We start from the raw sequence: 57,671 nt of genomic DNA, 5'->3' as shown, positions 1-57,671 counted from the left end.
TTCAGCAACGGACCACGTAACGTACCGGGAAGCGATGCGGTCACCGAGAGGTTGTCTTTATTCACCTGCCCGGTAATGCGAAACGACAGATCGCTGTCAATCAGCCCGATATTTCCCGGCCCGACGGTGACCACCACGTTCCCCTTACCGTTATGCCCTTTGGTCAGCAGATTGAAACGTGCCTGCAACTGGCTCTGGCTATAGCTTTTATCCCAGTCGCTCAGCGTCAGGCTGACGCCGCCGGCTAACGGCTGCTGCGCATAGGGCCAGCGCCACTGTCCGCCATCAATGGCGATACGGTTTTGCTCAAGTTGCCAGGGCAACTGCGCCAACGGTTCTTTAGCGTCTTGCTCGCTCAGGGTCAGTTCCCCCTGATTCTCCTGCCAGCGGAGGCGCGCGGTCAGCGGCCCGGAAACAAAAGGCGCCTGAAAACGGGCTTCCAACGCGCCGTTGCGCGGCAATGAGGCCAGATCCAACGGGATCTGTACTTCGCCATCAAGAGTTATCGGTTGTTCGGACTGCGGCAGACGCAACGTCAGCGCGTGCAGCGTCAGCCGTTGCTTATCGTCGAGGTGAGCATCCAGGCTGAGTTTTTCGCCGCGATAGCGCAAGTTTTGCCCGGCCTGATCGTTGGTCAGGCTGATTCCCCCGGCATAGGCCTGCCAGGGCGTAACGGAAAGATGATTAATCGCCAGATCGAAGGTTGGCAATGCACGCTGAATCACGTCCAGCGCCAGCGGTGTGCGGGTATCATCACCGGTGGGCAGGTTACGCAGGCAATCGGTGTCGACGTTAACATCATCCGCCACCAGCAGCCAACGCCCTTGCTGATAATTCAGGCGTGCGGAGAAAAGCCCGGCCAGCACGCAGTCTCCCGCCAGATAGCGCGCGCCCGGTAAGCGTAATGCCCCGTCTGACCAGTAAGGGCGCGCATCAAGACGTAACGTGCTGCCTTGCGGCAACCAGTGCTGCGCCACAATTGGCAGCCAACGGGCAATAGTCAGCCACAGCCCTGCCACGAGCAGCAATAGTAACGCCAGCGCCAAGCAAACGCCTTTCAGCCATCGGGTCATAACATGCCTTGCTTTTTGTTAAACCGTCGCAAAATACCATACTTAACGGATAATCTGAACGTATACGGCACAGATCCACCTAAAATCTCAATAACTTAACCGAAGTACGACAGCAACGGACACCGTGGACGGCACAGCCCGGAATCTGCTGAATAATTGTTTTTTAACCGCATTTTTGTTAACTTGATCACAATTTCTTGGTGGGGAAATCCTTATGAAACTCGCGATTTACAGCACTAAACAGTATGACCACAAATATTTGGAAATGGTGAATCAGAAATTTGGTTTCGAGCTGGAGTTTTTTGACTTCCTGCTGAGCACCAAAACCGCCAAAGTCGCGCAAGGATGCGAAGCCGTTTGTATTTTCGTCAATGATGACGGCAGCCGTGAAGTGTTGACCGAGCTGGCGAAACTGGGCGTGAAAATCGTCGCCCTGCGCTGCGCCGGTTTCAATAACGTTGATCTCGACGCCGCAAAAGAGCTGGGCATCGAGGTGGTCCGCGTACCGGCCTACTCGCCGGAAGCCGTCGCCGAACACGCCGTAGGGCTGATGATGTGTCTTAACCGCCGGATCCACCGGGCTTATCAACGTACCCGCGACGCCAACTTCTCCCTTGAGGGGCTGATTGGTTTCAACATGCATAACCGCACCGCCGGGGTAATTGGTACGGGTAAAATCGGCGTCGCGACCATGCGTATCCTCAAAGGATTCGGGATGAAGATTCTGGCGTTCGATCCCTACCCCAGCCAGCAGGCTCTGGAGCTTGGCGCAGAATATGTAGACCTGAAAACGCTGTATCAGCAGTCCGACGTCATCAGCCTGCACTGCCCGTTAACTCCGGAAAACCACCATCTGCTGGACAAAAACGCCTTCGCGCAAATGAAAGACGGTGTGATGATCATCAACACCAGCCGGGGCGGCCTGATCGATTCCAGCGCCGCCATCGAGGCGCTGAAACAGCAAAAAATCGGCGCGTTGGGCATGGACGTGTATGAAAATGAACGCGACCTGTTTTTTGAAGACAAATCCAACGACGTCATTCAGGATGACGTGTTCCGCCGGCTGTCTGCCTGCCATAACGTTCTGTTTACCGGCCATCAGGCGTTCCTGACCGAAGAGGCGCTGATCAGCATTTCCGAGACCACGCTGCAAAACCTGCTATCGCTGTCCCGGGGCGAACACTGCCCTAATTTGTTAACGGCATAAAAAGAAGAGAAAAGGCATGAACCACAAATGGATTGGCCTGGCGCTGGGCGCTTTCGTACTGGCCGGCTGCGCGCGGCATGCGGATACTCCGCAGCAGAGCGATCTGCTGCACCGTCATTTCGTGCTGACTCAGGTCGATGGCAAAGCGTTCAGCGGCGAAGCCATGTCGCCGGACATCGAGTTCGGGGAAAAACTGCACGTTTCAGGCGCAATGTGTAACCGCTTCAGCGGCTGGGGTGAACTGACCGGCGGTAAGCTGAAGGTCAGCAAACTGGTCAGCACGCGCAAAGCCTGCATCGATCCGCAACGCGCGGCGCTGGACGGCATCATCAGCGACGTACTGAGTTCCGGCGCAAACATTTCGCTGGAAAAAGGCGTACTGCAATTGAGTAACGGGCGCCATACTCTGGTCTATCGGCAAAAAGACTGGCTGTAACCTCACGCCTCCGGCAGCCTCACCCGCTGCCGGTTTCCCCTCAGCGGGTGCAGGATCCCTGCATCAGCGCCAGTTCTCCGCACCGTTTGCCGTTGGGAAGCTGACACATGCCAACCGAGCTGCCATCCAGTTGCCGGGAAAACGCCAGCGTACCGCCAGCGCGGGCGCAGTTATCAGAGGCCGGTGAGGCCATCGAAACCACGGTACGCTGATGCACATTGGCGCTGGTCGCCTGCTGTTCGGGTTCGCTGCTGCTGCATGCGGACAAAAAGCCGGCAACCACCACGGCCAATATCGGTGTTAATTTCATTATTGCTTGCTCCCTGAGCCTTTTTGATTCTGTTGTTCCCAGCGCTTGTCATCAGGTGTGCAAAACCTGTCGCGCAGCGGGTTTATAATAACTGCAAAAGTTTTACCCTTTATTGCCGGGTAAGACAACCGAATTACCGAATGAGAGAGCTTATGATCACTGATTTATTGCTGCGTGTCGCCCTTGCGGGATTTCTCGGCGGCCTGATCGGCCTGGAACGCCAGCTCCGCGCCAAAGAGGCAGGGTTACGTACCCATATTCTGGTCGGCATCGGCAGCGCTTTGTTTATGATAGTTTCTAAATACGGTTTTGCCGATATTTTGAACGAAAGTCACGTTGGTCTGGACCCCAGCCGTATCGCCGCCCAGGTCGTCAGCGGCATGGGTTTTCTCGGCGCGGGCACCATCATTATTCAGAAGCAGGTTGTTAAGGGGCTGACTACCGCCGCCGGCCTGTGGGTCACCGCGGCCATCGGCCTGGTGATCGGCAGCGGCCTGTATGAAATCGGCATATACGGCGCGCTGATGACGCTGGTGGTGCTGGAGGTATTCCGCCAGTTGGGAAACCACCTGCTCGGCCACCATCATTCCATGCTGATACGTCTGTTGCCGGAAAGCGTGCCGGGCGTGCTGGTCACGCTGCAAAAGCTGCGGCTGAAGCCTGGCTACCTGTCGGTCGTCCAGCATGAAAACGACAGCGAAGTCTGCGAGATGACGATGGAGCTGACCCTGCGCCCGAAGCAGGAGATCAGCGACGTTTATGCCCAGGTGCAACAAATCAGCGGCGTACGCTTTATCGATATCCGCTAACGCGGGTATCGTTTCCCCCCCCCCTGCTTACCTGCCTGCGCTTTGCCATAAAACTGATAAGACTGCCGATCGCATTTTGTTAGACTTTCGGCATCTGAGAGTGTACCGGACTGTAATCGGACACATCCTGTTTTAGTGAGCAAACAAAGGTACGTTTAATGATCACCACTGACGGTAACAGCGCAGTGGCCTCGGTGGCTTACCGCACCAATGAGGTCATTGCGATCTACCCCATCACGCCAAGTTCCACCATGGCAGAACAAGCGGATTCCTGGTCAGGCGACGGACGCCAAAATATCTGGGGCGATACGCCCCGCGTTGTAGAGATGCAGTCGGAAGGCGGCGCGATCGCCACGGTACACGGTGCCTTGCAAACCGGCGCGCTGGCGACCTCCTTCACCTCCTCACAGGGATTGCTGCTGATGATCCCGAATCTGTACAAAATCGCCGGCGAACTGACGCCATTCGTGCTGCACGTCGCGGCCCGCACGGTCGCCACCCACGCCTTGTCTATTTTCGGCGATCACTCCGACGTCATGGCCGTGCGCCAAACCGGTTGCGCCATGTTATGCGCCGCCAGCGTACAGGAAGCACAGGACTTCGCACTGATTTCCCAGATCGCCACGCTCAACAGCCGCATACCGTTTATTCATTTCTTCGACGGTTTCCGTACGTCGCATGAAATCAATAAAATCGCGCCGCTGTCTGACGATACGCTGAAAGCCCTGCTGCCGCAGACGGCTATCGACGCACATCGCGCACGCGCCCTGACGCCGGATCATCCCGTCATTCGCGGCACATCGGCCAACCCGGATACCTATTTCCAGTCGCGTGAGGCCACTAACCCGTGGTATGACGCCACCTATCAGCACGTTGAAGACGCGATGACGGCATTCGCCGCGCAAACCGGCCGTGCGTATCGCCCGTTTGAGTATTACGGCCACCCGCAGGCGGATCGCGTGGTGATCCTGATGGGATCGGCCATCGGCACCTGCGAGGAAGTCGTCGATACCCTGCTGAGCCGGGGTGAAAAAGTCGGCGTACTGAAAGTCCGCCTGTTCCGCCCCTTCTCCGCCCGGCATTTGCTGGATGTGCTGCCCGCCAGCGCCAAACGCATCGCGGTATTGGATCGTACCAAAGAACCGGGCGCGCAGGCCGAACCGCTTTACCTTGATATCATGACCGCGTTGGCCGAGGCCTGCTCCCGCGGAGAACGCGACAGCATGCCGCGCGTTATCGGCGGACGCTACGGGCTATCATCAAAAGAGTTCGGACCGGACTGCGCGCTGGCCGTGTTTAACGAACTGAAGCAGGAGGCCCCGCGCCCGCGCTTTACCGTCGGCATCTTTGACGACATCACGCATCTCTCGTTGCCGCTGAGCGATGAGTTACTGCCGCAGCGCACCCGGATGGAAGCCCTGTTTTTCGGACTGGGCAGCGACGGCACCGTTTCCGCCACCAAAAACAACATCAAGATCATCGGCAACAGCACGCCTTATTACACCCAGGGCTATTTCGTTTACGACTCCAAAAAAGCAGGCGGGTTAACGGTCTCGCACCTGCGTATCAGCGACAGCCCGATTCACTCCGCCTACCTGATTGGTCAGGCGGACTTCGTCGCCTGCCACCAATGGCAGTTCATCGACAAATACCAGATGGTGGAAAAACTGAAACCCGGCGGCATTTTCCTGCTCAACACGCCGTTCGCCGCCGCTGACGTCTGGCACAATCTGCCGCAGGACGTGCAGGCGTTGCTTCACCAGCGCAAAGCCCGGTTTTACGTCATCAACGCCGCCAAAATCGCGCGCGAATGCAAGCTGGGCGCCCGCATCAACACCGTGATGCAGATGGCCTTCTTCCACCTGAGCAACGTTCTGCCTGGCGTCGATGCGCTGAGCCTGTTGCAGGACGCCATCAGCCGCAGCTACAGCAGCAAAGGAAACGACGTCGTGGAGCGCAACTGGCAGGCGCTGGCCGCCGCGCGCGACGCCCTGACGGAGATTGCGCTGAGTCCGGTTGATGAAACCAGCCCGGTGCGCCCGCCGGTAGTCTCCGACGCCGCCCCGGACTTCGTGAAAACCGTCACGGCAACAATGCTGGCCGGGTTGGGCGACGCCCTGCCTGTTTCCGCCTTCCCGCCGGACGGCACCTGGCCGACCGGCACCACCCGCTGGGAAAAACGCAACATCGCCGAAGAATTTCCCATCTGGGAAGCGCCGTTGTGTACCCAGTGCAACCACTGCGTCGCGGCCTGCCCGCATTCGGCCATCCGCGCCAAAGTCGTTTCCCCGGAAGCGATGGAAGGCGCGCCGGCGTCGCTGGACTCCCTGGACGTCAAGGCGCGCGATATGCGCGGCCAGAAATACGTGCTTCAGGTCGCGCCGGAAGACTGCACCGGCTGCAACCTCTGCGTGGAGGTCTGCCCGGCCAAAGACCGGCAAAATCCGGAGATCAAGGCCATCAACATGAAACCGCGCCTTGAGCATCTGGAAGAGGAAAAAGCAAACTTCGGCTTCTTCCTCGAACTGCCTGAAATCGATCGCAGCAAAATTGAGCGTATCGACATCCGCACCTCTCAATTGATCAGCCCGCTGTTCGAATATTCCGGCGCCTGCTCCGGCTGCGGTGAAACGCCTTACATTAAGCTGCTGACCCAGCTTTACGGCGATCGTTTGCTGATTGCCAACGCTACCGGTTGTTCTTCGATTTACGGCGGAAACCTGCCCACCACGCCCTATACCACCAACGCGGAAGGACGCGGGCCGGCCTGGGCCAACTCATTATTCGAGGACAATGCGGAATTCGGCCTGGGCTTCCGCCTGACGGTGGATCAGCATCGCCAGCGGGTTCTGCGTTTGCTGGACGAACTGCGTCCAGAACTGCCGCAAGATCTGGTGGCGGCGTTGCAAAGCGAAGGTACTGAGGCGGACGTTCGCCGTCAACAGGTTGCCACGCTGCGCGCATTATTGCGTGATAACGCGGCCCCGGCGGCGCGTCAGTTAGAGGCCGATGCCGATTATCTGGTCGATAAGTCTATCTGGTTGATCGGCGGCGATGGCTGGGCCTACGACATCGGCTTCGGCGGCCTTGACCACGTCCTTAGCCTGACGGAAAACGTCAACGTTCTGGTGCTCGACACCCAATGCTATTCCAACACCGGCGGCCAGCAGTCAAAAGCGACGCCCATCGGTGCGGTGACGAAGTTCGGCGAGCACGGCAAACGTAAGGCACGCAAGGATTTGGGCGTCAGCATGATGATGTATGGCCACGTTTACGTCGCGCAGATCTCCCTGGGCGCGCAGCTTAACCAGACAGTGAAAGCGATTCAGGAGGCGGAGGCGTATCCCGGCCCGTCGCTGATCATCGCTTACAGCCCCTGTGAAGAGCACGGATACGACTTGGCCTACAGCCATGAGCAGATGAAGCAACTGACGTCGGCAGGGTTCTGGCCGCTGTATCGCTTCGATCCACGCCGCACAGAAGAAGGGAAACCGGCTCTGGCGCTGGATTCCCGCCCGCCGTCGGCAGACCTGACCGCAACGCTGCTGAACGAGCAACGCTTCCGCCGCCTGAACACCACGGAGCCGGACGTCGCGGAGCTGCTTTACCGTGAAGCCGCGGAAGAGCTGCAAAAACGCTTCGATTTCCTCAGCCAGATGGCGGGGAAAAGCGAAAAAAGCGCCGCCGAGTAATTTTCCTTAGCACGTTTCATACCCGGCGATGGCATTTTCGTGCCATCGCTGTTCATTTCTGTGCACCTGAACAATTCCCCCGCGCCCATTCCCCGATTATCATGTACACATGCATATTGATAATTAAAATTTCGTTTTGATAACAGGGACGATAGCGGGCAGGAGAATTCCTGAGTTGAAATTGACATAACGCATTCCTTTACCGGAACCGTATGTTTTTCAACCTAATTGCTCACCAGGAATGTGATAGATTCCACAACATAACATTTCTTATCGCTCCCTTTACGTTAATTATCCCTGCTTGTGCATGATAAATGCATAACCCGGTGATGATTCTTTCATTTTCTGGACGTTGTGTTGGGTGAGGTCGCTATGAATCGTTTTGTTATCGCCGATGCCAAAAACTGTATCGGTTGCCGTGCATGCGAAGTGGCATGCGTCATGGCTCATAATCACGGCGAACATGTTTTGACGCCGGAGTTGTTCCAGCCACGCATTCACGTAATGAAATACGGCGAACAACGCACCGCTATTTTATGCCGCCATTGCGAAGACGCCCCGTGCGCCACCGTTTGCCCTAACGGCGCGATCGTTCGCAGCGACGACAGCATTCAGGTCATTCAGGAAAAATGCATCGGCTGCAAAACCTGCGTTGTCGCCTGCCCGTTCGGCGCGATGGAAATCGTGACCTACCCTGATCCGCACGCCGGGCGCAACAGCGGCGTCATCGCCAACGCCCATAAGTGCGATCTGTGCGCGGGCGTGGCGGACAGCCCGTCCTGCGTCGCCAGTTGCCCCAGTAATGCCCTGCAGTACATCACCGAACAGAACCTGAATGCCCTGCGGCGTCAACGCCTGCAAACCGCGGCGTTCACCCTCGACGCGGACGAACAGGGGCTTACCGCCGCCCAGCGCGCCGCCCCGGCCCGCACCAGCAAAGTCGCCAAGATGAAAGGCAGCCCGGCGCGCCATGATCCGGTGAAGAAACCGCTGGAAATCCGCAAAGCCCAGTTCGTGGAAATCTATCCGACCTTTACCGCCGGAGAAGCGGGGCAACAGGCGGAGCGCTGCCTGTCATGCGGCACCCACAGCGTCTGCGAGTGGACCTGTCCGCTGCACAACCGGATTCCTCACTGGGTGCGCCTGGTCAAAGAGGATCGGGTAATGGAAGCCGTAGAACTTTCCCACCAGACCAACTGCCTGCCTGAAGTTACCGGCCGCGTTTGCCCGCAGGATCGCCTGTGTGAAGGTTCCTGCACGCTGGGCAAAGAGTTCGGGGCTGTCACCGTTGGCAACATTGAGCGTTATATTACCGACACCGCCTTCCAGCGCGGATGGAAACCCGATCTTTCTTACGTTAAGCCGGTTAATAAACGCGTAGCGATTATCGGCGCCGGCCCGGCCGGGTTAGCCTGCGCCGACATCCTTGCCCGTAACGGCGTGAAAGCCGTGGTCTTTGACCGTCATCCTGAAATCGGCGGTATGCTGACCTTTGGCATCCCCTCTTTCAAGCTGGAAAAATCCATCATGGCGCATCGGCGTGAAATCTTCACGGGGATGGGGATCGAGTTCCATCTGGATACCGAAATCGGCCGTGACATCCCGATGGCACAGTTGATGAGCGACTTTGATGCAGTTTTTGTTGGCGTGGGAACCTACCAGTTCATGAAGGCCGGCATTGAAAATGAAGACGCGCCAGGCGTATATGAGGCGTTACCGTTCCTGATCGCCAACACCAAACATGTGATGGGATTACCGGAAAAAGATGATGAGCCTTACATCAATATGGCCGGTAAAAAGGTCGTCGTGCTGGGCGGCGGCGACACCGCGATGGACTGCGTACGGACATCGGCACGCCACGGCGCGGAAGTCGTCACCTGCGCCTACCGCCGCGATGAAGCCAACATGCCCGGCTCTAAAAAAGAAGTGAAGAACGCGCGTGAAGAAGGCGTACTGTTCGAGTTCAACGTTCAGCCGCTGGGGATTGAAGTTGACGAAAGCGGGAAAGTCAGCGGCATTCGTATGCTGCGCACCGTTATGGGTGAACCCGACGCCGCCGGACGCCGCCGTCCGAAGCCGGTGCCTGGCTCCGAGTTCGTGATGCCGGCTGACGCCGTGGTCATCGCCTTTGGCTTTACGCCACACGCCATGCCCTGGCTGAAAGCGCAAAACGTAGGCTTTGACCGTCAGGGCCGCATCGTCGCCAGCGTGGAAACCCGTGTTCCTTACCAGACCAGCAACCCGAAGATCTTTGCCGGCGGTGATGCCGTACGCGGCGCCGATCTGGTGGTTACCGCGATCGCGGAAGGCCGTCACGCCGCAGAGGGGATCATGCAATATCTGGATGTTGAACCTCAGCGTCCGCGCATTGAGCCGGAAGCAGCCTGAGGACAATGGCAGGTTCATCAAGGGCGGGTTTTCCCGCCTTTTTCTTTTCAGGAATATTTCTTTTAATCAATCCGCAGAACTATCGTGCTGAATTAATATCCTCCGGGTAATATAAAGCCGCGGAATATACGTTAGCGGAGACATGGGTCCGTAACGCCATAAAATATGTCGAGCCACTACATAATGTAACAATAAGGCATGTTCACTCTTTACCACAATCGTCTGCTATTAATAATATGAAACACCCCTTCATGAAATATTCCTGATTACTATAAACATGCACCACCAGCCGCTTTCCCCTCCTCTCAGCAGCAATCAAGTTGAATTATAAATTTCATGTAAATCAATTAGTTAACACAATTTCAATAATGAAGTTATATAAAAAAACCAATAACGCACGCTGATTTCATGCACCATGGTTATACATTTCATGCTGATGCAGAAGAAATAAACGAATACATCTCAGTGATTGCAGAGCAAGGCAAATTACTTAAAATTTATAAGACTATTTACATCATTTATATTGGAGTTTATTCCATGAAAACGCTTATTGCTTCACTGCTGTTTGTTACCGCAGCAACCGGTTCTGCTTTTGCCGCAGATATGCAAATTCCCTGGGCCGACAACAGCGGCGGAACCGAGAGTAACCATGTTGCCGCAGTAGGTCAGGATCTCAATTATCAGCACCAACAGATCACCAAGTCTAAAGTAGAAGGCGTATGGGCTGATGCCTCCGGCAGCATCAGCGCGGACGAACAGGCATTAACCAGCCAAAAACCACCGGTCGTCGCCGACCCTAAACTCATGCCGCATCAGGGATAAAGGCCAATCTATGGCGTTATTCTGTCATCCGGAGCAACGGGCTGCTAAGCGGCCCGCTGTGTTTTTATTTTCAAGGCTGGATGCCTTTCATTCGCTCGGCTAGACTGTCACACCAACTCACCATTGCAGGGACGGCTAAATGGGCTACATCATCGGATTTATTATCGGAAAAATACTGACTTTCCTGATGTTCTGCTTTCTGATCGGCGGTATTCTCAACCTGGTAAAAAAATCCACGCCCCCCAAAACCTTATTACAAGCCGTTCGTTCCCCTTCTGCCTTTATTCCAGCCCTGATACTGACATTGCTTACCCTGGCCGCTTCCTTCACGGCCTCAGAGAACGAAAAACGCGAGGCTGAATTCACCGCATTCCAGCGTGAGTGCGTAAAAAAGGCGATGCAACAAGTTTCCCCGGAAGACGCGGAACGGGGTTGTGCCTGCGTAACGGCGCTATTCCGTGAACGGTATCCTTCCGTACGCGCGCTGGAAACGGCCATAAAGCAGGGCGGTGAAGATATTGAAAATCTGAAAGCGGAAGGCACGGCACGCTGTGCCGTACAAAACTGAAGCTTATTTCACTACCTCCCCAAAACACACTGGAATTCGTCCCCATAATCCGTACCATACACGCCATACTTTTGCATGCCGGCGCCGACCGGTCAGCATAACCTTCCCCTTCTTGCATCGCGAGTCAGTCGGGGCATGAAAACGCGTAAAGGGCATACAAAATCTGCGCAACACGGACCGATAAATTACACAGCGAGCACATACGGACGATAAACGCGAAGCTCGTAGTGCAGAAAACTATGCCTTCCGGTGCCCCATAAAGAATTTGAGTTAAGGTTAAATGAAAGAAAATCAATCCGTTAAGCCTAAAGAACAGTACAATCTCAACAAGCTGCAAAAACGCCTGCGCCGCAACGTGGGCGAAGCCATCGCCGATTTCAATATGATTGAGGACGGCGATCGCATCATGGTTTGTCTGTCCGGCGGCAAAGACAGCTACACCATGCTGGAAATCCTGCGGAACCTACAGCAAAGCGCCCCGGTGAATTTCAGTCTGGTTGCCGTCAACCTTGACCAAAAACAGCCCGGATTCCCGGAGCACGTACTGCCCGCCTATCTCGACAGCATCGGCGTGGAGTACAAGATCGTAGAAGAGAACACCTACGGCATCGTAAAAGAGAAAATTCCCGAAGGGAAAACCACCTGCTCTCTTTGCTCACGCCTGCGCCGCGGCATTTTGTACCGTACGGCAACGGAACTCGGCGCCACGAAAATAGCGCTGGGCCATCATCGTGACGACATTTTACAGACGCTGTTTCTAAACATGTTCTACGGCGGCAAGCTGAAAGGCATGCCGCCCAAGCTGATGAGCGACGACGGCAAACATATCGTTATCCGTCCGCTGGCCTACTGCCGGGAAAAAGACATTGAGCGCTTCGCCGAAGCACGCAGCTTCCCGATCATTCCGTGCAACCTGTGCGGCTCACAGCCGAACCTTCAGCGTCAGGTCATCAAAGAGATGCTGCGCGACTGGGATAAACGCTACCCCGGCCGCATCGAAACCATGTTCAGCGCGGTACAAAACGTGGTGCCTTCACACCTTGCCGATACCCGCTTGTTTGATTTTAAAGGCATCCACCACGGCGCAGAAGTGGTCGACGGCGGCGATCTGGCCTTTGACCGGGAAGAACTGCCCGTTAACCCCGTAGGCTGGCGCGAGGATGATGAAGATATGCCGGATTTGACGCAGGGCGTTCGCCTGGACGTCATTGAAGTGAAGTAAGAATCGCAGACAAAAAAATGCCGGCTTCAGAGCCGGCATGGTACGAATTAAATGTGCTATGCAATAATTCAAAAAATTAGGAAGTAAGACAATATGGAGCGCAACGCCCATCGCTTGACGTTGCATTCACCTGCGAGAAGCAGTTTGCAATACCACTCCCGCGGAATATTTGATATGGCTCAATCTAATCCGCCCTTTCAAATTTGATTAAGAATATTTTTGATATAGCCCAAATAATACCAGGGCGATTTTTACAACCATTTACTCCGTTTTAACCACCAGACAACCCCACCGACCAATACCAGCAGCAATCCGCAAAAAATACTGAAGCCGAATCGCGACGTATTACCCGGAATGCCGCCCAGGTTGACGCCGAACAGCCCCGTCAGGAAGGTCGTCGGCAGGAATAACATCGCCATCAGCGACATGGTATAGGTACGACGGTTCATGGAGTCCGCCATCTGAGTGGCGATTTCATCAGCCAGAATGCCCGTACGGGCAATACTGCCGTCCAGATCATCCAGCCCCCGCCCCAGGCGGTCGGCAATGTCCTGCATACGCCGGCGATCGTCGTCCGTCATCCAGGGCAGTCGCTCGCTTGCCAGGCGTGAAAATACGTCCCGCTGCGGCGACATGTACCGGCGCAGCACGATAAGTTGTTTACGAATCAACGCCAGCTGCCCGCGCTCCGGCACCTGATTGTCCATCAGGTTATCTTCAAGATCGATAATCTTGTCATGCAGGTCTTCAATAAATTCGCTGGTGTGATCGGTCAGCGCATCGGCTATCTGCACCAGCAAGTCTCCGCTGCTGACCGGGCCGGTATGGTTCTGCAGATCGGTCAGCACCTCGTCGATGGCGAACACCTTACGGTGGCGGGTAGAAACGACCAGTTTATCCGTCATAAACAACCGGATGACCACCAGTTGGTCCGGGCGTGAGTCACGGTTAAAGTTGATGCTGCGCAGAATAATCATGGTGCCGTCGCCAAGACGCGTCACGCGCGGACGCATGCTCTCACCGCCCAGACACACACGAACGGCGTCCGGCAATAATGGCGTCCCATTCAGCCAGTTCTGCGTTTCCTGAAATGTATAATCCATATGCAACCAGCACGGCTGCCCGGCCGACGCCTGCGTGTCCGCAGTAATCGGCACGCTGCCGCCTTTACCGTCAAGCTGAATGGCATATACCGCATCCGCCGGCAACTGAATCTCCGCGCCGGAAATGATACTTTGAACCTCCACAGACGACCCCGCAGCTAAAAAATGGTTGATGGATCACAGTTTAGCGCCCATGGATGAGAAATTAAAATTTGAATTACAGAGGGTTACTCCCCGGCATCACACCGGGGAGTAATACGGGTACTCAGCGGGGATCGACAATCATGGTCGTCAGGCGGGAAACGCAGCACAGGCGGTCCTGCTCATCAAAGATATCAATCTGCCACACCTGATTACGGCGTCCGGCATGCAACGCCCGGCACACGCCGCGCACCTGTCCGTCCCGCACAGCCCGCAGGTGATTGGCGTTAATCTCGACGCCGACCACCTGTTGCTGACCTTCCGAGCACAGATAGCCGGCCAGCGACCCCAGGGTTTCCGCCAACACGACGGATGCGCCGCCGTGCAACAAGCCGAAAGGCTGCCGGGTTCGCTGATCGACAGGCATCGTGCCTTCCATTTCATTGTCATCCAGGCGGGTAATGATGATGCCCAGATGCCCCACCATGCAGTCCGCTCCGGTCTGGTTCAGTTGTTCCAGCGTGGCCGCGCGTTTCCAAATCATGACACAATCTCCAGCAGCGCCTGTAACGGATGCCGCAGCCCGTTACCCTCAACACGTTTCACCTGGCTGCGGCAGGAATACCCGGGGGCCAGACAGCGCTGACGCGGCAGGCGCTGCAATGCCTGATGCCACGACAACTCATAGATGCCCAGCGAATTCTCCAGATTCTTGCTTTCATGTCCGTAGGTTCCCGCCATCCCGCAGCAACCGACGCTGACGTTCTCCAGCTTCGCGCCGAAACGGGCAAACAGTTTTTGCCACTGTTGAGAACTGGCTGGCAACGCGGTGCTTTCCGTACAATGCGCAAACAGATACCACGGCTCGCCGCTGATGTTGGCTTCTTCCTCAACCGCGGGGAGCGCTTTTTGCAGCCATTCATGAACCAACTGAACGGTGAAATCCCCACGCCGGTCACCCAGTATTTCACGGTACTCATCGCGGTAACACAGCACCAGCGCCGGATCGACGCCGACCATCGGCATACCGAGGCGCGCAACGCGGTTAAGGAATTCGGCGGTTCTTTGCGCTGTTTTGGCGAAACGCGTCAGGAATCCTTTAATGTGCTGCGCCTTTCCGTTCGGTGAGAACGGCAACAACACCGGCTCAAATCCCAGCTTCTCCACCAGACGAACAAAATCCGCCACGACCTGCGCATCGTAATAGCTGGTAAACGGGTCCTGCACGATCAGCACATGGCGCTGACGGTCTTTTTCCCCCAGCGTCTCAAGCTGTTCCAGCGTTTTTGTGGCGGCACGATGCCCGGCAAGCTGCTGGTTCAGCGTCGGGGATGAAAGCAGCGGCAGGTCCACCATACCAATGTGTTTCCGGCTCAGGTTGCGTACCCAGGGCTGACGCAGGAAGAAGTTAAACACCCGTGGCGCCTTCGCCATCAGCGGCGCATAGCCTTCCACCGCGGCGACCAGGTAATCACTCGCCGGGCGCAGATAACGGGTGTGATACAGCTGAAGGAAACGCGCACGGAAAGCGGGAACGTCTATTTTGATCGGGCACTGTGTAGAACAGGCCTTACAGGCCAGGCATCCCGACATCGACGCCTTAACTTCGTGAGAGAAGTCATACTCACCTTTACGCGCATGCCAGCTGTTGCGCGTTTTCTCTATCAACCCGCGCAGCGTAGACGTTTTCCCCAGGCGCTCTTCCAGCAGCAGCGGATCCGCGCCCTGTTCCGCCAGTAAGCGCAACCACTCCCGCACCAGCGTGGCGCGTCCTTTCGGCGAATGGATGCGATCGCCGGTAATTTTCATTGATGGGCACATCGGGCTGCGGGCATCGAAGTTAAAGCACAGGCCGTTGCCGTTACACTCCATCGCGCCGCGAAACTCCGTGCGCACCGAAAGCGGGATCCGGCGATCGTAGGTGCCGCGTTTCTCCGCATCCACCTGCATCATCGGAGCATCTACGCCCAGCGGCGAACAAATTTTACCGGGGTTGAGGCGGTTTTCGGGATCAAACGCCGCCTTGACGCGGCGCAGCTCGTGATACAGGGTTTCACCGAAAAATTCCGGGCTATATTGCGCGCGGAACCCCTTCCCGTGCTCCCCCCACAGCAAACCGCCGTATTTGGCCGTCAGCGCCACCACCTGGTCGGAAATTTGCTTCATCAGCAGCTCCTGCTGCGGATCGCACATATCCAGCGCCGGCCTGACGTGCAGCACCCCGGCATCAACGTGGCCGAACATGCCGTAGGCCAACTGATGTTCATCCAGCAACGCGCGGAACTCCGTGATGTAATCCGCCAGATGCTGCGGCGGCACGCAGGTATCCTCCACGAAGGGAATCGGCTTCGCCTGCCCTTTGGCGTTCCCCAGCAGCCCCACCGCTTTTTTACGCATTGCGTAGATACGTTCAATGCCGGGCAAATCGCCGCAGACCTGGTAGCCGATCACGCCGCCCCGGCCTTCCGCCATCAGCGCATCAAGGCCCTGGCACAGCCTGTCAAGCCGGCCGTCGATCAGTTCCTCATCATCACCGGCGAACTCGACGATATTCAGCCCCAGCATCTCTTTATCCGGCACATCCAGAATCAGCTCGTTTACCGAGTGCCAGATAATGTCTTCACGCGCCAGGTTCAGCACCTTGGAATCCACGGTTTCCACCGACAACGCCTGGGCATCCACCATAAAAGGCGCATTGCGCAAGGCGGAGTCGAAAGAGTCATATTTCACGTTAACCAGACGGCGCACTTTGGGTAACGGCGTAATGTCCAGCCGGGCTTCGGTAATGAAGGCCAGCGTGCCCTCTGAGCCGGTCAGGATGCGGGTCAGGTCAAAAGTTTGCAGGTCGTCGCTGAAGACATGCCGCAGATCGTACCCGGTCAGAAAACGGTTCAGCGCCGGGAATTTTTCCAGGATCAGCGCGCGGTTGTCACCGCAGCTTTCCAGTACGGTCCGGTAAATATTACCGGCCAGCGTACCTTCCTGCGCCAACTGGCGGGCCAATGCGACCGGCACCGGCGCGGTGTCGAGCAACTCACCGCCCAGCAGCACCGCCCGCAGGCCAAACACGTGGTCGGACGTTTTGCCGTAGACCAGCGAACCTTGCCCGGAAGCATCGGTATTGATCATACCGCCCAGCGTGGCGCGGTTACTGGTGGACAATTCGGGAGAGAAGAAATACCCGTACGGCTTCAGGAACTGATTAAGCTGATCCTTAATCACGCCTGCTTCCACCCGGACCCAGCCCTCTTCCACGTTAATATCCAGGATCCGGTTCATATAACGCGACATATCGACGATGATGCCGCCGTTAAGCGCCTGCCCGTTGGTGCCGGTGCCGCCGCCGCGCGGGGTAAACACCAGCGGCCGGAATTTGTCCTCCGCGGCCACACGCGCCAGCAGCGCCACATCCGCGGTAGAACGCGGAAAAACCACGGCATCCGGCAGATGCTGATAAATACTGTTGTCGGTTGCCATCGTCAGGCGCGTGGCGTAGCGGGTGTCCGTATCACCGGTAAACCCCTGCCCGGCCAATGCCTGTAAATAGTCCAGCACCCGTTGGTCCAGCCCGGGCGCCTGCGCGATTTGAGGGATCATGCCAAGCTGATCCGATCCATGCTTGCTCAAAGGAATACCACCTGTAGTCATTGCGCCGGGCGGCAGGCCCGGTCCAGTCTGTCCGAGATTCCCATTCCCTCTGCGGAGAATTGGGGATGCCCGCCGGAGCGGGTCACTTTTGAAACTACCATAAACCGGCCGTTCTGCCGATGGCGCTGGTGATAAAATTTCTGAATAATTAAAGGCCTTACCCCGCCTGCAGCTACTAATCGGGAGGGCGACGATTCTGATAATTCTCGCCCGGCGCGATTATGGGAAATGCCTTAATGTTTCTTTAAGGTTCACAGGGAATACTGCTCTACAGTCAGCCACTGTACGGAACCCGAACACCATGAGTTATCTGCCGCGCAATCTTGCCGAACTGGGCGCCAGCGTTTTTTGCCTGGTGATTATTACCCTGTTTGCTTACCAATACCTGAACCTTCTCCCCTGATTCAACGCCATGCCCACAGGGCATGGCGTCGCCTGTCTCCTGTTTTTCCCCTGAACCGCTATTCTTTTATCCGGGACTATTTTTCGTCCTGGCTCTAGGGTTTCGCTACGCTTTACGTCATCATACGGCCCAAAGGCCACCCGACAGTTTTGTATTGATGGAAATAAATTCATGAATGAAGGTAATAGTCTGCGCGGTCCGCAACCCAAGGTTGACCTGCCGCGTATCATGTTCGGAACGCTGTTTATCGCGCTGATGATTGTGTCCTGCTTCTGGGTGGTGCGGCCATTTGTCCTGGGATTCGCCTGGGCCAGCATGATCGTCATCGCAACCTGGCCGCTGTTGACGAAATTGCAGGAGATGATGTGGGGCAAACGCTGGCTGTCCGTACTGGTCATGATGTTGTTGCTGATTTTGCTTTTCGTTATTCCTATTTCCCTGGTTATCGTCAGCCTGATCGATAACAGCGCCCCTGTTCTCGCCTGGGCGTCCTCCGCCACAAGCTGGCAACTGCCGGATTTAGCCTGGCTGAACAGCATCCCGCTGGTAGGAAGCAAGCTCTACAGCACCTGGCATTCCCTGATGAACGGCGGCGGCAGCGCCATTATGGCCAAGGTTCAGCCCTATATCGGGCAGGCCGTCACCTGGTTTATCGCCCAGGCCGCCCACGTCGGCAGCTTCATGCTGCACTGTACGCTGATGCTGTTATTCAGCGCCCTGCTTTACAGCCGGGGGGAACACGTGGCGCTGGGCATCCGTCACTTCGCTATCCGTCTCGCCGCCCAACGCGGCGACGCAGCCGTCATTCTGGCAGCGCAGTCCATCCGGGCAGTCGCACTGGGCGTGGTCGTTACCGCGCTGGCGCAGTCCGTACTCGGCGGCATCGGGCTGGCAATTTGCGGCATCAGCGGCGCTACGCTGCTGACCGTGGTGATGTTTATCTGCTGCCTGGCGCAGCTTGGCCCGCTGCTGGTGCTGGTCCCGGCCATTATCTGGCTCTACTGGACCGGCGACACCACCTGGGGCACCGTGCTGCTGGTCTGGAGCTGCGTCGTGGGCACCATGGACGGCGTGCTGCGCCCGGCGTTGATTCGTCTGGGCGCCGATTTGCCGATGATCCTGATCCTGTCCGGCGTCATCGGTGGGTTGCTGGCGTTCGGCATGATCGGCCTGTTTATCGGCCCCGTGGTATTGGCCGTGTCGTATCGCCTGATCTCTGCCTGGATACATGAAGCACCGGAACCGGATAAAGACCCGGAGCAGGTAATTCAGGAACTGGAGAAACTGTAATGTTTTCGGCGGAGGGGTTCTCTCTCCGCCGCTTTTCATTTCTTTCGCCAAATGGCGCGGTTAAAATACAGAAAACCTTATTTTGGTTAATCACTTTCCTTTAATGCGTCAGACACTCAGGCGCACAAACTTAATAACGCCTAAGATCATCCCGAATTAAATAAGTATAAATGAGAAAAACACGTTAATTATAAGGCACGGACCGATGATTAGGATGATTCTTAAAGACTGGATTGGCGTGCTTACCTATTATATCAGCATGTTAGCGAGTCATCTTTCCCCTTATTTTGAGATAAGACTCTACGATACTACTTCCCAACCAAATTGCTGTGTGTAGTCTTTGCCCATCCCCTGAGGTGGGCTTTTTTTTACCTCACGCCAGCCCGATCGCGGCGGCCTTCGTACATATTGCTGCTGTCAATGTCTTTCATGCGGCTGCCGATAACTTATATTTATATCTCTTGATAAATGATAGCTAAATTATATTCATCAGCTTACATAATCCGACTAACGATATTAATAACGGCCGCGTGTGCGGCCGTCAAAATAATAAGAGAAGTCTTAACCAGCATTTGCCAGATTGACCCAGGTTTGCACCACGGTATCCGGATTAAGAGACAAACTGTCAATTCCCTCATCCATTAACCAACGCGCGAAGTCTTCATGATCCGAAGGCCCCTGCCCGCAAATACCCACATACTTCCCTTGCGCCTTCGCCGCCTTAATGGCCATCGACAGTAACGCCTTAACCGCATCGTTACGCTCGTCAAACAGCTCCGACACCAGCCCGGAGTCACGATCCAGCCCCAGCGTCAGCTGAGTCATATCATTAGAACCGATGGAGTAACCGTCGAAATATTGCAGGAACGCATCGGCCAACAGGGCGTTGGAAGGGATCTCGCACATCATGATCACTTTCAGCCCGTTATCCCCGCGCTTCAGCCCCTCTTTTTCCAGTTGCGCCACCACGTCACGCGCCTGATCCACGGTACGCACGAACGGAATCATCACCTCAACGTTGGTCAGCCCCATTTCGTTACGTACCCGCTTCACCGCAGCGCATTCCAGCGAGAAACAGGCAGAGAAATTGTCCGAAATGTAACGACCGGCGCCGCGGAAGCCCAGCATCGGGTTTTCCTCATCCGGCTCGTAGCGCTCACCGCCGACCAGGTTGGCGTATTCGTTGGATTTAAAGTCAGACAGGCGCACAATCACCCGCTTCGGCCAGAATGCCGCCGCCAGGGTCGCGATGCCCTCAGTCAGACGCCCGACGTAAAACTCAACCGGCGAATCATACCCCTGCATCATTTCGCGGATTTCCGCCTGCAACGCCGGCTCTTGCTGATCAAACTCCAGCAGCGCGCGCGGGTGGACGCCAATCATACGGTTAATGATAAATTCCAGACGCGCCAACCCCACCCCTTCATTAGGCAGACGGGCGAAGTCAAAGGCCCGGTCGGGGTTCCCGACGTTCATCATGATCTTCAGCGGCAGCTCAGGCATTTCACTCACTTCGGAGCTTTGTACCGAGAAGTCCAGCAGGTCGTGATAAACGTAGCCGGTATCGCCTTCCGCACAGGAAACCGTCACCTTCTGGCCGTCTTTCAGGCGCTCGGTCGCATCACCGCAGCCAACGACCGCCGGAATACCCAGTTCACGGGCGATGATCGCGGCATGGCAGGTACGGCCGCCGCGGTTGGTGACGATCGCCGACGCTTTTTTCATGATCGGCTCCCAGTCCGGGTCGGTCATGTCGGTCACCAGCACGTCACCGGGCTGAATCAGGTTCATTTCGGCGATATCGTGAATCACCTTCACTTCGCCTGCGCCGATGCGGTGCCCGATAGCACGCCCTTCCACCAGCACTTCGCCGCGCCCGCTCAGCTGATAACGTTCCATCACCTGCTCGTTGGAACGTACGGTTTCCGGCCGCGCCTGCACGATATACAGCTTGCCGGTATGACCGTCTTTGGCCCATTCGATATCCATCGGACGGCCATAATGCTGTTCGATTTGCAGCGCCTGGCGGGCCAGTTGTTCCACCTCATCGTCGGTCAGGCTGAAACGGTTGCGCAGGTCTTCCTGCACATCCTCAATCCGGACCTGTTTGCCATGCTCCTGAGAGTCGGCATACACCATGCGGATCTTCTTCGAGCCCATATTACGCCGCACAATAGCAGGATTGCCTTTTTGCAGCGTCGGCTTGTGTACATAGAACTCGTCCGGGTTTACCGCGCCCTGCACCACCATCTCCCCCAGCCCATAAGCCGAAGTGATGAAGACCACCTGATCAAAGCCGGATTCGGTATCAATGGTGAACATCACGCCGGAGGAAGCCAGATCGGAACGCACCATGCGCTGAATACCGGCAGAAAGCGCAATGCCGCGATGGTCGTATCCCTGATGAACGCGGTAAGAGATCGCACGGTCATTGAACAGCGAAGCAAAGACATGCTTCACCGCCACCATAACCGCATCGATTCCCTGAACGTTAAGGAACGTCTCCTGCTGCCCGGCAAAGGAGGCATCAGGCATGTCTTCCGCCGTGGCGGAAGAACGTACCGCAAAAGAGGCCTGCGCATCACCTTCCGCCAATTGCTGATAGGCATCGCGAATGGCGCGGTCAAGCTGCGGCGTAAACGGCGTATCCACCACCCACTGACGGATTTGCTTACCAGCCTGCGCCAGCGCGGCAACGTCATCAACATCCGTTTTATCCAGTAACGCATAAATTTTCTGGTTAACGCCGCTCTGCTCCAGAAAATCATTGAACGCCTGAGCCGTTGTAGCGAAACCGTTGGGTACAGACACCCCCAGCTCAGACAGGTTGGTTATCATCTCCCCCAGGGAGGCGTTTTTGCCTCCCACCCGATCAACATCGTGCATACCGAGTTGGTTGTACCAAAGCACTTCATGTCTGTCAGGGACGTTAGTTGACATTGAGACAATCCTTTTTACGTTCATTAAAATGGATACGAAAGAAAGCGCGGTTGCTCGTCTGAGAGCGAAATTCAGCCTAACACACCGTGACGAAAGTCATAGAATGGTGAATCGATCCACCAAACGCAGAGAGCGATTTTTTTTGAAAAAATACGCATTTTTTTATTTGTCAGCTGAAATTTTTCAGCTTTAGTGTGTATAGAAGCTGTATCTTGCTGAAATCAAAACAGGCATAGCGAAAAAAATGAAAACGGATTTCGCTGTCACACGGTGTGATAATGAACGCAAGCTGCGGAAAACGTTGCAGAATACACTGTTATGTAACACGAAAGTTGCTATTGTAATCACTCACAGCAGTTAACAGGAGCCGACCGTGGAAAGAAGCGTATTTTACATTTCAGACGGAACCGCCATTACGGCGGAAGTTCTCGGACACGCAGTGCTTTCGCAATTCCCGGTGGACGTCACGTCCTATACTCTGCCGTTCGTGGAAAATGAAACCCGGGCTGAAGCCGTATGCCAGCAAATCAACGAAATCTATGCGCGCACCGGCCAGCGCCCGCTGGTGTTCTATTCCATCGTCGCCCCGCGTATTAAAGAGATCATCCACAGCAGCGAAGGGTTCTGTCAGGACATCGTCCGCGCGCTGGTCGCCCCGCTTCAGGACGAACTGGGTATGGCGCCGGTGCACGTCGCCAACCTGACCCACGGGCTCACCGAACACAACCTGCTCAAGTACGATGCCCGTATCGCCGCCATTGATTACACGCTGGCGCACGACGACGGCATCTCGTTGCGCAATCTCGATCAGGCACAGGTCATTTTGCTGGGCGTTTCACGCTGCGGCAAAACGCCGACCAGCCTGTACCTCGCCATGCAGTTCGGCATCCGGGCGGCGAACTACCCCTTCACCGCCGATGACATGGATAACCTCCAGCTTCCGCCCGCGCTGAAAGCGTTTCAGGGCAAACTGTTCGGTCTGACCATCAACCCGGATCGCCTGGCAGCCATCCGCGAAGGCCGCCGGGAAAACAGCCGCTATGCATCAATCCGCCAATGCCGCCTTGAGCTGGCAGAAGTTGAAGCGCTGTATCGCAAGAACAATATTCGTTACCTGAATACAACCAATCATTCCGTGGAAGAGATCGCCACGAAGATTCTGGATGCGCTCGGCCTGAACCGTCGGATGTATTGATTTCCCGCACCGCCCGTGTAAAAAACGGGCGGTGCGCGCCCCTTTTTGCTTATGATTTGTGCAATGAACTCCCGTACTAGTAAAAAAGTACATCAACCGAACATAAAATAACCAATCGCCTCTATTCATTGCCCTGCAATTCCGTTATCGTGATCGCCATCACTTCCCGGTATTGTTGCCGCAGCGAAGACACGAATTCAGAGAACGTTATGCATAAAACCGATGAACTGCGCACCGCGCGCATCGACAGCCTTGTGACGCCTGCAGAACTGGCGAAACAGCTGCCTCTTGCTCCGGAGGTTGCAGAAAACGTGACACTGTCACGAAAACGCATTGAAAAAATCCTGCACGGCGAAGATCGTCGTCTGCTGGCCATCGTCGGCCCCTGTTCAATCCACGATATCGATGCCGCCCTCGACTACGCGGGCCGCCTCAACGAACTACGCTTACGTTACCAGGACCGCCTGGAAATCGTCATGCGCACCTACTTCGAAAAGCCCCGCACCGTCGTAGGCTGGAAAGGGCTTATCTCCGATCCGGATCTTGACGGCAGTTACCGCGTTAACCACGGCATCCGCATGGCGCGCGATTTGCTGCTGCGGGTGAACCAACACGGATTACCGACCGCCACTGAGTTTCTGGACATGGTGATCGGTCAGTATATTTCCGACCTCATCAGTTGGGGCGCTATCGGCGCGCGCACCACGGAAAGCCAGGTACACCGCGAAATGGCCTCGGCGCTCTCCTGCCCGGTCGGCTTTAAGAACGGCACCGACGGCAATACCCGTATCGCCATCGACGCCATCCGGGCCGCACGCGCCGGGCATATTTTCCTTTCGCCGGACAAACACGGGCAAATGACCGTGTACCAGACCAGCGGCAACCCTTACGGCCATATCATCATGCGCGGCGGTAAAACGCCCAACTATCATGCAGACGACATTGCCGCGGCCTGTGATGCCCTGCGCGAATTCGATTTGCCCGGCCACCTCGTGGTGGATTTCAGCCATGGCAACTGCCAGAAGCTGCACCGCCGCCAGCTCGATGTGGCGGAAAACGTCAGCAATCAAATCCGCGCCGGCTCCGACGCCATTGTCGGCATCATGGCGGAAAGTTTCCTGACCGAAGGAACGCAGAAGATCATACCGGGCCAGCCGCTGACCTATGGTCAGTCCATCACCGACCCCTGCCTGAGCTGGGCCGATACCGAGAAAATGCTGGCGATGCTCGCCGATGCGGTAGACAGCCGCTTCTGATGCAGAATAACCGGAGGAGAAACCTCCGGTTATTTCCCTTATCGCGACCCTATCCTTCTTGTTGCTTTCCCCGCCACCACGGCGGATTCATCCGCGTAATGTGATCGCGTCCGGCTAAATTTCGCTTGCTGCCTGTGAATTGTTTTATGATAATGATTATCAATTCAATAACAATTACCATTCGCACGAGAATTACCGATGGAAAATAACAGCGCCGGGCCATCAGATCGATCATCGCCCGCCCCGGTTTCAAAGGAAGCTAATGATGCCGGCGTCATGCAAATCGACAGCCGTCGTTTACTCGGCAGCAGCGGGAAAATGATCATTCATCACCAGGGTCAGTTGTATCAGTTACGCCAGACCAAATCCGGCAAACTCATCCTGACCAAATAGCGTTCGTCACACATCAGGCCCGTCCTGACATAATTCCAACAAAACCAGCCAGCCACCCAGTCCTGAGACGAGGCAGCCAGCCCCCGATAAAGTTAGACATAGGGAGAGTTGCCTCATGCTTTTCGCTTTACCCGTCCGCTTCGGCCGTTCCGGCCTGAGTCTGGCCATTGCCTGCGCCCTGCCTGCTATCGCACAGGCACAATCATCAGACACCACAGACATTCCCGCCGCCTCATCCGGCGCACAGGAGATCGCCTGGAAACGCAACGCCACTTCCGTACGCGATACAATGACCGTTACCGCCACCGGCAACCAGCGTGATAGTTTCGAAGCGCCCATGATGGTAACCGTGCTGGAAAACGATGGCCCCAACACCATGACGGCGTCCTCTGCGCCGGACATGCTGCGCTATATTCCCGGCATTACCGTCAGCGGCAGTTCGCGCACCAACGGCCAGGATATCCTGATGCGCGGTTATGACCGTCGCGGCGTATTAGTGATGGTGGACGGCATTCGTCAGGGTACGGACACCGGCCACCTGAACGGAACTTTCCTCGATCCGGCGCTCATCAGGCGCGTCGAAGTCGTGCGCGGCCCGTCGGCGTTGCTCTACGGCAGCGGCGCGCTGGGTGGGGTTATCGCCTACCAGACCGTTGACGCGGCCGATCTGTTGATGCCGGGGCAAACCACCGGCTACCGCGTGTTCGCCAACGCCGCCACGATGGACCACAGCCTGGGACTGGGCGCCAGCGCCTACGCGAAAACCGACAATCTCGACGGCCTGCTCTCCTTCGGCACCCGCGACCGCGGCAACCTGCGGCAGAGCAACGGTTTTGACGCGCCTAATGACGAAACCATCAGCAACGTCCTGGCTAAAGGAACCTGGAGCATTGATGAAAATCAGTCGCTGAGCGGCAACCTGCGCTACTACAACAACAGCGCGCGCGAACCGAAAAACCCGCAGCTCCCGGATGCGTCCTCCACCAACGTAATGACCAACCGCTCCACCATTCAGCGTGACGCCCAGGGGAATTATCACCTCAAACCGGCTGATCAGGAGTGGCTGGATCTGAGCGCGGCGCTTTACTATTCCGAAACGGAAATCAACGCCAGCCCGGATGGCTCCGGCTACGAAAAACGCAAGCAGGACACCAAAGGCGCCAAACTGGAAAACCGTACCCGCCTGTTCGCCGATACCTTCGCTTCACACCTGCTGACCTACGGCTCCGAAGTTTACCGCCAGGAGCAGAAACCCGGCGGCGTCACCACCGGCTTCCCGCAGGCGGATATCGACTTCGCCTCCGGCTGGCTACAGGATGAAATCACCCTGCGCGACTTGCCCGTCAGCATCGTGGCGGGCACACGTTACGATAACTACCGCGGCAGCAGCGAAGGCGACGATGACGTCAACGCCGACAAGTGGTCGTCCCGCGCTTCCCTCAGCATTTCGCCCACCGACTGGCTGATGCTGTTCGGTTCCTATGCCCAGGCGTTCCGCGCGCCGACCATGGGGGAAATGTATAACGATTCCCTGCATTTCCAGATGGGCCCCGGCATGGCGAACTACTGGAAGCCCAACCCGGACCTGAAACCGGAAACCAACGAAACGCAGGAATACGGTTTTGGTCTGCGCTTTGACGATGTAATGCTGCATAACGACTCATTGCAGTTCAAATCCAGCTACTTCAGCACCAGGGCCAAGGACTACATCAGCACCAGCGTCACCATGCAGATGGGCTTCGGCCCCGGCGGGCCGTACTGCATCGATTGCAGCACCACGTCCGTTAACATTCCCCGCGCCAAAATCTGGGGCTGGGACGCAGTGATGAGCTACCAGACCGACGGATTTAACTGGAACCTGGCCTACAACCGTACCCGCGCCAAAGACGAACGCAGCGGCGACTGGCTCGGCACCACCAGTCCGGACACGGTAACCAGCCAGCTGGATATTCCCGTCAGCCACAGCGGCTTCTCCATCGGCTGGGTCGCGACCATGGCTGAGCGCAACACCCGTGTCAGCAGCGGCATCACGCCGCAGGCCGGCTACACCGTGAACGATTTTTACGTCAGCTATAAAGGCCAGGAAAGCCTGCGCGGCGTTACCACCACCGTGGTGCTCGGCAACGCGTTCGACAAAGAATACTACTCTTCGCAAGGCGTTATTCAGGATGGCCGCAACGCCAGGTTACTGGTGAGTTATCAGTGGTAACCATGCCGCTCCCCGCCGCAGTTGGGGCGCGTCGGTCATTCTTAAAAAGAATGCCATTTAAAAGTTGTTATCCGGGAAGTCAGTCCGGCCTGAAAAAAACAAACGTTAAAAATCGCATAGGATAAATACATGTCACCTGCACTGTACGAACAATATCTCGACGCCAAAACTCAAAACCCTGCACTTTACGCCCGCGATCTGGCCGCTCTGCTGGGCGTCAGCGAAGCGGAACTGACGCACGCCCGGGTTGGTCATGACGCCCGCCGGCTGAATAACGACACCCGCGCCCTGCTGGGCGCGCTGGAAGCCGTTGGCGAGGTCAAGGCCATTACCCGTAACGAATATGCCGTTCATGAACATCTGGGCCGGTACCAGAATCAGCATTTGGGCGGACACGCCGGGCTGATCCTCAATCCGCGCGAGCTGGATCTGCGGATGTTCCTGAACCAGTGGAGCAGCGCCTTTACCCTTACCGAAAATGGTCGCCACGGCGTGCGTCACAGCATTCAGTTCTTCGACCCGCACGGCGACGCAGTGCATAAAACTTATGCCACCGACCAAACCGACATGGCCGCCTGGCAGGCGCTGATCGACGCGTACCTCAGCGCCGATAACCCGCCGCTGGCGCTCAGCGCGGCACCGGCAAAAAACGGCAGCTCCGGCTATGACAGCGCGGCAATCGACACTCAATGGCGCGCCATGACCGACGTTCACCAATTTTTCCAACTGCTCAGGCAGCATGACGTCAGCCGTCAGCAGGCGTTCCGCGCCGTAGGCGAAGACCTGGCCTGGCAGGTCAGTAACGATGCGCTGAATCTGCTGCTGCAAACTGCGCGCGAAGAGCAAAACGAAATCATGGTGTTCGTCGGCAACCGCGGATGCGTACAGATCTTTACCGGGCAGATCGCCCGCATCGCGCCGCACGCTGACTGGATCAACATCTTTAACCCCCGCTTTACCCTGCATTTGAGGGAAGATCAAATCGCGGAAAGCTGGATTACCCGTAAACCCACCAGCGACGGTTTTGTCACCAGCCTGGAACTGTTTGCCGCGGATGGTACGCAAATCGCCCAGCTGTACGGCCAACGTACCGAGGGTGAGCCGGAGCAAACCGACTGGCGCCGTCAGGTGGAAAACTTGCCCCGTCTGAATGAGGCCGCCGCATGAAACCGTTGCTCCCCATCCTGTATACCGCCCTGTTGTTGTTCAACCAGGGCGCATCAGCCGCCGAACGCATCATCACCATCGGCGGCGACGTAACTGAAATCGCCTGGGCGCTCGGCGCAGGCAAGGAACTGGTCGCCCGCGACACCACCAGCACCCATCCCGCCGGCGTACAAAAGCTGCCCGATGTCGGCTATATGCGCCAGCTCAACGCGGAGGGTATCCTCTCCCTGAAGCCGACTCTGGTGCTGGTCAGCGATCTCGCCCAGCCATCGCTGGTGCTGGAACAGGTCGCTAATGCCGGCGTGCGGGTGGTTAACGTGACCGGAGAGACAACGCTGGACGCCGTACCACGGAAAATCAGCCAGGTTGCCGCCGCGCTGGGGCAAGAATCACAGGGCAACGCGCTGACGACGGATTATCGCCGCCAGATTGACGCCGTTCCCCGGCGCTCCCTGCCGGTAAAAGTGTTGTTCATCCTGAGCCACGGCGGTATGACGCCGATGGCCGCCGGGCAGGATACCGCCGCCGACGCCGTTATCCGCGCGGCTGGCGCGACCAATGCCATGCAGGGATTCAGCCGCTATCGTCCGCTTTCTCAGGAAGGCGTCATCGCCAGCGCACCGGATTTAATTCTGATCACCCTGGACGGCGTAAAAACGCTGGGCGGGCTGGAAAATATCTGGCGGTTACCAGGCATGTCCATGACGCCGGCGGCGAAAAATAAGGCCGTGCTGGCGCTGGATGATATGGCGTTGCTGGGCTTTACCCTGAACACCCCGGATGCCCTGGCGAAGCTGCGCCAGGCGGCGGAGAAGGCCGCACTATGATTGACCGGGTTTCTCCCCGCATCATCCTGCCCCTGCTCGGCGTACTGACGCTGGCGTTAATGCTGGCGTCGGCCAATCTGGGCGCGCTGACGCTGTCGTTTCGTACGCTGTGGCAGGCGCCGCTGAGCGATATGCAGTGGCGGATCTGGCTGGACATCCGCCTGCCGCGGGTGCTGCTGGCCGCGTTGGTCGGCCTGGCGCTGGCCGTTTCCGGCACGGTGATGCAGGGGTTGTTCCGTAATCCGCTGGCTGACCCCACATTGCTGGGGATCAGCAGCGGCGCGTCGCTGTCGGTAGCCATGGTGATCGTTTTGCCGTTGTCGCTGACCCCGGCGCTCGCGCTGTACAGCCACATGCTGGCAGCTTTCGCCGGCAGCCTGGTTATCTCGCTTATCATCTACAACCTGAGCCAGCGCGGTCACGGCGCGTTGGCCCGGCTGTTGCTGGCGGGGATCGCCATCAACGCGCTGTGTTTTGCCGCAGTCGGCGTCTTAAGCTACATCAGCAGCGATCAACAATTGCGCCAGTTTACGCTCTGGAGCATGGGCAGCCTGGGATCGGCGCAATGGGGGCCGCTGCTGGCCGCCGCTTCGTTGATCCTGCCGGCCGCCGCCGTCGCACTGAGCATGGCGCGGCGCCTGAACCTGCTCCAGCTTGGCGATGAAGAAGCGCATTATCTCGGCGTCAACGTCCCGCAAACCAAGCTGCGCCTGCTTTTGCTCAGTGCGGTATTGGTGGGGGCTTCCGTTGCCGTCAGCGGAGTGATCGGCTTTATCGGGCTGGTAATACCGCACCTGATGCGCCTGCGACTGGGCGCCGATCACCGCTGGCTGCTTCCCGGCGCCGCGCTGGGCGGCGCCTGTCTGCTGCTGATGGCGGATACTCTGGCCCGCACGCTGGTTGCTCCGGCGGAAATGCCGGTCGGCCTGCTGACCAGCCTGATCGGCGGCCCTTACTTTTTGTGGCTGATTCTGCGCCAAAAGGAGACGTCCCTTGCCTGATATTTCCGCTCCCGTGCTGGAGGCCAACGACATCGTCTATTCGCCTGGCGGTCGCCCATTAATCAAACAGGTGTCGCTGACGTTACGCAGCGGAGAACTGGTGGCGATTATCGGCCCCAACGGCGCGGGAAAATCTACCCTGATGCGCTTGCTGACCGGCTACCAAACGCCGGACAGCGGCGAATGCCGCTTACTTGGTAAACCGTTGGCGGATTGGGCGCCGGCCCGGCTTGCCAAAGTGCGGGCGGTGATGCGCCAGCACAGCACGCTCGCCTTTCCGTTCAGCGTGCGTGAGGTGGTGACGATGGGACGCTCGCCGCACGGGCCGGGCGCGCAAGCTAACGCGGTCGAGCGGGTTATGGCGCAAACCGGCTGTACGCCGCTGGCGGAGCGGGATTACCGCACGCTCTCCGGCGGTGAACAACAGCGCGTCCAGCTTACCCGGGCGCTGGCGCAGCTATGGCAGCCGGAGCCTGGCCCGCGCTGGCTGTTTCTGGATGAACCCACGTCGGCGCTGGATCTCTATCATCAGCAAAAAACCCTGCGCCTGATGCATGAACTGACCCGGCGCGAACCGCTCAGCGTGTGCTGTATCCTGCACGATCTGAATCTGGCCGCGCTCTATGCCGACCGCATCATCTTATTGCATCAGGGCGAGCTAGTGGCCCGGGGAACGCCGGCTGACGTGCTGAACACCGACACCCTGCGCCACTGGTATCACGCCGATCTCGACGTCCTCCCCCATCCGCAAAGCGGCATCCCGCAGGTGTATCTGCGGCATTAATCGCCTCAGCTGGAGCAGGATACCTCCAGCTGTTTTCCCCACGCCGGCGGCGGCGCATCCAGATCCGCCAGCGCGTCATCATCCTCATAAGGCCGCAGTAACGCCTGATGTAAACGCGCAAGCACGCTGACATCGTCCTGCTCCGCCGCGGCAATCGCATTCTGCGCCAGATAATTGCGCAATACCCGCGCCGGATTCACCGCCTTCATCGCCGCCTGACGTTGCTCATCGCTGACGCCCTCGCGTTGCAGGCGGGTGCGCCATTGTTGATACCAGGCATCAAACGCCGGACGATCGATAAATTCATCGCGTAGCGCCATGGCAGAGCTCTGTTGCTCCACCCGGCTCAGCAGGCGGAACGTGCGGGTGTAATCACACCCTTCCCGCGTCATCAACGTCAGCAAACCGGTAAGCAGATCGTTGTCGTCATCTTCCCTTTGGGTAAATCCCAGTTTGGCGCGCATCCGCTGCCCGAAAGCATCCATCAGCGCCGGCTCGTAAGCCTCCAGCGCCTGTTGCAAACGTTCGGCGCTGAGCAGCCCCGACAATGCCTGGGCCAGACGGTGTAAATTCCAGTACGCTACCGCAGGCTGATTATCAAAGGCATAACGCCCCTGATGATCGGAATGGTTGCAGATCCAGCCGGGCTGGTAATCATCCATAAATCCATACGGACCGTAATCGATCGTTAAACCGAGCAGCGACATATTGTCGGTATTCATCACTCCGTGGGCGAAACCTTCGGTCTGCCAGCGGGCTATCAACCGGGCGGTTCGTTCAACGATATCCCGCAGCCACAAGAAATAGGCATCCGTGTCATTTTCAAGGTGCGGCCAATGGTGACGGATCGCGTAGTCGGCCAGCAAACGCACGTTTTCCGGCTGGTTGCGGTAATAGAAGTGCTCAAAATGCCCGAAACGCAGATGGCTTTCCGCCACCCTCAGCAACATGGCGCCCCGTTCCGGCTGCTCACGGAAAACGGGCTGCCGGCTGGTGACGATGCTCAGCGCGCGCGTGGTGGGAATGCCGAGGGCGTGCATCGCCTCCGACGCCAGGAACTCGCGGATCGCCGAGCGCAGCACCGCCCGCCCGTCGCCCATGCGCGAATACGGCGTCAAACCTGCCCCCTTCAGATGCCAGTCCAGCTTACGGCCATTCGCCAGGCGCTGTTCGCCCAGCAAGATACCACGCCCGTCGCCCAGTTGCCCGGCCCATACACCGAACTGATGCCCGCTGTACACCTGCGCCAGCGGCTTCATTCCTTCAGCCAGTTGCTCACCGCGCAGCACCGCGGCAAGGTCACCGGAAAACCAACGTTCGTCCAGCGCCAGCTCAGCGGCCAGCGGCGCGCTGTAATAAAGCAGGGCGGCGTCCTTCAGGGGCGTCGGTTTCAGCGCGTGAGAAAATCCCGGTAATTCGTCGTGGTAGGTGTTAATAAATTGCGTCATGGCCCCTCCGTTTTCCACAGTTTAGGGCCGTATTGCAGGAATAAACACCGGCTAAGCGCAGGGGTATTGAGGGAAATACCGATTAATGCGATAGCCGGATTGTCAGCGGATCTGCGTCATCAGCCAGTCGTTCAGCGTATTCAGCTCATCACGGGCTTCTGGATGAACGGAAAGCACGCGTTCCAGGACCGCCGCGATGGCCTGCGGGCGGTAGGCAACGCCGCGCAGCGAATCCGCCATCAGCTCCAGCGGCGCCGGGTTCAGCGTGTCGCTGAATACCTGCGCACGGCTGATAACGCCGTGTTCAACGTCAAAATGCAGCTCCACGCCGCCCCAGTTGAAACGTTCGTCCAGCGTATGGGTAAACGCCGGCGCCTGCCCGAAGTTCCACTCCCAACTGCTTTGTTTGCGGAACTGCTCGCTGAAGTTGGGCAGATCCGGCAATTGCTCCGGGGAAACCTCTTCCGCCGTCACCTGTTCGCCGTAGTAAGCGAAGAACGCCTCTTCTATCGCCGCGCAGATTTTTTCGTGCGTAATGTCCGCCGACAGCTCAACCAGATTAGCCACACGTGAGCGCACCGAAGTAATGCCTTTGGCCTGCAATTTTTTAGGATCGGGGTTGAGGTAATTCGCCAGGCGGCTGAGATCGGCGTTCAGCAATAAAGTACCGTGGTGAAAGCCCCGGTCCTTCGTTTCACGGTAAGCAGAGCCCGATATTTTACGCTCACCGTCCGGCGTGGAAACCACCAGATCGTTGCGCCCGGACGCATGGGCATCGATGCCCAGAGAACGCAACGCATCAAGAATGATGCCGGTGGACACAGATTTATCATATTCCGGTTTCCCCGCCATAAAGGTGAAGCAGGTGTTGCCTAAATCGTGAAACACCGCGCCGCCGCCGCTGCTGCGCCGGGCCAGCCGCACGCCGTCATCGTTCATGCGCCCGGTGTTGCACTCTTTCCACGGGTTTTGCGCCCTGCCGATCACCACGGTGTCCGCATTGCGCCACAAAAACAGCACGCGCTGAGTCGGCGCCATCTGACGAAAAATGCACTCTTCTACCGCCAGATTGAACCAGGGGTCAAAAGAGCGGGAAATCAATAAACGCAGGTTATTCATAATTAACGTCCTGTTGTCGCCGTTAAACCCCGCGGGCTTTGCCGCAGGGTTTATTATCATACCGAATTTACGCCGCCGGCGCGTCAGGGAATACAGAGAGAAAGGTAACAGCGCTACAGCCTGCGCGCCTGCCAGTAGGCCCGGTTCCAGTAGACGTTTTCCAGGGATGAGCGTGTAACTCCCCGGCTGGTGGAAGCATGAATAAATTTATTATCCGTGTCATAAATACCGACGTGCAGCCCGTTCTCGCCGCTGCCGGTTTTAAAGAAAACTAAATCGCCCGGCATTAATTCTTTGCGGCTGACTTTGGTGCCCAGTGACGTTTGCTGTACGGTGGTGCGCGGCAACTGCATATCAAAGCGATCGCGGAAGGTGCGGTAGACGAAACCGGAACAGTCAACGCCGCTGCGCTCCAGCCCGCCATAGCGATATGGCGTGCCGTTCCATTGCCGTAACTGATCGTTCAATTGCGCCACGACCGCAATAGAATCAGACAAACGTCCGCTGGGCGGAGGCGCGTGGCTGCTGCAACCACTTAAAATCAGGCTTAATACCACTAATAGAAACCCAATCCGCATCGTTTTTCATCCCCTCATCGTGCGTCAATAAAAGCCTTATTCAGGTAACGCTTTGTTTGTCTATCAGCAAACTCTTTTTACTTATGCAAATTTAGCCGGAATTCTCCGCGGCGTCAGCGGAAATTTCGCAATAACGCTAAAACGAGAGGGATATTTACGTGAATACCAGACAAAAAACGCACAATATAACAAAGCGGAGAAACGCTGACCGTCGTGGTTATTATTTAAAACGACATGGGAAGGTGATTTGGGCGTATTTTAAACATCGCGTTTTTTGCCGCCGCTGATTAACCAAACGCCAAAGAGAATAACGATAACCCCCAGATTTTTATTCCAGCTGACGCTTTCCTGAAACCAGGGTAAAGCAACCGTCGCCAGATAAACCAATACATAGCTCAGGCTTAATAAAGGGTAAGCGCGGTTCAGGGGAATGTCGCGCAACGCCAGCAGCCAGCACACCATAGAACAGGCATACCCTAAAATGCCCAGGCTGACGCCTAACAGCGCAACGGCATGTTGCTGCAGGAAAGTAAGCGAGAAATAGCTCCACGCCACCGCAGGCAGCGCGATCATGCCCAGCTTCATCAACAGTTGCGCTACGCTGGCCAGCAACACGCTGCCCAGCGCCCACAGGTATCCGCGCCACCTCATAATCCGCGACTCATCAGATAAATACCGACCATAATCAGCGCCACTCCGCACCAATGGCGTACGCTGGCCCGTTCGCCGAACCAGAAATGCGCGCTCAGCGTTACCAGCACGAAATTGATGCTCAGCATGGGGTACGCCACGCCCAGCGGCATGCGCTGTAACACCGCCAGCCAAAGCAATATGGCGATGCCCAGCGCGCAGCAAGCCGCGAACAGCCAGCGCAGCGCAGACGGCAAACGGCGCGAAGCCGGGCGGATACGCCAGCACTCCACCGCCTGCTTCTGGCACAACTGCCCCCCGCAGGTTAGCAGGCTGACCATCAACAGCAAAAAGTAGTTCATCACTCCGACTTCTTGTAAAACAGCACCGCATAGCGGTGATCGAGCTTTATCGTGTCGGGTTTGGGAACCGGCATATCGTTCACGTCTTCCTCACGCGCTAGATGGACAATCAACGATACATTACCCTGTCGGCGCGCATTGACCAACCATTCGGAGAAGGCATTTTCCTCAATCCGTTTACCGGCGGCATCCGGATACGACAGGCCGTACTCCAGTTCCCCGCTGCGCTGGTACAAAATGATATCGCTGCGCTTCAGCTCCCAGCCCAATCCGGCGGCCAGACCGACGCTGTCGCTCAGCACATAGCGGCTTTCCTGCAACAGCGGCGCATATTCCCGGATAAACAGCTGCGGATTCTTGCTGTAAACAATCTGCCGCGGGATCGCGCTGCCAATCAATAACGCCACCACCAGCGGGCACAGCGCCGCCAGCGTCCAGCGCTGCGGCCGGCGCAGGCTCAGCGCGCCGAACACGCCCCAGCCGACGAACACCAGCACGCCGGCAACGATTGTCGCCGTTTCCCCCGCCTCATACACCGGATGTTTGCCCACGCCGCTGGCCAGCACCAACACCGCGACAGCCAGCGTGAAGCCGAATATCAGGTTGATCCAGCCGTTAACGCGCGCCACCTTCATCCGCACCGACGCCGGCAACTCCGTCATATAGGCCGCCATCAGCAGGGATAACGGCGCAAAACACGGCAGAATATAGGTAGGCAGTTTCCCTTTGGCGATGCTGAAAAACAGGAACGGCATGAGCAGCCAGCTCATCAGGAAAAACAGCTCGGGCCGACCACGGACATCACGCCACCCTTTACGCAGCGCGCCGGGCAGCAACGCCAGCCAGGGCAATGCGCCGCCGATCAGGATCGGAATGTAAAACCAGAGTGGCGCCTTATGCTGCGCATTCTTCTCGGCAAAACGCTGAATATGCTCCACCCAGAAGAAATAGTTCCAAAAGTCCGGCTCCCGCTGGTAAATCGCCCACGCCCAGGGCGCGCTGAGCAGCGCGGCGGTGAGAATCGCCACGGGGCCGAACAGCAATAAGTCCCGTATCCGTTTTTGATGGATCACCACCGGCAGCACGCTGATCACCGGCACCGCCAGCGCCAGAAACCCTTTGGTCATAAACCCTGCGCCGCAGGCCAGACCCAGCAACGCGTAAGCGCCGACCTTCCCTGCCGCACTGCGGGCCTTCAGCGTCAGGCAAAAGCTGACCATCGCCGCACTCATCCACAGCGTGATCATCGGGTCGAGCACGCTGTAAGTGCCGATGGCGTACACCAGCAGCGACGTAAAGTAGATCAACGAGGCCAGCAACGCGGTACGTCGGTTATTCCACAACAACATCGCCAGCCAGAACACCAGCAACGCACTCAGCGCGGTACAAAACACCGAACCGAAACGCACGGCAAAATTGTTATGCCCGAAGATCATCTGGCTGACGTTGTTGATCCAATAGCCGGCCACCGGCTTCTCAAAATAGCGCAGATCCAGCATGTGCGGGACGACCCAATCCCCGCGTTGCAGCATTTCCCGGCTGATTTCCGCATAGCGGGTTTCATCGGGTTGCCACAATAACCGGCCATTCAGGGGAACGAGATATAACAGGACAAACAGGGGAATAGCGAAATACTTCCACGCCTTCATACAGCCGTTTCTCTTCGCAAAGGTTCCTGACACCCCAGCCAGCCTTCCCGGCCGGGGAATGATGCCCGCACGACATGGCCCAGCGGCAGCGAGGAAAGATTCTCCGGCAGCAGCGAAACCAACGGGCAAAATTCAATTTGTTCTTCGCGCGCGCGCAGCAAAAGGCGCTCAAACATCGCGGCCTTGCTCATGCCCTCCACTTCCGCATGGATGGTATAGACGGGCGTGCCGCCATCCCGGAGGATAGCGTCGAGAATGAAATCATTGAACTGTGCGTCGGTGGTTTGCGTTCCGACCACTTCATCGTAGGTCGGCAGCGTCACCGGAATCTGTACCGTACCGGGTTGACCATCGCTGAGCAACGGCAGAAACGGCGACTGTCCGCGACAGTCGCTGTTATAGCGCAGCCGGTACGCCTGTTTCATGTCGATTACCCGCTGATCGGCGCGCCAGCCCGCCACGGCGGAGCAATCCACCGGGTAGCCCAGTATGCGCGTCATCTCATCCAGCCCCATCTGAAACTGGTTCTTCAGCTGTTCATCAGACCAGCGACCGACGTTCGCCTGCCAGCCGTGATGATCCCAGGCATGCAGCCCGACCTCATGCCCGGCCCGCGCGGCGTGGCGTACGACCAGCTCCAGGTCACGGCCGATGCGCTTTCCCGGCCAGGCGGTGCCGGCCAGCAGAATGTCCCAGCCATAGAGCGACGCGGCCTTCGAGCGCAGCATTTTCCACAAAAAGCGCGGGCGCAGCAGGCGCCATAAATGGCGCCCCATGTTATCCGGCCCGATGCTGAAAAAGAAACTGCCGAGAACATCGTACCGCGCCAGAATTTCCAGTAATTGCGGCACGCCGTCGCGCGTACCGCGATACGTATCGACGTCAATTCTCAGCCCGACGCGTTTCATTCATTATCGCCCGTGAATTCAACGGTGCGCAGGAAATAATCCAGCGTTTCCGCGACGGTTTGCTGCATCGGCACCGTCGGCTCCCAGTTCAGGCACTGCCTGGCGTTGCGGATGCTCGGTTTGCGGTGCTCCACGTCCTGATAACCTTTGCCGTAGTAGCTGCTGCTTTCCACGTCTTTAAAGCCGGCGAACGGTGGGAAACGGTGACGTAGCGGGTGCGCCTCGAAGCAGGTCAGCAGCATTTCGCCCAGCTCACGGATGCTGGCTTCGTTGGTCGGGTTACCGATGTTGATGATCTGACCGTCACACTTGTTGTCACGGTTTTCGATAATGCGGAACAAGGCTTCAATCCCGTCGCTGATGTCGGTAAAGCAGCGCTTTTGCGCGCCGCCGTCCACCAGTTTGATCGGCGAACCTTCCACCAGGTTCAGGATCAACTGGGTAATGGCGCGCGAACTGCCGATGCGCGCGGCGTTCAGGGTGTCCAGGCGCGGCCCCATCCAGTTGAACGGACGGAACAGCGTAAACTTCAGTCCTTCTTTGGCGCCATAGGCCCAGATGACACGGTCGAGCAGTTGTTTGGAAACGGAATAAATCCAGCGCTGTTTGTTGATCGGGCCGACAATCAGGCGCGAATGATCTTCATCGAACTCTTTGTCATCGCACATACCGTACACCTCCGAGGTGGACGGGAAAATGATGCGCTTATTGTATTTCACGCAATCGCGCACGATTTTCAGGTTCTCTTCGAAATCCAGCTCGAATACGCGCAGCGGATTGCGGGTGTATTCGATCGGCGTGGCGATGGCGACCAGCGGCAAGACCACGTCGCATTTCTTGATGTGGTACTCGATCCACTCGTTGTGAATGCTGATATCCCCTTCCACAAAATGGAAGTGCGGGTTATCCAAAAAGCGGCTGATGGCATCGGCGCTGATATCCAGCCCGAAGATTTCATAATTGTCGTCCTTCAGCAAACGCTCGGTCAGATGGTTGCCGATAAAACCGTTCACGCCAAGGATCAGCACGCGGGTGCGGCGCTTAATCGCGCTGGTCGGCTTGCTGCCCAAGCGCGCATCACTGACCATCCCCATTTCGCTTGCCAGCCGGGTGCCCTGAACGTACAGGCCGTTTTCGCTTTGACCGGACAGGATTTCCAGAGCATTTTCGCCGCACGCCACCACCAGCGGCTGGGTGGAAATAACCGTGCCGGGGCGGCGGCCATGCGCCACGCTGACGACCTTGCTCTTCCACACGATGAGCTTGCGTTCGCCCAGGTAGGTAAACGCGCCCGGATACGGTTCCGTTACGGCACGTACCAGGTTATTGATTTCACGGGCGCTCTTTTCCCAGTTGATCAATCCGTCCGCCGCAGTACGGCGACCGAAATAACTGGCTTTGGCCGCATCCTGCGCCTGCAGGCTGACCTGCCCGGACTTGATCAACGGCAGCTGTTGCATCAGCAATGCTTCCGCCGCCGCGCGCACTTTACCATGCAGCGTCAGCGCCGTGTCGTCGTCGCTGATGTCTACCGCCAGTTGCCCGGCGATATCACCGGCGTCGGCGCGGCGGGTCATGCGGTGCAGCGTCACGCCGGTGCGGGTTTCGCCGTTGACCAGCACCCAGTTGACCGGCGCGCGACCGCGGTAAGCCGGCAGCAGGGAGCCGTGCAGGTTGTAAGCGCCCTGCGGCGCTAAATCCAGAATCTGCTGGCACAGCATGTCACGGTAGTAAAATGAGAAAATGACGTCCGGCGCCAATGCACGGATACGTTCGATCCACAAAGGATGGTTGACGTTTTCCGGTGCGAATACCGGCAACTGCATCTCTGCCGCCACCCGCGCGACCGAACCGAAAAAGTGGTTCTCTCCCGGCGCGTCCGTGTGAGTAAATACCGCCTGAATATCGTAGCCTGCTTCCTGCAATGCCTTTAAACCAGTACAACCAATATCATGGTAAGCAAATACGATCGCTTTCATTACTCTTCTTCCTGTTGGGTTGTGGCAGTGCTCTTTTTCTCATCTAAGGCAGAGCCAATAATCTTTTGCACGAAATAGCGCGGGCGGGCGCGGACGTCGTTGTAAATGCGGCCGATATATTCACCGAGCAGTCCCATGCCGATGAACTGCGCGCCAATAAACATGAACAGTACGGCGAATAACGTGAAGACCCCTTCCGCCGCCCACATCGGCCCGAAAATCAAACGCAGGGCGATCAGCAGCACCGCCAGGGCGAAACCGCCCAGCGCAATCACGCTTCCCACCAAACTCAGCAGGCGCAGCGGCGTGGTCGTCAGGCAGGTCACCAGGTCATACATCAGGTTGATCAGCTTGAGGAAGCTGTATTTGGAATCGCCAAATTCACGCTCGGCATGGCGCACTTCAATCTCAACAGTACGACGGGCGAAGGTGTTGGCCAGAATGGGGATAAAGGTACTGCGCTCGTGGCAATGCAGCATGGCTTCGATGATATGGCGGCGATAGGCGCGCAGCATGCAGCCGTAGTCCCCCATGCTCTTGCCCGTGGCGCGTTGGATCATCATATTGATCATCTTCGACGCCGTTTTGCGAAACCAGGAGTCCTGGCGGTTGGCGCGAACCGTACCCACCACGTCATACCCCTGCTCGGCCACTTCCACCAGCCGCGGGATCTCCTCCGGCGGGTTTTGCAGATCGGCGTCCAGGGTAATCACCAAATCGCCGCTGACCTGATTAAAACCGGCCATGATGGCCGAATGCTGACCGTAGTTCCGGTTCAGCAATACCGCGATCACCGGGCTGCCCGGTCGCTGTGCGGCTTCCGTCATGATGGCGGCGGAGTTATCGCTGCTGCCATCGTCTACCAGGATGATCTCGTGGGGCTTATTCAACTGCGCACAGGCGTTGCAGGTGCGCTCAATCAGCACCGGCAGGCTTTCCTGTTCGTTATAGACCGGGATAACAACGGAAACTTTCTTTATTTCATCAACGTGATTCACGCTTAAAACTCCAGAATGTCGGACAAGGCTTCAACCACCCGATCAACATCACTGTCCTTCATATCGGGGAAAAGCGGCAGCGTCATCAGCCGGGCGGAGTTCCATTCCGTGTTCGGCAGGCTGAGCCGGGGATAACGTTCGCGGTAATATTTTTGCGTATGCGCCGCGCGGAAATGCAGACCCGTGCCGATCCCCCGCTCTTTCAGGCGCTCCATCAGCGTATCGCGGTTCATGCCGCAACGCGTTTCATCAACCCGCACCATAAACAGGTGCCAGGCATGAAGGTGAGTATAGTCAGGTACGCTGAGCGGCAGCAGCGGAGCGCCCGCCAGCGCCGCTTGGTAGCGGGCGACCAGCTCCCGACGGCGCGCGTTGATCTGCGGCAGCTTCGCCAGTTGCACCAGGGCGATGGCGGCGTTGATATCCGCCAGATTGTATTTAAAGCCTGGCGTCACCACCTCGGCCTGCGGTTTGCGCCCCTGGATCTGGCGATCGAAAGCGTCAACGCCAAGGCCGTGAAACTTCAGGCTGCGCACGCGGGCGGCAAGCGCATCGTCGTCGGTGGCGATCAGGCCGCCTTCGGCGCAGGTCATGTTCTTAATCGCATGGAAGGAAAAAACAGAGGTGCCGCGTTCGCCGATCCACTCGTCGCCGTAGCGGGTGCCGACCGCATGCGCGGAGTCTTCGATCAGCGCGATGCCGTATTTTGCGGCAATGGCGCGCAGCGCGCTGAGATCTGCCGGCGCACCGGCGTAATGCACCGGAATAATGGCTTTGGTGCGCGGCGTAATCGCCGCTTCGACCTGCTCCGGAATCACCATCAGGGTATCGCGCTCGACGTCCACCATCACCGGTTCCGCCCCCAGCAGGGTAATCATATTGAGCGTAGACACCCAGGTCTGCGACGGCGTAATCACCTCATCGCCCGGTCCGATGCCCAGCGCCATCAACGTGACGTGCATACCACCGGTGGCCGAACTGACCGTAATGGCGTGACGGCAGCCGAAGGTTTGGCAGAATGTCTCTTCAAGTCGCTGATTCTGAGGGCCGGTCGTTATCCAACCGGAACGTAATACGTCGCCCACGGCCGCAATTTCTTCTTCACCAATTGCAGGGCGTGAGAAAGGGAGGAAATCATCCATTCGGTAATCTCGGTCAAATGATACATCACAGGTGGCCGCGTAATTCCGGGCCGATGCTGACTGTCTCAGAATAATTTATACGCGGCAGCTTAATGATGGAAGCTTAATTTAACCTTAAGATAAATAACGGATAAACGATAAGGAAAAACCAGATTAGCACTCTAAATTCATAACGTTAACTTTATAACGCCACACTCATTCAACACTTAAATGAATAATAAACGAAAGTGAAATTGTTCAGGAATTCGCTTGCTATTCAAAGCAGGGTTATTGAATTTTCGCGGTGAATTACTTTATCCATATAATAACCAGCGTTTATCGCCATTTTCTACCTGCGTAAATGACATATTAAATAATCGCGATAAGTTATCCGGCACCATAATATTTTCAGTGGCTCCCTGAGCCATCAGTACCCCGTTTTTCAGCATCCATACCCGCCGGGCATGATGCAACGTATGGTTGATATCGTGCGCGCTGGCGATCACGCTAATCCCGCTGCCCACCAGATATTCAATCAGGCCATCCACCGCCGCCTGTTGCGCGATGTCCAGGCTGGCCATCGGCTCATCCAGCAACAGCAACCGCGCGCGCGCGTTCAGCGCCGGCCAGATCTGAAGACAAACCGCGGCGATGCGTACCCGTTGCCATTCGCCGCCCGAGAGCTGAGACAGCGGACGCCGCAGCTTATCCTCCAGCATCAGCGCATGACACAGAAACCCTATCGCGTCGTCCAACGCTTCCGGCAATGCCGCCGGCGGCTGATGCAGGGAAAGGTACTGAAACACCGGCATTAACGCGCCCGGCATCACCTGCTGCGGCAAATACGCCCGTCGTTGCGCCAGCGCGCCGGCGGTAAACGCCGTCAGCGGGCGCCCTTCCAGCGTGATTTCCCCCTCGCCGGCCATAATACCCGCCAGGCAGGACAACAACGTGCTTTTCCCGGCGCCGTTGGGGCCAATAACATGAATCAACTGCCCGGCCGGAACCTCGGCGCAAAACGACGTCAGCCGCCCGCCGACGGACAATCCGCATACCTTCAGTACCGGCAACGTCATCTACCCGCCCCTCATTTTCTGACGCAGCAGCATCCAGATAAACAACGGTGCCCCCAGCGAGGAGGTCACCACGCCGATGGGCAGTTCGGCGGAAGCCAGCGTCACGCGCGCCAAAACGTCCGCCAGCAGTAAAATCCCAGCCCCGGCCAATGCGCTGGCCGGTAACAACGTGCGGTGATCGGTAAATCCCGCCAGGCGCAGCATATGCGGGATCACCAGCCCCACGAAGCCGATAACGCCCGCCAGCGCCACGCTGACGCCGGCCAGCCAGCCCACTGCGGCCACCAGCAAATTACGCCACAGCACCAGAGGCAGCCCCAACTGACGCGCCGGAATTTCCCCCAGCGCCAGCAAGTTAAGGCGTTTTCCCTGCATAACCAGCCACAACAACACCGGCCACAGCGCCAGGATCAGCCACTTCTGACGCCAGTCCACACCGCTGAATCCGCCCATCAGCCAATACATCAGCTGACGCAAATCCAGGCTGCTGCTGAAATAGACCGCCCACGTCATCACCGCGCCGCAGGCGATACCCAACGCAACGCCAATCAGCAACAGCCGGGCATTGTTTAATAAATAACGGCGGCTGAGCGCCAGCAGCAGGCAGGTCACCGCCAGCGCCCCCAGAATCGCGCAGCCGCTCAGCACCCAAACGGGTAACAAACCGTGCCCGGCCAGCACCGCCAGCACCAGCGCCACGCCAGCGCCGTTGGACACACCAAGCAACCCCGGTTCAGCCAGCGGATTATCAAACTGCGCCTGCATCACCACTCCGGCCACCGCCAGCGCGGCACCGGCCGACATCACGGCCAGCGCGCGCGGTAAACGCAGCTGCCAGATAAACAACTGCGCTTCGTCGCTGCCCCAATACGCGGGCCACAGCCAGCGCTCCCCGGCACACAACGCCACGCCCAGCGCCAGAAGTAAAAACAGCGCCAGCCACGCCAGGCGATGCCGGTCATGACGGCGTTGCCGTTGTTCCAGCGCGCTGAAATTGACCGGCGACTGCGCCGCCGGCACGTTTTTTTCAGCCCGCATCCGCACCGGAATCCAGCGGTTCGATGAAGGTTCCGTCTTTGCTATCCGCTTCATTGAAAAACCAGACGCCATTGGGGTAGTCATCCAGCGCAACCAAATACATAACGCCTTCGCTGAACACCTCTACTTCGAGAACCCGCCCGATGCGGCGCGGGCCGCCATCGGTTTTAACGCTCACCCGATCGTTGACTTTCATTTTCTGACCTTACAACCTCTGACCTGACTACGCCGTATGATAACCGGATACGTTCTTCCGGCTCACCCACGCAGGCCATATAAGCACTCTCCGCCGCACCCGGAAAACGCGGCACAGCAGGATAATGACAAGAAAAAGGCCGCCCGCGGGCAGCCTTTTTTACTCAAGCGATCACTCTTTCGGCGTCGCGTTCTCGACCCGGCTTTTCAGCTTCTGGCCTGGGCGAAAAGTTACCACCCTCCGCGCCGTAATGGGAATGTCTTCCCCTGTTTTCGGGTTACGACCCGGACGTTGGTTTTTATCCCGCAGGTCAAAATTCCCGAAACCGGAAAGCTTAACTTGTTCACCATTTTCTAACGCACGCCGAACTTCTTCAAAGAAGATCTCGACGAGGTCTTTGGCATCACGTTTGCTAAGCCCAAGCTTTTCAAACAGATGTTCAGACATTTCAGCTTTTGTAAGCGCCATAGGTTCAATCCCTCAAGGATGCTTGGAATCGCTGTTTTAATGCCTCTACACATTTGGCGACGGTAGCGGCAATCTCCTCTTCTTCCAGTGTACGGGTGGTTTCTTGCAGCACCAGACTGATAGCGAGGCTCTTACAACCCTCCGCTACACCCTTCCCACGATACACGTCAAATAAGTTTACGCCAACTATCTGATTTACGCCAACTTTCCTGCACTCGGCCAAAATATCTTCTGCCGGCACGTTTTCAGCCACCACAACCGCAATGTCGCGGCGGTTTGCCGGGAAGCGTGAAACCTCGCGCGCCTGCGGCACGGCACGTTTTGCCAACGCCTGCCACTCGACTTCAAACACCACGGTACGGCCGTTCAGATCCAGCTTACGCTCCAGTTCAGGATGAATAACACCAATAAAACCAATGCGTTTATCTTTCAGATAAATCCCAGCACTCTGTCCGGGATGCAGCGCCGGGTTAGCTTCCGCACGGAATTCGATATCTGCGACGCGGCCGGTCAGCTCGATAATCGCTTCCAGATCGCCCTTCATATCGAAGAAATCCACGCCCTGACGCGCCAGATCCCAATGTTCTTCGTAGCGGTTACCGGCCAGCACGCCGGCCAGCATGAGATCCTGACGGATACCCAGATCGGCTGATTCATCAGGGACAAATCGTAACCCGCTTTCGAACAGGCGCACGCGCGATTGCTGACGGTTTTGGTTGTAGACCACCGCCGACAGCAGGCCGCTCCACAGCGACAGGCGCATGGCCGACATTTCCACCGAAATCGGGCTGGGCAGTATCAGCGCCGCTTCCGCCGGATGCAGCAAAGACTGAACCTTGGGATCGACGAAGCTGTAGGTGATGGCTTCCTGATAACCGCGGTCAACCAGCAGCGTTTTCACCCGCTTGAGCGACAGGTTCGCTTCACGGTGTGAGGTCATGATGAGATCGGCCTTAACCGGCACGTCGGGAATATTGTTGTAGCCGTAGATGCGGGCTACTTCTTCCACCAGGTCTTCCTCAATCTCCATGTCGAAACGCCAGCCCGGCGCCAGTGCGGTCCAAACGCCGTTGCTGAACGTGGTCTGGCAACCCAGGCGGGTCAGGATATCGGTAACCTGTGCATCACCGATATGGTGGCCGATCAGGCGATCGAGCTTTTCACGATGCAGGGTGATGGTGGCGCGCTTCGGCAACTCGGCCTCATGGGTAGCATCAATCACCGGGCCAGCCTCACCGCCGCAGATGTCCAGCAGCAGGCGGGTGGCGCGCTCGATGGCCTGACGTTGCAGAGCCGGATCGACGCCGCGCTCATAGCGATGGGAAGCATCGGTATGCAGACCATGACGACGGGCACGCCCTACGATAGCCAGCGGGTTGAAGAAGGCGCTTTCCAGCAGCACGTTTTGCGTCTCGCCGTTTACGCCGGAGTGCTCGCCGCCGAAAATGCCGCCCATAGCCAGCGCTTTTTGATGATCGGCAATCACTAAGGTATCGGACTTCAGCGTGGCTTCGTTGCCGTCCAGCAGCGTCAGCTTTTCGCCCTCTTTCGCCATGCGCACCACGATGCCGCCTTCAAGACGATCGAGGTCGAAGGCGTGCATCGGCTGCCCCAGCTCCAGCAACACGTAGTTAGTCACATCAACCACCGCGTCGATAGAACGGATACCGCAACGGCGCAGTTTCTCTTTCATCCACAGCGGCGTCGGCGCCTTAACATTGATGCCTTTCACTACGCGCCCCAGATAACGCGGGCACGCCTGCGGCGCTTCCACACGGATCGGCAGCGTGTCGCTGATGGTCGCCGGAACGTCATCCATCACCGGTGCGTTGAGCGGCAAACTGTTCAGCACGGAAACGTCGCGCGCGATCCCGCGGATACCCAGGCAATCTGCACGGTTCGGCGTTACGCTGATTTCAATCGTGTTGTCGTCAAGCTTCAGATATTCGCGCACATCAGTGCCGATCGGCGCATCCGCCGGCAGTTCGATAATGCCGCTGTGATCGTCGGAAATACCCAGCTCGGAGAAAGAGCACAGCATGCCTTCCGAAGGCTCGCCGCGCAGCTTCGCCGCCTTGATTTTAAAATCGCCCGGCAGCACCGCGCCAACGGTGGCGCAGGCCACTTTCAGCCCTTTACGGCAGTTGGGCGCGCCGCACACGATGTCCAACAGCGCTTCGCCGCCAACGTTGACCTTGGTGACGCGCAGCTTATCCGCATTGGGATGCTGCCCGCATTCAACCACTTCCCCCACGACCACGCCGTGGAACGCGCCGGCGACCGGCTCCACGCCGTCCACTTCCAGGCCGGCCATGGTAATTTGCTCTGACAGAGCGTCGCTGCTGATGGCAGGGTTAACCCACTCACGCAACCAGAGTTCACTGAATTTCATGTGTTAATCCCGCCTTACTTGAACTGTTTGAGGAACCGTAAATCATTTTCGAAAAATGCGCGTAAATCGGTGACGCCGTAACGCAGCATGGTTAAACGCTCCATACCCATACCGAAAGCAAAGCCGGAGTAAACTTCCGGATCGATGCCAACGTTACGCAGCACGTTCGGATGCACCATGCCGCAGCCCAGCACTTCCAGCCACTTGCCGTTCTTGCCCATGACGTCCACTTCCGCAGAAGGTTCGGTAAACGGGAAATAGGACGGACGGAAACGGATCTGCAGGTCTTCTTCAAAGAAGTTGCGCAGGAAATCGTGCAGGGTGCCCTTCAGGTTGGTGAAGCTGATGTCTTTATCCACAATCAGCCCTTCCATCTGATGGAACATCGGGGTGTGGGTCTGATCGTAGTCGTTACGGTAAACGCGGCCCGGTGCAATGATACGGATGGGCGGCTGCTGCCCTTTCATAGTACGGATCTGAACGCCGGAGGTTTGGGTACGCAGCAGACGGGTAGCATCGAACCAGAAAGTATCGTGATCGGCGCGTGCCGGGTGATGGGCAGGAATGTTCAGGGCATCGAAGTTATGGTAGTCATCTTCAATTTCCGGACCGGTTTCCACCGCGAAGCCCAGCTCGCCGAAGAAGGTTTCAATACGTTCGATGGTACGGGTCACCGGATGCAGGCCGCCGTTCTCCATGCGGCGTCCCGGCAGGGAGACATCGATAGTCTCCTGCGCCAGACGCGCGTTAAGCACCGCGCTTTCCAGATCGTTCTTACGGGCGTTCAGGATGTCCTGAACCTCCTGCTTGGCCTGGTTAATCACGGCACCCGCAGCGGGACGCTCCTCTGCGGGCAAGTCACGCAGTGACGTCATCTGCATCGTCAAGTGGCCTTTTTTACCCAGGTACTCGACGCGCACATTATCCAGCGCGGCAATGTCCTGGGCATTCTCTACGGCTGCCTTTGCCTGGGCAACCAACTCTGCGAGATGTGGCATTGCTTTCCTCTTATTCCAGCCTGTCTGGCCCGGTAGTGTAGTTATCAAATGGAGTAATCACCGTTCAGCATTAGTGTAATGCGTGAACCATTTCCTGCGTAACGCCGGCCGCAGCGGCCCGTGATACGAAAAAAAAAGCCTCCACGAGGGAGGCTTTCAGCGCTACTTTCCGTTTCTTCTCTTACGCGCAAAGCCCCCCTGATATCAGGCGCTAAAGTAAAAAAAGAAACGGAAAATAGCAGCGTTCATGCTTGCGTTACCTTGACTAAGTGAAACGGCAGAGACCTATTGAAAAGCTTAGCGCGGGGAAAGTCAATATAAAATCAATGATTTCCCTGTTGCTCATAGCAAAAGAGGGAGCCAGGCTCCCTCTTTTATCTGACTTACGCCAGAGCAGATTTCGCTTTTTCGACCAGTGCGCTGAACGCAACTTTGTCGAATACCGCGATGTCAGCCAGAATCTTACGGTCGATTTCAATAGAGGCTTTTTTCAGGCCATTAATGAAACGGCTGTAAGAGATACCGTTCTGACGGGCAGCAGCGTTGATACGTGCGATCCACAGCTGACGGAACTGACGCTTACGCTGACGACGGTCACGGTAAGCATACTGTCCTGCTTTGATCACTGCCTGGAAGGCAACACGATATACGCGCGAACGGGCACCGTAGTAACCTTTCGCCTGCTTCAAAATTTTCTTGTGACGTGCACGTGCAATCACACCACGTTTTACGCGAGCCATATGCTCTCTCCTAAAGTCTTATTCTTGATTCAAAAAAGGTTACTTATGCGTACGGCAGGCACGCTACGACCAGGCCCAGATCTCCTTTGGAAACCATGGACTTCGGACGCAGATGACGCTTACGCTTGGTAGATTTTTTGGTCAGAATATGACGCAGGTTCGCATGTTTACGCTTAAAGCCGCCACCGGCGGTCTTTTTGAAGCGCTTGGCCGCGCCACGCACAGTTTTAATCTTAGGCATTTCTTTCTTCCACTTCGCATTGTTAATTACAACGAATCAGTGAGGCGAATAAAAACCACGCCACCGGCGAGAACCGGCGGCGCGGCTGCTATTACTTGATAGCCTTACTGTTTCTTCTTGGGAGCGAGCACCATGATCATCTGACGGCCTTCGATCTTCGATGGGAAGGATTCGACTACTGCCAGTTCACTCAGATCTTCTTTCACGCGGTTAAGCACTTCCATACCGATCTGTTGGTGCGCCATTTCACGACCGCGAAAACGCAGCGTGATTTTGGCTTTATCGCCATCTTCCAGAAAGCGAATCAGGCTGCGGAGTTTTACCTGATAGTCGCCATCATCGGTACCAGGACGGAATTTAATTTCCTTAACCTGGACAACTTTTTGCTTCTTCTTCTGCTCTTTAGTGGCCTTACTCTTCTCATAGAGGAATTTGCCGTAATCCATAATACGACAAACCGGCGGTTCGGCATTCGGACTGATTTCGACTAAGTCGACGCCTGCTTCCTCAGCCTTTTCAAGAGCTTCTCTCAGACTGACAATACCAATCTGCTCGCCGTCAATACCTGTCAGACGAACCTCTTGGGCGCGGATCTCTCCGTTAATACGGTTGGCTCGCGCCGGTTGAACTCGTTTTCCGCCTTTAATACCTTATTCCTCCAATTGGTGAAGACTACGGCTGCGAATCTCGTGCAGCAGCTTTTCGATCACGTCGCTGACGTCCATCGTTCCCAGGTCTTTACCGCGGCGGGTGCGTACGGCCACTTTACCGGACTCCACCTCTTTATCGCCACAAACCAACATGTAGGGAACACGTCGTAAAGTGTGCTCGCGGATTTTAAAGCCAATCTTCTCGTTTCTCAAGTCTGATTTAGCACGAATTCCCGCAGCCTGTAACTTACGGGTCAGTTCGTCCACATAATCAGCCTGCGCATCGGTGATGTTCATAATGACGACCTGCACCGGCGCCAGCCAGGTTGGGAAGAACCCGGCGAACTCCTCGGTCAGGATACCGATAAAGCGCTCCATCGACCCAAGGATAGCACGGTGAATCATTACCGGCGTCATGTGTTCGTTATTTTCGGCCACATAGGACGCGCTCAGGCGGCCCGGCAGCGAGAAATCAAGCTGTACGGTCCCGCACTGCCAGGCGCGATCCAGGCAGTCATACAGGGTAAACTCGATCTTCGGCCCGTAGAAGGCGCCCTCGCCCGGCTGGAAGTCAAACTCAATGCCGTTTTCCTTCAGCGCTTCGGCCAGATCCTCTTCCGCACGGTCCCAGATAGCATCGCTGCCGATGCGTTTTTCCGGACGCGTGGAAAGTTTCACCGCGATTTTCTCAAAGCCGAAGGTGCTGTACAGATCGTACACCATTTTAATACAACTGTTCACTTCCTGACGAATTTGATCTTCGGTACAGAAAATGTGAGCGTCATCCTGCGTAAAGCCACGTACGCGCATCAGGCCATGCAGCGAACCTGACGGCTCGTTACGGTGGCAACTGCCGAACTCGGCCATGCGCAGCGGCAGGTCACGGTATGATTTCAACCCCTGGTTGAAAATCTGCACGTGTCCCGGGCAGTTCATCGGCTTGATGCAGTATTCACGGTTCTCGGAAGACGTGGTGAACATCGCGTCACGGTAGTTTTCCCAGTGACCGGTTTTTTCCCACAGCACGCGGTCCATCATGAACGGACCTTTCACTTCCTGATACTGATACTCTTTGAGCTTCATGCGCACGAACGCTTCCAGCTCGCGGAAAACCGTCCAGCCGTCGTTATGCCAGAACACCATGCCCGGCGCTTCTTCCTGCATATGATACAGGTCGAGCTGCTTGCCGATTTTACGGTGATCGCGCTTGGCGGCTTCTTCCAGACGGCGCAGATGATCGGCGAGCTGCTTTTTGTCCGCCCAGGCCGTACCGTAAATGCGCTGCAGCATCTTGTTGTTGCTGTCGCCGCGCCAGTATGCGCCGGACGTTTTTTGTAATTTGAAGTGATGGCAGAAGCGCATGTTCGGCACGTGCGGGCCGCGGCACATGTCAACGTATTCTTCGTGGTGATACAGCGCCGGATGATCGTCACGGCTGATGTTTTCATCAAGAATCGCCACTTTATAGGGTTCGTCGCGGGCCACGAACGTGTCGCGGGCCTCCTGCCAACTTACCTTCTTCTTGATAACATCGTAATCTTTTTCAGCCAGCGCATGCATACGCTGCTCCAGCTGATCCATTTCTTCCTGGGTCAGGGGATGATCCAAATCGACGTCGTAATAGAAGCCGTTGTCGATAACCGGACCGATGGCCATTTTGGTATCCGGCCACAGCTGCTTGATGGCATGACCCAGCAGGTGCGCGCAGGAGTGACGGAGAATCTCCAGTCCTTCCTGATCCTTGGAAGTAATGATTGAGACGGTGGCGTCGGTTTCGATCGGATCGCAGGCGTCAACCAGCTCCCCGTTCACTCGGCCGGCAATGCATGCCTTGGCCAACCCCGGTCCGATATCGCGGGCGATATCCATAACAGAAACTGAATGAGCAAAATGACGCTGACTTCCATCAGGAAGAGTAATTACCGGCATGTCGTATTCCTTATCTACAGTGGTGACCCACACGACAGATCACATATAGAAAACAATCAATTAGAATTAATTTTCGGTTACGATTCGCATCTGACTAACATTGTCAGGGTGGTTCGTAACGTTCATTTACAGCGGGGTGCCCGCCTTCGGGCAGCTCCGTCGCCCGCGCCCGATCCGCCACCGAACCGGTCATGGGCCGGAGTATCCTACCACCATTTATCCCCGGCGCGTAACCGCGCAGAGCGCATTTCTTTTGCGGTCATTTGCTCCCCGCAGGCCCAACGTCTACTTTTTACTAACCATTGCCTACATGTTCATCGTCGTTTCATTTGCATGCTGGAGCAGCCGTATGGTTATCTCAAACAGTGCCGTTTTGCCGGGCAAATTGCATTGCCTGATCCCGCTTTCCCCTGACAAAGCCAGAGTTCCCTTTCGCCAGATAAATCAAAGCATTGCCGTAACATCTCTGCTGCGAACCACTACCTCCTGGGACGGTACCCGCTATGCGGGCTACCCTGCCGGCCAGCCCGAAATCACGGTACTGAAAATTACCCTTTCTCCCCACAGTCTGCTGCCCTGGCACATTCACCCCGTACCCAGCGCGGTGTATATCCTCGATGGTGAACTGACGGTCGAAAACCACATCAACGGGGAGAAAATTACGCTCAGAAAGGGAAGCGTGATGCCGGACATGGTAAACCGCATTCACCGCGGATTTACCCGCGACCAGCACGCCTCACTGATCGTTTTTTATGCCGGTTCTCCCGGCATGATATTGACCCAACCCGTCTCCTGTCGTTAAGCGCTGCCATATTAAACCTGCCTTTGCGGCAGGTTTAATATGCGTAAATAATTATTTCCGCATCTATACCCCAGCAAATTTCCCACCAGAAATATGTATAATTTTATTTAAATTTAAGTATATTCCTAAGTGGTGAATAATCACGGATGTTGTAGGGAGAAAATAATGACTGTCAGATATCAGGATGGCAGTGACCAACGAAATTTAATTGATCTGCAGATAAAAGAAGCAGAACAAACGCTCGGCGAGATCGTGGTCAGCCTGTTATGTCATGGCGTAACGGTTTCCAATAAAAATATCCTGCAATCACTGATCAACACGCTTGACGTAGAGCCGGATGAGAAGAAAAAAGCACGGCTGCGCGTTGCGCTGCGTATCGTCACCACTGAGCGGGTTTACTGGACTGACTGAATGCCATATCGTCCGGCGCGTATTTATCGCCGCGCGGCGGTTCCGGCAATTTTATATCCGGATAACGACAACACATCGTTATTTATAGCGTGGTGTCTCAACAAGCGTCAGGCGCACAATACGCCTAAAGCCGGATGACAGAGTACCGTAATGTCGCTATTGTCCTAAACTGGCCGGCGGCCCTTCGCTATCGGGCGAAAAAGCTTTATGATTACGATGAATCCATTTTCCTGGGTATTTTTATGTACGCACTGGTTATGGTGATTTGTTATTTAAACAACGGTTGCGAACAGCTCTACCTGGACGGTTTCGACACCGAAGATCAATGCCTGTACGAAATGCGTGTTCAGCGAATTCGCGACGGCGGCTGCCTGCCGATTGATGACATCTTTGATGATTTCTGGATCCCGGCCCGCAGCTACTATGAGTAGCCGTTTTCTGTTTTTCCCTTTCCCGGCTGGCGTTTTCATCAGCAACTTCTATGATGAATAATGGACAAACTGGTCCAACCTGTCATTTCATCCCCGTTAATCCGGCAAACGAGGTTCAGTATGGGAAAATCCACTGTAAGAATCGGAATCTTTGAGGTTGATGATGCCGAGCTGTCCGCAACGCCTGACCGACAGTTACGCACGCATACGCTGAGCATTCCGTGTAAATCCAATCCCGATCTCTGCATGCAGCTCGACGGTTGGGACGAACACACCAGCGTCCCCGCCACGCTGGACGGTAAAGAATTTACCCTGTTCCGTAATCATTATGATCGCCAGAGTGACGCCTGGATCATGCGCGTGGCCTGAACACGTTAACCCGCTGCGGCGGGTTATTCGTTAATGCGCGTCCCTTTCCTGTTGCAGATTTGCTGAAGGTAATACCGGCGCATCCCCGCCTTTTTCGCCGGAGAAAATATAATCCAATATCGCCCGCGTTACCGGCGCGGCGGACACCCCATCTCCACCGCCGTTTTCCATAATGACGGCAATGGCGACGCGCGGCGCTGAATAAGGCGCGAATGCCGTATAGAAAATATGATCACGCAGGCGCACCGGAATCATCCTGGCGTTATAAACCTGATCGTGCTTCAGCCCGAACACCTGTGAGGTGCCTGACTTCGCGGCGATCTCATACGGCGCGGTATGGAAATATTTATATCCGGTCCCGTTCGGATAATTTGCCATGCCGTACATGCCTTTTTTCACGATTCCCCAAAAAGGCGAGGCGGCGGGAGCCACCTGAAAATGCGCCGTCTGGCGATAAGGCAACACCTGCTTGCCCTGTTTTACCGAATATAACAAATGCGGCGTTTTAACCGTGCCATTGTTAATCAGGGTGGTTAATGCCTTCACCATTTGTATCGGCGTTGCCGTCCAATACCCCTGCCCGATGCCAACGGAGATCGTATCGCCCTGATACCAGGCTTTTTTGTGCACCCTTTCTTTCCAGCTTCGATCCGGCAACACGCCTTTCGCCTCTTCAGACAGGTCAATTCCCGACGACTGACCATAGCCGAAGCGGCTCAGCCAGTAATGAATACGATCAATCCCCATCTCATAGGCCACCTGATAGAAAAAGGTATCTGCCGATTCTTCAATGGCTTTGGTCACGTTCAGCAAGCCATGTCCTGTCTTCAGCCAGTCGCGGTAATGGCGCTCAGTACCGGGCAGCGTCCAGGTCGGCCGCCCGAAGAATGTCGTGGCCGGCGTGATCACGCCGACAAACAGCGCGGAAGCCGCCATATAAGGTTTTACCGTGGAGGCCGGCGGATAGATGCCCTGCGTTACGCGGTTAATCAATGGCAGGTTGGGGTCGCTCAACAGCGCCTGATACGCTTTATAAGAGATACCGTTAACAAACGGGTTTGGGTCGTAGCTCGGGCTGGAGACCATCGCCAGAACGCCGCCATCGCGCGGATCCATCACCACGACCGCCGCGCGCTGACCGTGCAGCAGCGTCATGATGTATTGCTGCAAATGAAGATCAAGCGTCAGGTACAGGTTTTTCCCGGCCTGCGGCGGCGTCTCTTTCAGGTAGCGCACTACCTGGCCGTGGCTATCTACTTCCACTTCCTGATAACCGGTTTTGCCATGCAGCGTGGACTCATAATACTTTTCGATCCCCTGCTTGCCGATATCATGGTCGGCCGTATAGTTTTCTGCCTCCCCGGCGTCATTCAATTGTTTGGCATCGCGGTCGTTAATCCTGGAAACGTACCCCACCACGTGCGCCAAAGCCGCGCCGTAAGGGTAGCTGCGCTCCTGATACGTGCTGACGCTGACGCCGGGAAACGCGAACTGATTGACCGCAAAACGGTCAACCTCCACCTCCGTCAGCCCTTCTTTCAGGGGAACGTCGGCAAACCGGCGCGCGCCCTTCAGCGTATTGCGAAAAGCGGCAATGTCATCAGGCGTTAAGTCCACAATGGGCGTCAGTGCGCGCAGCGTCGCGTCCAGGTCGGGCACTTTGCCCGGCACCAACGTAATCTGGTAGAAGGTCTTATTTTCCACCAGCGGAATCCCGTTCCGATCAAAAATAAGCCCTCTGGCGGGCGCTACGGGCAACATTTTTATGTCATTGGCATCAGAGCGCGTTTGGTATTCCTGATGCTCGACCACCTGCAAGTGGTACAGATTAAGCACCAGTACGCCGAACAGCAGAATAACCAGGATCAGCGCAATCAGGGCGCGGCGGATAAATAAAGCAGTCTCGGCCGGGTGGTCACGGATAATTACGTTCAACGGGGTCATGGGTTGCTCTGCGTTGCGGGGAAACGTAAGGCTAATCGCTGCCCCGTTCACATAACACCCGGAGAATGCTAATGAATTGGCATCTTTGTTTCAGAATATGAAATGTCCTATCCCCGTTCAGAAATGTCGATGAGTATGCAAAAAACCAAAAAAGTGCATACTTTTTCCTGCTGAACTGTTTCAGGTCATATTTAGCCGGCACCGGCTCTGGTATAAACTCCGCCAATATCAAGGCCATAATAATAAAAGGTTAACTATGATCCCCTTCAGGAAAATCGCCGGCGCGCTGGCGCTGACTCTTACCATGACGGCGCCGGTATTCGCCGGCGAAGCAACGCATACCCTGAAACTGGCCATCGGCGCCGAGCCGACGGAAGGCTTCGATCCCCTGCTGGGCTGGAGCCACGGAAGTTACCTGCTGCTGCACAGTCCGCTGCTGAAACAAAACGCCGATCTCAGTTGGGAAAACCTGCTGACGGAAAGCGTAACGCCGGACAATGACGGCAAGCGCTGGCATATCACCCTCAAATCCGGCCTGAAATTTTCCGATGGTTCGCCGCTGAGCGCAGAAGACGTTGTTTTTACTTACAATCAGGCGGCAAGCAGCGGCGGCAAGATCGACATGGGCAACTTCTCGTCCGCTAAAGTCACCGGCCCGTTACAACTGGAAATTACCCTGAAAGCGCCGCAGAGTACGTTTGTGAACGTACTCGGGTCACTTGGCATCATCAGCGCCGCTAAATATAACGCCCGCGACTATGCGCAGCACCCCGTCGGTGCCGGCCCTTACCGCCTGGTCAGTTTCCAGCCCGGTCAGCAGTTAATCGTTGAAGCCAACCCCTATTACGCCGGAAAGAAAAATGATTTCGCCCGGCTGATTTTTGTGTTTCTGGACGAAGACAGCGCCTACGCCGCTGCACAAAGCGGTCAGCTCAGCGTAGTGCGGATCCCGCCGGCAATGGCGATCGCGCCGCAAAGCCAGCTTAAGCTCTGGGTTCGCCCCAGCGTAGAAAACCGCGGCATCATGTTCCCGATGGTGCCGGCCGGTAAGCCGGACGCCAACGGGAACCCGGTGGGCAATGATATCACTGCCGACGTCGCCATCCGCCGCGCCATCAACTACGCCGTCAACCGGCAGCAACTGGCGGACGGCCTGATGGAAGGCCACGCAGTCCCCGCCTACAGCGCGGTGCAGGGGCTGCCGTGGGATAACCCGCAGGCTGCATTCAGAGACGGTGACGTGAAACAGGCACAGCACATTCTGGAAGACGCCGGATGGAAAAGCGGCCCTGACGGCATCCGGGTCAAAAACGGTAAAAAGGCGCAGCTGACGCTGTGGTACGCCAGCGGCGACAGCACGCGGCGCGATTTGGCGCAGGCGGTGCGTTCCATGCTCAAGCCTATCGGCATCGACATGACGCTACAGTCCGGCAGTTGGGAAACCGTGGAACGCCATATGCACGCCAACCCCACGCTGTTCGGCTGGGGAAGCCTGGACCCGATGGAGTTGTACCATCATTACAGCAGCAAGGCCGCAGGCGTTGAGTATTACAACCCCGGCTACTACCATAACACGACGGTAGACACGCACCTGCAACAGGCGCTTGATGCGCCGGACTGGCAAAAGGCGCTGCCGTTCTGGCAGCAGGTCCAGTGGGACGGGAAGACCGGCGCTGGCGTACAGGGCGACGCCGCCTGGGCCTGGTTGCTGAATATTCAGCATACCTATCTGACCGACAAGTGCGTCGATCTGGGCAAAAGCGCGCCGGAAATTCACGGCAGCTGGTCATTGCTGAATAACCTGCAGGACTGGAAATGGACCTGTCGCTGATGCGGCGCGCCGGTGCCGGCCTGTTACGCCTGTGCGTTTTACTGCTTCTGGTCGCCGCCGGCACCTTTACCCTGCTCAGTTTCTCGCCGGTAGATCCCATCCGGGCATACATCGGCAATGATTTACTCCACGTTCCGCCGGAACAATATCCGCTGATCGCCGCCCGCTGGGGGTTGGATCAGCCCCTGTGGCTGCGCTTCTGGCACTGGTTCAGTCAGTTGCTGCATGGCGATATGGGCTATTCCATGCTGTATAACGCCCCGGTCGCACAGGTGATCGGCGAGCGTTTCAGCACCTCCTTTATTCTGCTGGCCGGCGCATGGCTGCTTTCCGGCGCGCTGGGCCTGTTGCTCGGCCTGACCGCCGGGCGCTATCTCAACCGCTGGCCGGATCGTTTAATCTGCCGGCTCAGCTACCTGCTCTCATCCCTGCCCACGTTTTGGGTCGGGCTGCTGTTGCTGGCCCTGTTTGCGGTGCAC

General features: G+C 56.8%; 51 protein-coding genes and 1 other annotated feature (2 of these 52 cut by a window edge). Of the genes, 23 read left to right on the top strand and 28 right to left on the bottom strand.

Features of this window, described 5'->3' with window-relative positions; translation table 11 throughout:
• On the bottom strand, nucleotides 1-1,073 hold the 5' portion of the coding sequence (locus tag C8D90_RS02475) for a YdbH family protein (RefSeq protein WP_115456820.1). The gene continues 1,555 nt to the left of window position 1, outside the view; only the first 1,073 of its 2,628 coding nucleotides appear in the window; it begins with the start codon at nucleotides 1,071-1,073; the stop codon falls past the left edge of the window.
• Nucleotides 1,074-1,287: 214 nt separating this feature from the next.
• Here C8D90_RS02475 and C8D90_RS02470 point away from each other — a divergent pair, with 214 nt between their 5' ends.
• On the top strand, nucleotides 1,288-2,280 hold the full coding sequence (locus tag C8D90_RS02470) for a 2-hydroxyacid dehydrogenase (RefSeq protein ID WP_115456819.1): 993 nt from the start codon (nucleotides 1,288-1,290) through the stop codon (nucleotides 2,278-2,280).
• 16 nt (nucleotides 2,281-2,296) lie between these two features.
• On the top strand, nucleotides 2,297-2,716 hold the full coding sequence (locus C8D90_RS02465; RefSeq protein WP_115456818.1) for an META domain-containing protein: 420 nt from the start codon (nucleotides 2,297-2,299) through the stop codon (nucleotides 2,714-2,716).
• A gap of 40 nt (nucleotides 2,717-2,756) precedes the next feature.
• Here the strand turns inward: C8D90_RS02465 and C8D90_RS02460 are convergent, their stop codons facing one another.
• Nucleotides 2,757-3,026, bottom strand: a complete 270-nt coding sequence (locus tag C8D90_RS02460; protein ID WP_115456817.1) for a putative hemolysin — start codon at nucleotides 3,024-3,026, stop codon at nucleotides 2,757-2,759.
• Between the two features lie 152 nt (nucleotides 3,027-3,178).
• Between C8D90_RS02460 and C8D90_RS02455 the strand changes: the two genes are divergently transcribed.
• From C8D90_RS02455 to ttcA, 6 genes are all read left to right on the top strand, one after another.
• A complete protein-coding gene (locus C8D90_RS02455) occupies nucleotides 3,179-3,835 on the top strand; it encodes an MgtC/SapB family protein (RefSeq protein WP_115456816.1) in 657 nt (218 codons plus the stop codon).
• Between the two features lie 158 nt (nucleotides 3,836-3,993).
• On the top strand, nucleotides 3,994-7,527 hold the full coding sequence (gene nifJ, locus C8D90_RS02450) for a pyruvate:ferredoxin (flavodoxin) oxidoreductase (protein ID WP_115456815.1): 3,534 nt from the start codon (nucleotides 3,994-3,996) through the stop codon (nucleotides 7,525-7,527).
• Nucleotides 7,528-7,899: 372 nt separating this feature from the next.
• Nucleotides 7,900-9,915, top strand: a complete 2,016-nt coding sequence (gene aegA / locus C8D90_RS02445; RefSeq protein ID WP_115456814.1) for a formate-dependent uric acid utilization protein AegA — start codon at nucleotides 7,900-7,902, stop codon at nucleotides 9,913-9,915.
• A 537-nt stretch (nucleotides 9,916-10,452) separates the two neighbouring features.
• Nucleotides 10,453-10,737, top strand: coding sequence for a hypothetical protein (locus tag C8D90_RS02440; protein ID WP_115457239.1), 285 nt, complete (start codon nucleotides 10,453-10,455; stop codon nucleotides 10,735-10,737).
• Between the two features lie 139 nt (nucleotides 10,738-10,876).
• Entirely contained in the window at nucleotides 10,877-11,305 is a 429-nt protein-coding gene (locus tag C8D90_RS02435) for a hypothetical protein (protein ID WP_115456813.1), read from the top strand.
• A 280-nt stretch (nucleotides 11,306-11,585) separates the two neighbouring features.
• Nucleotides 11,586-12,527, top strand: a complete 942-nt coding sequence (ttcA, locus tag C8D90_RS02430; RefSeq protein WP_115456812.1) for a tRNA 2-thiocytidine(32) synthetase TtcA — start codon at nucleotides 11,586-11,588, stop codon at nucleotides 12,525-12,527.
• Nucleotides 12,528-12,778: 251 nt separating this feature from the next.
• On the opposite strand, the gene zntB is transcribed toward ttcA, so the two are convergent.
• From zntB to ydiJ, 3 genes are all read right to left on the bottom strand, one after another.
• Nucleotides 12,779-13,759 (bottom strand): zinc transporter ZntB, encoded by a 981-nt coding sequence (gene zntB / locus C8D90_RS02425; protein ID WP_115457238.1) that lies wholly within the window; start codon nucleotides 13,757-13,759, stop codon nucleotides 12,779-12,781.
• Between the two features lie 136 nt (nucleotides 13,760-13,895).
• Entirely contained in the window at nucleotides 13,896-14,315 is a 420-nt protein-coding gene (locus C8D90_RS02420) for a hotdog fold thioesterase (protein ID WP_115456811.1), read from the bottom strand.
• Entirely contained in the window at nucleotides 14,312-17,368 is a 3,057-nt protein-coding gene (gene ydiJ, locus C8D90_RS02415; RefSeq protein ID WP_115456810.1) for a D-2-hydroxyglutarate dehydrogenase YdiJ, read from the bottom strand. Before ydiJ ends, C8D90_RS02420 begins: the two co-directional genes overlap by 4 nt.
• Before the next feature lie 625 nt (nucleotides 17,369-17,993).
• Between ydiJ and ydiK the strand changes: the two genes are divergently transcribed.
• Complete coding sequence (gene ydiK / locus C8D90_RS02410; protein WP_115456809.1) at nucleotides 17,994-19,112, top strand: AI-2E family transporter YdiK; 1,119 nt, start codon at nucleotides 17,994-17,996, stop codon at nucleotides 19,110-19,112.
• Nucleotides 19,113-19,673: 561 nt separating this feature from the next.
• Here the strand turns inward: ydiK and ppsA are convergent.
• Nucleotides 19,674-22,052, bottom strand: a complete 2,379-nt coding sequence (gene ppsA, locus C8D90_RS02405) for a phosphoenolpyruvate synthase (protein WP_115456808.1) — start codon at nucleotides 22,050-22,052, stop codon at nucleotides 19,674-19,676.
• A gap of 373 nt (nucleotides 22,053-22,425) precedes the next feature.
• Between ppsA and ppsR the strand changes: the two genes are divergently transcribed.
• The 8 genes from ppsR (at nucleotide 22,426) to C8D90_RS02365 (ending at nucleotide 30,884) form a co-directional block, all read left to right on the top strand.
• On the top strand, nucleotides 22,426-23,247 hold the full coding sequence (gene ppsR / locus C8D90_RS02400) for a posphoenolpyruvate synthetase regulatory kinase/phosphorylase PpsR (protein WP_115456807.1): 822 nt from the start codon (nucleotides 22,426-22,428) through the stop codon (nucleotides 23,245-23,247).
• Between the two features lie 209 nt (nucleotides 23,248-23,456).
• A complete protein-coding gene (locus C8D90_RS02395) occupies nucleotides 23,457-24,503 on the top strand; it encodes a 3-deoxy-7-phosphoheptulonate synthase (protein WP_115456806.1) in 1,047 nt (348 codons plus the stop codon).
• Between the two features lie 198 nt (nucleotides 24,504-24,701).
• The gene (hemP, locus tag C8D90_RS02390) at nucleotides 24,702-24,896 is read left to right on the top strand and encodes a hemin uptake protein HemP (protein WP_115456805.1); all 195 of its coding nucleotides are present in this window, start codon (nucleotides 24,702-24,704) and stop codon (nucleotides 24,894-24,896) included.
• 115 nt (nucleotides 24,897-25,011) lie between these two features.
• On the top strand, nucleotides 25,012-27,105 hold the full coding sequence (locus tag C8D90_RS02385) for a TonB-dependent hemoglobin/transferrin/lactoferrin family receptor (protein WP_115456804.1): 2,094 nt from the start codon (nucleotides 25,012-25,014) through the stop codon (nucleotides 27,103-27,105).
• Between the two features lie 129 nt (nucleotides 27,106-27,234).
• A complete protein-coding gene (locus C8D90_RS02380; protein ID WP_115456803.1) occupies nucleotides 27,235-28,272 on the top strand; it encodes a hemin-degrading factor in 1,038 nt (345 codons plus the stop codon).
• On the top strand, nucleotides 28,269-29,099 hold the full coding sequence (locus C8D90_RS02375; RefSeq protein ID WP_115456802.1) for a heme/hemin ABC transporter substrate-binding protein: 831 nt from the start codon (nucleotides 28,269-28,271) through the stop codon (nucleotides 29,097-29,099). The genes C8D90_RS02380 and C8D90_RS02375 overlap by 4 nt, the downstream gene beginning before the upstream one ends.
• A complete protein-coding gene (locus C8D90_RS02370) occupies nucleotides 29,096-30,100 on the top strand; it encodes a FecCD family ABC transporter permease (protein WP_115456801.1) in 1,005 nt (334 codons plus the stop codon). The genes C8D90_RS02375 and C8D90_RS02370 overlap by 4 nt, the downstream gene beginning before the upstream one ends.
• 1 nt (nucleotide 30,101) lies before the next feature.
• Nucleotides 30,102-30,884: a heme ABC transporter ATP-binding protein gene (locus C8D90_RS02365; protein WP_115457237.1), complete on the top strand. Its 783-nt coding sequence runs from the start codon at nucleotides 30,102-30,104 to the stop codon at nucleotides 30,882-30,884.
• Between the two features lie 5 nt (nucleotides 30,885-30,889).
• Here the strand turns inward: C8D90_RS02365 and C8D90_RS02360 are convergent, their stop codons facing one another.
• From C8D90_RS02360 to thrS, 21 genes are all read right to left on the bottom strand, one after another.
• Nucleotides 30,890-32,332: a protein adenylyltransferase SelO gene (locus tag C8D90_RS02360; RefSeq protein WP_115456800.1), complete on the bottom strand. Its 1,443-nt coding sequence runs from the start codon at nucleotides 32,330-32,332 to the stop codon at nucleotides 30,890-30,892.
• A 102-nt stretch (nucleotides 32,333-32,434) separates the two neighbouring features.
• Nucleotides 32,435-33,451, bottom strand: a complete 1,017-nt coding sequence (locus C8D90_RS02355; RefSeq protein ID WP_115456799.1) for a lipoate--protein ligase A — start codon at nucleotides 33,449-33,451, stop codon at nucleotides 32,435-32,437.
• Nucleotides 33,452-33,564: 113 nt separating this feature from the next.
• Complete coding sequence (locus C8D90_RS02350) at nucleotides 33,565-34,029, bottom strand: C40 family peptidase (RefSeq protein WP_115456798.1); 465 nt, start codon at nucleotides 34,027-34,029, stop codon at nucleotides 33,565-33,567.
• Nucleotides 34,030-34,287: 258 nt separating this feature from the next.
• A complete protein-coding gene (gene arnF / locus C8D90_RS02345; RefSeq protein ID WP_115456797.1) occupies nucleotides 34,288-34,680 on the bottom strand; it encodes a 4-amino-4-deoxy-L-arabinose-phosphoundecaprenol flippase subunit ArnF in 393 nt (130 codons plus the stop codon).
• Nucleotides 34,677-35,024, bottom strand: a complete 348-nt coding sequence (arnE, locus tag C8D90_RS02340; protein WP_196238478.1) for a 4-amino-4-deoxy-L-arabinose-phosphoundecaprenol flippase subunit ArnE — start codon at nucleotides 35,022-35,024, stop codon at nucleotides 34,677-34,679. The genes arnF and arnE overlap by 4 nt, the downstream gene beginning before the upstream one ends.
• Complete coding sequence (arnT, locus tag C8D90_RS02335; protein ID WP_115456795.1) at nucleotides 35,021-36,670, bottom strand: lipid IV(A) 4-amino-4-deoxy-L-arabinosyltransferase; 1,650 nt, start codon at nucleotides 36,668-36,670, stop codon at nucleotides 35,021-35,023. The genes arnE and arnT overlap by 4 nt, the downstream gene beginning before the upstream one ends.
• Nucleotides 36,667-37,578, bottom strand: a complete 912-nt coding sequence (arnD, locus tag C8D90_RS02330; protein WP_115456794.1) for a 4-deoxy-4-formamido-L-arabinose-phosphoundecaprenol deformylase — start codon at nucleotides 37,576-37,578, stop codon at nucleotides 36,667-36,669. The genes arnT and arnD overlap by 4 nt, the downstream gene beginning before the upstream one ends.
• Entirely contained in the window at nucleotides 37,575-39,557 is a 1,983-nt protein-coding gene (gene arnA / locus C8D90_RS02325; protein WP_115456793.1) for a bifunctional UDP-4-amino-4-deoxy-L-arabinose formyltransferase/UDP-glucuronic acid oxidase ArnA, read from the bottom strand. The genes arnD and arnA overlap by 4 nt, the downstream gene beginning before the upstream one ends.
• The gene (gene arnC, locus C8D90_RS02320) at nucleotides 39,557-40,555 is read right to left on the bottom strand and encodes an undecaprenyl-phosphate 4-deoxy-4-formamido-L-arabinose transferase (RefSeq protein WP_115456792.1); all 999 of its coding nucleotides are present in this window, start codon (nucleotides 40,553-40,555) and stop codon (nucleotides 39,557-39,559) included. Before arnC ends, arnA begins: the two co-directional genes overlap by 1 nt.
• 2 nt (nucleotides 40,556-40,557) lie before the next feature.
• Nucleotides 40,558-41,697 (bottom strand): UDP-4-amino-4-deoxy-L-arabinose aminotransferase, encoded by a 1,140-nt coding sequence (gene arnB / locus C8D90_RS02315; RefSeq protein ID WP_115456791.1) that lies wholly within the window; start codon nucleotides 41,695-41,697, stop codon nucleotides 40,558-40,560.
• A 293-nt stretch (nucleotides 41,698-41,990) separates the two neighbouring features.
• The gene (btuD, locus tag C8D90_RS02310) at nucleotides 41,991-42,752 is read right to left on the bottom strand and encodes a vitamin B12 ABC transporter ATP-binding protein BtuD (RefSeq protein ID WP_115456790.1); all 762 of its coding nucleotides are present in this window, start codon (nucleotides 42,750-42,752) and stop codon (nucleotides 41,991-41,993) included.
• Nucleotides 42,753-43,772 (bottom strand): vitamin B12 ABC transporter permease BtuC, encoded by a 1,020-nt coding sequence (gene btuC / locus C8D90_RS02305; RefSeq protein WP_115457236.1) that lies wholly within the window; start codon nucleotides 43,770-43,772, stop codon nucleotides 42,753-42,755.
• Nucleotides 43,773-43,779: 7 nt separating this feature from the next.
• On the bottom strand, nucleotides 43,780-43,986 hold the full coding sequence (gene dsrB / locus C8D90_RS02300) for a protein DsrB (protein WP_115456789.1): 207 nt from the start codon (nucleotides 43,984-43,986) through the stop codon (nucleotides 43,780-43,782).
• Nucleotides 43,987-44,157: 171 nt separating this feature from the next.
• Nucleotides 44,158-44,454 (bottom strand): integration host factor subunit alpha, encoded by a 297-nt coding sequence (gene ihfA, locus C8D90_RS02295; RefSeq protein WP_004089944.1) that lies wholly within the window; start codon nucleotides 44,452-44,454, stop codon nucleotides 44,158-44,160.
• Between the two features lie 4 nt (nucleotides 44,455-44,458).
• A complete protein-coding gene (gene pheT, locus C8D90_RS02290; RefSeq protein WP_115456788.1) occupies nucleotides 44,459-46,846 on the bottom strand; it encodes a phenylalanine--tRNA ligase subunit beta in 2,388 nt (795 codons plus the stop codon).
• Between the two features lie 14 nt (nucleotides 46,847-46,860).
• Complete coding sequence (pheS, locus tag C8D90_RS02285) at nucleotides 46,861-47,844, bottom strand: phenylalanine--tRNA ligase subunit alpha (RefSeq protein ID WP_115456787.1); 984 nt, start codon at nucleotides 47,842-47,844, stop codon at nucleotides 46,861-46,863.
• Nucleotides 47,845-47,972: 128 nt separating this feature from the next.
• Nucleotides 47,973-48,098, bottom strand: a sequence feature (Phe leader region).
• A complete protein-coding gene (pheM, locus tag C8D90_RS21925; RefSeq protein WP_106120997.1) occupies nucleotides 48,049-48,093 on the bottom strand; it encodes a pheST operon leader peptide PheM in 45 nt (14 codons plus the stop codon). It overlaps the preceding feature by 45 nt.
• Before the next feature lie 129 nt (nucleotides 48,099-48,227).
• Entirely contained in the window at nucleotides 48,228-48,584 is a 357-nt protein-coding gene (gene rplT, locus C8D90_RS02280) for a 50S ribosomal protein L20 (RefSeq protein ID WP_038626360.1), read from the bottom strand.
• A gap of 43 nt (nucleotides 48,585-48,627) precedes the next feature.
• Entirely contained in the window at nucleotides 48,628-48,825 is a 198-nt protein-coding gene (gene rpmI, locus C8D90_RS02275; protein ID WP_115456786.1) for a 50S ribosomal protein L35, read from the bottom strand.
• Nucleotides 48,826-48,929: 104 nt separating this feature from the next.
• Nucleotides 48,930-49,472 carry a translation initiation factor IF-3 gene (gene infC, locus C8D90_RS02270; RefSeq protein ID WP_115456785.1) on the bottom strand — a complete coding sequence of 181 codons (543 nt, stop codon included), beginning with the start codon at nucleotides 49,470-49,472 and terminating at the stop codon, nucleotides 48,930-48,932.
• 3 nt (nucleotides 49,473-49,475) lie between these two features.
• Nucleotides 49,476-51,404, bottom strand: coding sequence for a threonine--tRNA ligase (thrS, locus tag C8D90_RS02265; protein WP_115456784.1), 1,929 nt, complete (start codon nucleotides 51,402-51,404; stop codon nucleotides 49,476-49,478).
• A 349-nt stretch (nucleotides 51,405-51,753) separates the two neighbouring features.
• On the opposite strand from thrS, the gene C8D90_RS02260 reads away from it, so the two are divergent.
• The 4 genes from C8D90_RS02260 to C8D90_RS02245 all read left to right on the top strand — a co-directional run bounded on the left by C8D90_RS02260 (nucleotide 51,754) and on the right by C8D90_RS02245 (nucleotide 53,417).
• Nucleotides 51,754-52,206, top strand: coding sequence for a cupin domain-containing protein (locus C8D90_RS02260; protein WP_230472930.1), 453 nt, complete (start codon nucleotides 51,754-51,756; stop codon nucleotides 52,204-52,206).
• Between the two features lie 165 nt (nucleotides 52,207-52,371).
• Complete coding sequence (locus C8D90_RS02255; protein ID WP_115456783.1) at nucleotides 52,372-52,617, top strand: biofilm development regulator YmgB/AriR family protein; 246 nt, start codon at nucleotides 52,372-52,374, stop codon at nucleotides 52,615-52,617.
• Nucleotides 52,618-52,859: 242 nt separating this feature from the next.
• A complete protein-coding gene (locus C8D90_RS02250) occupies nucleotides 52,860-53,048 on the top strand; it encodes a DUF1482 family protein (RefSeq protein ID WP_115457234.1) in 189 nt (62 codons plus the stop codon).
• Nucleotides 53,049-53,168: 120 nt separating this feature from the next.
• Entirely contained in the window at nucleotides 53,169-53,417 is a 249-nt protein-coding gene (locus C8D90_RS02245; RefSeq protein ID WP_115456782.1) for a DUF1480 family protein, read from the top strand.
• A gap of 30 nt (nucleotides 53,418-53,447) precedes the next feature.
• Here the strand turns inward: C8D90_RS02245 and mrdA are convergent, their stop codons facing one another.
• A complete protein-coding gene (gene mrdA, locus C8D90_RS02240) occupies nucleotides 53,448-55,361 on the bottom strand; it encodes a penicillin-binding protein 2 (protein ID WP_115456781.1) in 1,914 nt (637 codons plus the stop codon).
• A gap of 256 nt (nucleotides 55,362-55,617) precedes the next feature.
• On the opposite strand from mrdA, the gene C8D90_RS02230 reads away from it, so the two are divergent.
• A complete protein-coding gene (locus C8D90_RS02230; protein ID WP_115456779.1) occupies nucleotides 55,618-57,192 on the top strand; it encodes an ABC transporter substrate-binding protein in 1,575 nt (524 codons plus the stop codon).
• Nucleotides 57,177-57,671, top strand: the 5' portion of a protein-coding gene (locus C8D90_RS02225; RefSeq protein WP_115456778.1) for an ABC transporter permease. The gene runs 486 nt beyond the window's last position; 495 of the gene's 981 nt are visible here — the first part of the coding sequence; it begins with the start codon at nucleotides 57,177-57,179; its stop codon lies beyond the right edge, outside the window. Before C8D90_RS02230 ends, C8D90_RS02225 begins: the two co-directional genes overlap by 16 nt.

The sequence above is a fragment of the Enterobacillus tribolii genome (assembly GCF_003363015.1).
Taxonomy (GTDB): domain Bacteria; phylum Pseudomonadota; class Gammaproteobacteria; order Enterobacterales; family Enterobacteriaceae; genus Enterobacillus; species Enterobacillus tribolii.
This window is presented reverse-complemented; position numbering and strand designations above follow the sequence as displayed.

What these genes read in the sequence shown, in the direction of transcription:
- C8D90_RS02470 (WP_115456819.1), top strand. Translation starts at nt 1,288, where the DNA reads ATGAAACTCGCGATTTACAGCACTAAACAGTATGACCACAAATATTTG.
- C8D90_RS02465 (WP_115456818.1), top strand. Translation starts at nt 2,297, where the DNA reads ATGAACCACAAATGGATTGGCCTGGCGCTGGGCGCTTTCGTACTGGCC.
- C8D90_RS02460 (WP_115456817.1), bottom strand. Translation starts at nt 3,026, where the DNA reads ATGAAATTAACACCGATATTGGCCGTGGTGGTTGCCGGCTTTTTGTCC.
- C8D90_RS02455 (WP_115456816.1), top strand. Translation starts at nt 3,179, where the DNA reads ATGATCACTGATTTATTGCTGCGTGTCGCCCTTGCGGGATTTCTCGGC.
- nifJ (WP_115456815.1), top strand. Translation starts at nt 3,994, where the DNA reads ATGATCACCACTGACGGTAACAGCGCAGTGGCCTCGGTGGCTTACCGC.
- aegA (WP_115456814.1), top strand. Translation starts at nt 7,900, where the DNA reads ATGAATCGTTTTGTTATCGCCGATGCCAAAAACTGTATCGGTTGCCGT.
- C8D90_RS02440 (WP_115457239.1), top strand. Translation starts at nt 10,453, where the DNA reads ATGAAAACGCTTATTGCTTCACTGCTGTTTGTTACCGCAGCAACCGGT.
- C8D90_RS02435 (WP_115456813.1), top strand. Translation starts at nt 10,877, where the DNA reads ATGGGCTACATCATCGGATTTATTATCGGAAAAATACTGACTTTCCTG.
- ttcA (WP_115456812.1), top strand. Translation starts at nt 11,586, where the DNA reads ATGAAAGAAAATCAATCCGTTAAGCCTAAAGAACAGTACAATCTCAAC.
- C8D90_RS02420 (WP_115456811.1), bottom strand. Translation starts at nt 14,315, where the DNA reads ATGATTTGGAAACGCGCGGCCACGCTGGAACAACTGAACCAGACCGGA.
- ydiJ (WP_115456810.1), bottom strand. Translation starts at nt 17,368, where the DNA reads ATGATCCCTCAAATCGCGCAGGCGCCCGGGCTGGACCAACGGGTGCTG.
- ydiK (WP_115456809.1), top strand. Translation starts at nt 17,994, where the DNA reads ATGAATGAAGGTAATAGTCTGCGCGGTCCGCAACCCAAGGTTGACCTG.
- ppsA (WP_115456808.1), bottom strand. Translation starts at nt 22,052, where the DNA reads ATGTCAACTAACGTCCCTGACAGACATGAAGTGCTTTGGTACAACCAA.
- C8D90_RS02395 (WP_115456806.1), top strand. Translation starts at nt 23,457, where the DNA reads ATGCATAAAACCGATGAACTGCGCACCGCGCGCATCGACAGCCTTGTG.
- hemP (WP_115456805.1), top strand. Translation starts at nt 24,702, where the DNA reads ATGGAAAATAACAGCGCCGGGCCATCAGATCGATCATCGCCCGCCCCG.
- C8D90_RS02385 (WP_115456804.1), top strand. Translation starts at nt 25,012, where the DNA reads ATGCTTTTCGCTTTACCCGTCCGCTTCGGCCGTTCCGGCCTGAGTCTG.
- C8D90_RS02380 (WP_115456803.1), top strand. Translation starts at nt 27,235, where the DNA reads ATGTCACCTGCACTGTACGAACAATATCTCGACGCCAAAACTCAAAAC.
- C8D90_RS02375 (WP_115456802.1), top strand. Translation starts at nt 28,269, where the DNA reads ATGAAACCGTTGCTCCCCATCCTGTATACCGCCCTGTTGTTGTTCAAC.
- C8D90_RS02370 (WP_115456801.1), top strand. Translation starts at nt 29,096, where the DNA reads ATGATTGACCGGGTTTCTCCCCGCATCATCCTGCCCCTGCTCGGCGTA.
- C8D90_RS02360 (WP_115456800.1), bottom strand. Translation starts at nt 32,332, where the DNA reads ATGACGCAATTTATTAACACCTACCACGACGAATTACCGGGATTTTCT.
- C8D90_RS02355 (WP_115456799.1), bottom strand. Translation starts at nt 33,451, where the DNA reads ATGAATAACCTGCGTTTATTGATTTCCCGCTCTTTTGACCCCTGGTTC.
- C8D90_RS02350 (WP_115456798.1), bottom strand. Translation starts at nt 34,029, where the DNA reads ATGCGGATTGGGTTTCTATTAGTGGTATTAAGCCTGATTTTAAGTGGT.
- arnF (WP_115456797.1), bottom strand. Translation starts at nt 34,680, where the DNA reads ATGAGGTGGCGCGGATACCTGTGGGCGCTGGGCAGCGTGTTGCTGGCC.
- arnT (WP_115456795.1), bottom strand. Translation starts at nt 36,670, where the DNA reads ATGAAGGCGTGGAAGTATTTCGCTATTCCCCTGTTTGTCCTGTTATAT.
- arnD (WP_115456794.1), bottom strand. Translation starts at nt 37,578, where the DNA reads ATGAAACGCGTCGGGCTGAGAATTGACGTCGATACGTATCGCGGTACG.
- arnA (WP_115456793.1), bottom strand. Translation starts at nt 39,557, where the DNA reads ATGAAAGCGATCGTATTTGCTTACCATGATATTGGTTGTACTGGTTTA.
- arnB (WP_115456791.1), bottom strand. Translation starts at nt 41,697, where the DNA reads ATGGATGATTTCCTCCCTTTCTCACGCCCTGCAATTGGTGAAGAAGAA.
- btuD (WP_115456790.1), bottom strand. Translation starts at nt 42,752, where the DNA reads ATGACGTTGCCGGTACTGAAGGTATGCGGATTGTCCGTCGGCGGGCGG.
- dsrB (WP_115456789.1), bottom strand. Translation starts at nt 43,986, where the DNA reads ATGAAAGTCAACGATCGGGTGAGCGTTAAAACCGATGGCGGCCCGCGC.
- ihfA (WP_004089944.1), bottom strand. Translation starts at nt 44,454, where the DNA reads ATGGCGCTTACAAAAGCTGAAATGTCTGAACATCTGTTTGAAAAGCTT.
- pheT (WP_115456788.1), bottom strand. Translation starts at nt 46,846, where the DNA reads ATGAAATTCAGTGAACTCTGGTTGCGTGAGTGGGTTAACCCTGCCATC.
- pheS (WP_115456787.1), bottom strand. Translation starts at nt 47,844, where the DNA reads ATGCCACATCTCGCAGAGTTGGTTGCCCAGGCAAAGGCAGCCGTAGAG.
- rplT (WP_038626360.1), bottom strand. Translation starts at nt 48,584, where the DNA reads ATGGCTCGCGTAAAACGTGGTGTGATTGCACGTGCACGTCACAAGAAA.
- rpmI (WP_115456786.1), bottom strand. Translation starts at nt 48,825, where the DNA reads ATGCCTAAGATTAAAACTGTGCGTGGCGCGGCCAAGCGCTTCAAAAAG.
- thrS (WP_115456784.1), bottom strand. Translation starts at nt 51,404, where the DNA reads ATGCCGGTAATTACTCTTCCTGATGGAAGTCAGCGTCATTTTGCTCAT.
- C8D90_RS02260 (WP_230472930.1), top strand. Translation starts at nt 51,754, where the DNA reads ATGGTTATCTCAAACAGTGCCGTTTTGCCGGGCAAATTGCATTGCCTG.
- C8D90_RS02255 (WP_115456783.1), top strand. Translation starts at nt 52,372, where the DNA reads ATGACTGTCAGATATCAGGATGGCAGTGACCAACGAAATTTAATTGAT.
- C8D90_RS02250 (WP_115457234.1), top strand. Translation starts at nt 52,860, where the DNA reads ATGTACGCACTGGTTATGGTGATTTGTTATTTAAACAACGGTTGCGAA.
- C8D90_RS02245 (WP_115456782.1), top strand. Translation starts at nt 53,169, where the DNA reads ATGGGAAAATCCACTGTAAGAATCGGAATCTTTGAGGTTGATGATGCC.
- mrdA (WP_115456781.1), bottom strand. Translation starts at nt 55,361, where the DNA reads ATGACCCCGTTGAACGTAATTATCCGTGACCACCCGGCCGAGACTGCT.
- C8D90_RS02230 (WP_115456779.1), top strand. Translation starts at nt 55,618, where the DNA reads ATGATCCCCTTCAGGAAAATCGCCGGCGCGCTGGCGCTGACTCTTACC.